General features: G+C 70.1%; 45 protein-coding genes. 15 read left to right on the top strand and 30 right to left on the bottom strand.

Annotated elements, in window-relative coordinates; genetic code table 11:
• Positions 1-833: 833 nt before the first annotated feature.
• From ACZ60J_RS38705 to ACZ60J_RS38695, 3 genes are all read right to left on the bottom strand, one after another.
• On the bottom strand, positions 834-1838 hold the full coding sequence (locus ACZ60J_RS38705) for a DUF932 domain-containing protein (RefSeq protein WP_469688867.1): 1005 nt from the start codon (positions 1836-1838) through the stop codon (positions 834-836).
• 365 nt (positions 1839-2203) lie between these two features.
• Positions 2204-2584 (bottom strand): hypothetical protein, encoded by a 381-nt coding sequence (locus ACZ60J_RS38700; protein ID WP_469688866.1) that lies wholly within the window; start codon positions 2582-2584, stop codon positions 2204-2206.
• Between the two features lie 502 nt (positions 2585-3086).
• Complete coding sequence (locus ACZ60J_RS38695) at positions 3087-3782, bottom strand: hypothetical protein (protein WP_469688865.1); 696 nt, start codon at positions 3780-3782, stop codon at positions 3087-3089.
• A gap of 720 nt (positions 3783-4502) precedes the next feature.
• On the opposite strand from ACZ60J_RS38695, the gene ACZ60J_RS38690 reads away from it, so the two are divergent.
• Both ACZ60J_RS38690 and ACZ60J_RS38685 read left to right on the top strand, forming a co-directional pair.
• Entirely contained in the window at positions 4503-4955 is a 453-nt protein-coding gene (locus ACZ60J_RS38690) for a hypothetical protein (protein WP_469688864.1), read from the top strand.
• The gene (locus ACZ60J_RS38685; RefSeq protein WP_469688863.1) at positions 4955-5416 is read left to right on the top strand and encodes a hypothetical protein; all 462 of its coding nucleotides are present in this window, start codon (positions 4955-4957) and stop codon (positions 5414-5416) included. The genes ACZ60J_RS38690 and ACZ60J_RS38685 overlap by 1 nt, the downstream gene beginning before the upstream one ends.
• 48 nt (positions 5417-5464) lie before the next feature.
• Here the strand turns inward: ACZ60J_RS38685 and ACZ60J_RS38680 are convergent, their stop codons facing one another.
• The 3 genes from ACZ60J_RS38680 to ACZ60J_RS38670 form a co-directional block, all read right to left on the bottom strand.
• Positions 5465-6763 (bottom strand): hypothetical protein, encoded by a 1299-nt coding sequence (locus ACZ60J_RS38680; protein WP_469688862.1) that lies wholly within the window; start codon positions 6761-6763, stop codon positions 5465-5467.
• Between the two features lie 574 nt (positions 6764-7337).
• On the bottom strand, positions 7338-8780 hold the full coding sequence (locus ACZ60J_RS38675) for a hypothetical protein (RefSeq protein ID WP_469688861.1): 1443 nt from the start codon (positions 8778-8780) through the stop codon (positions 7338-7340).
• Between the two features lie 116 nt (positions 8781-8896).
• On the bottom strand, positions 8897-10156 hold the full coding sequence (locus ACZ60J_RS38670) for an outer membrane protein assembly factor BamB family protein (RefSeq protein WP_469688860.1): 1260 nt from the start codon (positions 10154-10156) through the stop codon (positions 8897-8899).
• Between the two features lie 812 nt (positions 10157-10968).
• Here ACZ60J_RS38670 and ACZ60J_RS38665 point away from each other — a divergent pair.
• The 12 genes from ACZ60J_RS38665 (at position 10969) to ACZ60J_RS38610 (ending at position 22365) form a co-directional block, all read left to right on the top strand.
• Positions 10969-11391: a hypothetical protein gene (locus ACZ60J_RS38665; RefSeq protein WP_469688859.1), complete on the top strand. Its 423-nt coding sequence runs from the start codon at positions 10969-10971 to the stop codon at positions 11389-11391.
• A gap of 293 nt (positions 11392-11684) precedes the next feature.
• On the top strand, positions 11685-12257 hold the full coding sequence (locus ACZ60J_RS38660; RefSeq protein ID WP_469688858.1) for an ATP/GTP-binding protein: 573 nt from the start codon (positions 11685-11687) through the stop codon (positions 12255-12257).
• A 35-nt stretch (positions 12258-12292) separates the two neighbouring features.
• Entirely contained in the window at positions 12293-12982 is a 690-nt protein-coding gene (locus tag ACZ60J_RS38655; protein WP_469688857.1) for an SAF domain-containing protein, read from the top strand.
• Entirely contained in the window at positions 12979-13848 is an 870-nt protein-coding gene (locus ACZ60J_RS38650) for a MinD/ParA family ATP-binding protein (RefSeq protein ID WP_469688856.1), read from the top strand. The genes ACZ60J_RS38655 and ACZ60J_RS38650 overlap by 4 nt, the downstream gene beginning before the upstream one ends.
• Before the next feature lie 148 nt (positions 13849-13996).
• Entirely contained in the window at positions 13997-15406 is a 1410-nt protein-coding gene (locus tag ACZ60J_RS38645; RefSeq protein ID WP_469688855.1) for a CpaF family protein, read from the top strand.
• Between the two features lie 22 nt (positions 15407-15428).
• Positions 15429-16346 (top strand): type II secretion system F family protein, encoded by a 918-nt coding sequence (locus ACZ60J_RS38640; protein WP_469688854.1) that lies wholly within the window; start codon positions 15429-15431, stop codon positions 16344-16346.
• Entirely contained in the window at positions 16343-17239 is an 897-nt protein-coding gene (locus ACZ60J_RS38635) for a type II secretion system F family protein (protein WP_469688853.1), read from the top strand. The genes ACZ60J_RS38640 and ACZ60J_RS38635 overlap by 4 nt, the downstream gene beginning before the upstream one ends.
• Positions 17240-17264: 25 nt before the next feature.
• Positions 17265-17456, top strand: coding sequence for a hypothetical protein (locus tag ACZ60J_RS38630; protein ID WP_469688852.1), 192 nt, complete (start codon positions 17265-17267; stop codon positions 17454-17456).
• Between the two features lie 37 nt (positions 17457-17493).
• The gene (locus ACZ60J_RS38625; RefSeq protein WP_469688851.1) at positions 17494-17910 is read left to right on the top strand and encodes a TadE family protein; all 417 of its coding nucleotides are present in this window, start codon (positions 17494-17496) and stop codon (positions 17908-17910) included.
• Positions 17907-18365 (top strand): TadE/TadG family type IV pilus assembly protein, encoded by a 459-nt coding sequence (locus ACZ60J_RS38620; protein ID WP_469688850.1) that lies wholly within the window; start codon positions 17907-17909, stop codon positions 18363-18365. Before ACZ60J_RS38625 ends, ACZ60J_RS38620 begins: the two co-directional genes overlap by 4 nt.
• Positions 18366-18436: 71 nt before the next feature.
• On the top strand, positions 18437-18823 hold the full coding sequence (locus ACZ60J_RS38615; RefSeq protein WP_469688849.1) for a pilus assembly protein TadG-related protein: 387 nt from the start codon (positions 18437-18439) through the stop codon (positions 18821-18823).
• Between the two features lie 8 nt (positions 18824-18831).
• Positions 18832-22365: a LysM peptidoglycan-binding domain-containing protein gene (locus tag ACZ60J_RS38610; RefSeq protein ID WP_469688848.1), complete on the top strand. Its 3534-nt coding sequence runs from the start codon at positions 18832-18834 to the stop codon at positions 22363-22365.
• A gap of 665 nt (positions 22366-23030) precedes the next feature.
• On the opposite strand, the gene ACZ60J_RS38605 is transcribed toward ACZ60J_RS38610, so the two are convergent.
• From ACZ60J_RS38605 to ACZ60J_RS38530, 16 genes are all read right to left on the bottom strand, one after another.
• A complete protein-coding gene (locus tag ACZ60J_RS38605) occupies positions 23031-23927 on the bottom strand; it encodes a ParA family protein (RefSeq protein WP_469688847.1) in 897 nt (298 codons plus the stop codon).
• Entirely contained in the window at positions 23924-25264 is a 1341-nt protein-coding gene (locus ACZ60J_RS38600) for a ParB/RepB/Spo0J family partition protein (protein ID WP_469688846.1), read from the bottom strand. The genes ACZ60J_RS38605 and ACZ60J_RS38600 overlap by 4 nt, the downstream gene beginning before the upstream one ends.
• A 642-nt stretch (positions 25265-25906) precedes the next feature.
• A complete protein-coding gene (locus tag ACZ60J_RS38595; RefSeq protein WP_469688845.1) occupies positions 25907-26329 on the bottom strand; it encodes an NUDIX domain-containing protein in 423 nt (140 codons plus the stop codon).
• A gap of 137 nt (positions 26330-26466) precedes the next feature.
• Positions 26467-26910: an ASCH domain-containing protein gene (locus ACZ60J_RS38590; RefSeq protein ID WP_469688869.1), complete on the bottom strand. Its 444-nt coding sequence runs from the start codon at positions 26908-26910 to the stop codon at positions 26467-26469.
• A gap of 301 nt (positions 26911-27211) precedes the next feature.
• Positions 27212-28057, bottom strand: coding sequence for a hypothetical protein (locus tag ACZ60J_RS38585; RefSeq protein ID WP_469688844.1), 846 nt, complete (start codon positions 28055-28057; stop codon positions 27212-27214).
• Positions 28058-28444: 387 nt separating this feature from the next.
• On the bottom strand, positions 28445-28831 hold the full coding sequence (locus tag ACZ60J_RS38580) for a hypothetical protein (RefSeq protein ID WP_469688843.1): 387 nt from the start codon (positions 28829-28831) through the stop codon (positions 28445-28447).
• Positions 28828-29799, bottom strand: coding sequence for an AAA family ATPase (locus tag ACZ60J_RS38575; RefSeq protein ID WP_469688842.1), 972 nt, complete (start codon positions 29797-29799; stop codon positions 28828-28830). The genes ACZ60J_RS38580 and ACZ60J_RS38575 overlap by 4 nt, the downstream gene beginning before the upstream one ends.
• Before the next feature lie 338 nt (positions 29800-30137).
• On the bottom strand, positions 30138-30755 hold the full coding sequence (locus ACZ60J_RS38570; RefSeq protein ID WP_469688841.1) for a hypothetical protein: 618 nt from the start codon (positions 30753-30755) through the stop codon (positions 30138-30140).
• 74 nt (positions 30756-30829) lie between these two features.
• The gene (locus tag ACZ60J_RS38565) at positions 30830-31261 is read right to left on the bottom strand and encodes a hypothetical protein (RefSeq protein ID WP_469688840.1); all 432 of its coding nucleotides are present in this window, start codon (positions 31259-31261) and stop codon (positions 30830-30832) included.
• Between the two features lie 70 nt (positions 31262-31331).
• On the bottom strand, positions 31332-31559 hold the full coding sequence (locus ACZ60J_RS38560) for a hypothetical protein (RefSeq protein ID WP_469688839.1): 228 nt from the start codon (positions 31557-31559) through the stop codon (positions 31332-31334).
• Between the two features lie 217 nt (positions 31560-31776).
• Positions 31777-32037: a hypothetical protein gene (locus tag ACZ60J_RS38555; RefSeq protein WP_469688838.1), complete on the bottom strand. Its 261-nt coding sequence runs from the start codon at positions 32035-32037 to the stop codon at positions 31777-31779.
• 25 nt (positions 32038-32062) lie between these two features.
• A complete protein-coding gene (locus tag ACZ60J_RS38550) occupies positions 32063-32311 on the bottom strand; it encodes a hypothetical protein (protein WP_469688837.1) in 249 nt (82 codons plus the stop codon).
• Positions 32312-32328: 17 nt separating this feature from the next.
• On the bottom strand, positions 32329-32796 hold the full coding sequence (locus ACZ60J_RS38545; protein WP_469688836.1) for an RRQRL motif-containing zinc-binding protein: 468 nt from the start codon (positions 32794-32796) through the stop codon (positions 32329-32331).
• Positions 32797-32941: 145 nt separating this feature from the next.
• Positions 32942-33502 carry a hypothetical protein gene (locus ACZ60J_RS38540; RefSeq protein ID WP_469688835.1) on the bottom strand — a complete coding sequence of 187 codons (561 nt, stop codon included), beginning with the start codon at positions 33500-33502 and terminating at the stop codon, positions 32942-32944.
• A gap of 162 nt (positions 33503-33664) precedes the next feature.
• A complete protein-coding gene (locus tag ACZ60J_RS38535) occupies positions 33665-33916 on the bottom strand; it encodes a hypothetical protein (RefSeq protein WP_469688834.1) in 252 nt (83 codons plus the stop codon).
• A 34-nt stretch (positions 33917-33950) separates the two neighbouring features.
• The gene (locus tag ACZ60J_RS38530; protein WP_469688833.1) at positions 33951-34766 is read right to left on the bottom strand and encodes a hypothetical protein; all 816 of its coding nucleotides are present in this window, start codon (positions 34764-34766) and stop codon (positions 33951-33953) included.
• Between the two features lie 113 nt (positions 34767-34879).
• Here ACZ60J_RS38530 and ACZ60J_RS38525 point away from each other — a divergent pair, with 113 nt between their 5' ends.
• Positions 34880-35074 (top strand): hypothetical protein, encoded by a 195-nt coding sequence (locus ACZ60J_RS38525; protein ID WP_469688832.1) that lies wholly within the window; start codon positions 34880-34882, stop codon positions 35072-35074.
• Between the two features lie 85 nt (positions 35075-35159).
• Here ACZ60J_RS38525 and ACZ60J_RS38520 read toward each other — a convergent pair whose 3' ends face one another.
• From ACZ60J_RS38520 to ACZ60J_RS38485, 8 genes are all read right to left on the bottom strand, one after another.
• Positions 35160-35666, bottom strand: coding sequence for a hypothetical protein (locus ACZ60J_RS38520; RefSeq protein ID WP_469688831.1), 507 nt, complete (start codon positions 35664-35666; stop codon positions 35160-35162).
• Positions 35667-35747: 81 nt separating this feature from the next.
• Positions 35748-35954, bottom strand: a complete 207-nt coding sequence (locus tag ACZ60J_RS38515) for a hypothetical protein (protein WP_469688830.1) — start codon at positions 35952-35954, stop codon at positions 35748-35750.
• 31 nt (positions 35955-35985) lie between these two features.
• Positions 35986-36177, bottom strand: coding sequence for a hypothetical protein (locus ACZ60J_RS38510; RefSeq protein WP_469688829.1), 192 nt, complete (start codon positions 36175-36177; stop codon positions 35986-35988).
• A gap of 71 nt (positions 36178-36248) precedes the next feature.
• On the bottom strand, positions 36249-37697 hold the full coding sequence (locus ACZ60J_RS38505; protein ID WP_469688828.1) for an ATP-binding protein: 1449 nt from the start codon (positions 37695-37697) through the stop codon (positions 36249-36251).
• On the bottom strand, positions 37694-38536 hold the full coding sequence (locus ACZ60J_RS38500) for a hypothetical protein (RefSeq protein ID WP_469688827.1): 843 nt from the start codon (positions 38534-38536) through the stop codon (positions 37694-37696). Before ACZ60J_RS38500 ends, ACZ60J_RS38505 begins: the two co-directional genes overlap by 4 nt.
• Positions 38537-38628: 92 nt before the next feature.
• Positions 38629-38829: a hypothetical protein gene (locus ACZ60J_RS38495; protein ID WP_469688826.1), complete on the bottom strand. Its 201-nt coding sequence runs from the start codon at positions 38827-38829 to the stop codon at positions 38629-38631.
• 26 nt (positions 38830-38855) lie between these two features.
• The gene (locus tag ACZ60J_RS38490; RefSeq protein WP_469688825.1) at positions 38856-39290 is read right to left on the bottom strand and encodes a hypothetical protein; all 435 of its coding nucleotides are present in this window, start codon (positions 39288-39290) and stop codon (positions 38856-38858) included.
• An 11-nt stretch (positions 39291-39301) separates the two neighbouring features.
• A partial coding sequence (locus tag ACZ60J_RS38485) for a hypothetical protein (RefSeq protein ID WP_469688824.1) occupies positions 39302-40695 on the bottom strand: 1394 nt, incomplete at its 5' end.

Here is a 40695-nt window from a genome sequence, read left to right as displayed (position 1 = left end):
GATCTCCCGCGGAGCGGGTACCCCAGCGCTGCGCGCTGGGGGCCGAACGCCCCCGCTGCGCGGGGGCGGGGCCCTTCGGGCCCGGCTCTCCGCTTCACTCCGAGCCCATGGCCGGCCCTTCGGGCCGGAGTCCTGCGCTTCGCTCCGGACTGCCTCCCGGTTCCGCTGCGCTCCACCGGGAGGGGCCCGCTACGCGGCCAGGGACTTCCCGTGCTCCGCACGGGAAGTGACCCCGTTTCACGGGGTCCGGGCCTGACGGCCCGTCGGGTGAGTCCGCTTCGCTCCCCCACCCTCGAAAGGGCCTTCCGGCTTCGCCTCTAGGCCCTGAACCCGCTACGCGGGTCCGCTGGCTACAAGAAGAGCGGGGCGGGGGTTGGCTCGGGTTTCAGTGTATGCCAGACAGGCAAGATGATGCAATGTAGCATTGGAAAAAATGAAAGATATCCGGAGAGAGTCCGGACGAATGGCTATGTGCACCGTGGCTGACTCCCCGTGTTGAGCGCCTGTTGTTCGGCCCTCCCTGGGACTGCTTCAACCACCTGCCAGACAGATGCCCCTGCGTTCTAAGAGGGAGATGACTGCATATCGCCTGGTCAGAAGGTTGCTGGGCTGGAGATGTGTCAGTGCAGGGCCGACACATCTCCACGCGGTGTGTCAGTAGTTGCCGACGCATCTTCGGCGTTTTGTTGCGCTACTGCAACTGAACGCCTCGTCAGATGCTTGCCGACCACCGGGGTTTGGTGGCAGTAGCGCAACAAAGTGAGCTGTCTTCGGCTCCGTTGGCTGCGTGCCGGGCCCCCGCTCTGGATTGCTGGGGCCCCGCCTTGGCTGTTTCAGACGCTGATGAGGCGGAAGGCTCGCTCCATCACGTCGTCGGCAGCCCCCGTGATGACACGCTCCGCCCGGGAGGCACTCTTTACCCCGAGGCTGGCGCCGCGCGCCGGAGCGAAGTGGTTGGCGTACTCGGTGATCGCGTTGTACCCGGCCCATGCTGTGCCCCGGATGTTTGCCTGGGTATCCGCTTGCTCAAACAGATTCCGGATCGCAGACCAGCGGCCGTCCCGGTTGTTCTTCTTCCGGTCGGTGTCGCTGTCGGGGACCGGCCACAGCTCCTCGACGACGGAGCGCAGCTGCGAGGTGCTCATCTCTGCTTCGATCATGCGCTGCGCAGTCTTCTCGAACTCGGTGGCGTACTGGAAGGTGAGCCCCAGTGCCTGACGGGCTTGGGCGATGCGGCCCCGGGCCCCGGATGTGTGGCGGACCGTGTAGCTGCTCTTCGCGTTGCGGAGTCCGGCGCGCAGGGTGTTCGCGCAGACCACCCTGACAGGCGTGACCACGATGCGAAATGCGCTGCTGCCGTCGTGCGAGTTGAACGCAGCGATGTACAGGTCGACGTTGTCGCTCTTGCCGATGGTCATGGTGTCGGGGAGCTTCATCGTCATGAAGACCTGGCGGCCGTTCCTGAGCGATCCGGCCGTCTCGAAGTGCGCGCCGGACTCGTCCACGAGGTGGTTCAGGAACTCGGCATGCTCCTCGTTCTGAACAGGGTGGTAATCCGTGCCGACCACTCCGAGGGTCTCGGCGTGTCCGGTCTTCGGGTGGGTTCGCACAGTGGCCCGGTGACTCGGTACCTCAAGCGAGGTCGCGCCGTCGGAGGTCAGCTCTGTTGCGGTCAGGCTGACGAGCCGCACGTTCCAGTTGCCGAGGGCGGCGAGGCGGATGGCGTCTTCGGCGGTGACGGCGTCGGTGGTGACGGTGCCGAGTGTGTGCCAGGCGCTCCTGCGGGCGCTCACGAACGCGGCCGTTCCGTCGCTGAACTGTTCGATCTCGTGTGCCACGGGATTCTCCTTCTGGATGTTCTTCGGACGCGCGGAAGGGGTGCCACTCCCCCGCCGCGCGGGTCGGGTGGTGTTCGTGGGTTGGGGGGGCCGGCTGCGGTGCAGACGGCCCCGCAGCCGCTGGCGCCATGTCAGGTGAGCGCTGGGGCGTCCAGGGGGGCCTGCGGGGCCGGGTGCCGCTTGCGGCCCCGCAGGCTGGGACTTGATCGTGGATGCCTTCCCCCGCCGCGCGGGCGAGGACGCGCAGGAGGGCTGCCGCGTACTTGGCGGAGATGAGCGGGTGTTCGAACGGCATGGGTAATCACGCTCCTTGCTCTTGCTGGTGCAGGGGGCGGCGCTTGGCCGCGCCCGGCGGACGGGAAAGATCAGGAGGTGGTCAGGATCTGGCGGTCGAGGCTCTCGGGTGCGGCGTGGGCCAGCAGTCGGTCCAGCAGCGTAAGGACCTGCTCGAAGATCAGTCCCTCGGTGCCGTCGGCCGTGGCCCGGCCCGTGAACAGGGCGCGGCCCTGCACGGTACGCGGGCTCCGGTAGAGCGCGAGGAGCTTCTCCACGGGCTCGTTGCGGGTGTGGCCGCACTGGGCGGCGTAGTCGTCCGTCCAGATGGACAGCGAGTCGGTCAGAGCGTGATGTGCGACGGAGTCCGCGCCGAGGGCCCGCTGTGCGGTCATCTCGGGGGTCCAGCCCAGGACGTGGAATCCGCCTGCGGGCGATACTTCCACGGCCAGGCGTGCCGGGCGTACAGGCATGCTTCTCCCTTGGGTTGAAGGGGGTTCTTCGGTCATTGGTGGGGCCTTGCCACGGGGCCCTCACCAACAAGAAAATTCTATCGCAATCTGTGTACTTAATGAAGGTGGAAGCAGCCTTTCCGGCCCCTCGAAGGAGTGATGTATCCGCAGGTCGCAGGCGGTTTCTGCCGGGTGGGGGCGGGCATTGCGGAGCCGGTGTCGTCCAGCACCCTCGCCGCGCAGCGGCGAGGGCAAGGGATACGGCAGCGCGAAGCGAGGCCGCTGTGGGAGCGAAGCGAGCGCAGTGGCCGCCTGCCGTATCCCGCAGCGCGTGAGAGCGCGCAGCGCTCGGTCCGGGCGCAGCGAAGCGGAGCCCGGCACGCGGGTTTGGGGTGGCGCAGCGCAGCGGAGCCACCCCAAACCTGGGCGGCACCGGCTCCGCAACGCCCGCCCCCACCCGGCAGAGAAAAGCCCTGAGGGGGCCTCAGCCGTCCGCTGAGGCCCCCTCAGGGCAAGTCCGATGTCAAGGGGTGTTCAGGAGCTCCTGCGCGGCTTTGAGGGCCGCCCGGCGTACTGCCGGCGGAAAGCCGAGCTGCTCCGCGGCCTGGTCTGTTTCGAGGTCCGGATTCGCGCGCGCCGCCGCAGCGATGCGCGCCGCGCGCGCCTGGATGAGGTGCTTCTGAGCGGTGGGCACGGACACGCCCAGGACGTCGACCACGTGAGCGGCCGTCACCGCGGGATCGGCGTCGAGGAGCTCGGCGATGCGGGCGGGGAGGAGGTCGCGGGGGACCATGTCGCCCGCGCCGCGGGGCCGGCCGCGAGGCGCCGTCACCGTTCCCCGCTGCGCCGCGTACGCGCGCAGGGCGGCGCGGGGCCAGTGCTCGACTCCGCCCACCGTGATGGTGTGGCTGGCGAGGGGCTCCTCGTGCTTGTAGCTGTCGACGCTGCGCGGCTTCACGCCGAGCACGGCCGCGGCCTCCCGCCGGTCCAGGAGGTCGGCGTCGTTCTCGGCCTCCGGGAGGGCGGGCAGCGCTTCTCCGCGGTGATGGGCTTCGACCTGCTCTTGGTCCCACAGCAGGACCAGTGCCCCGTCGGAGGAGACGGGCGGGGGGAATCCCTCGGCGTTGTACGGCTTGCCCTTGTTGAAGGTCGACCAGCGCATGCCGAGGACCTCGGCAACTTCCTTGCGGCCAAGGGCAGTGCGCCCTGCGCGGATCACGGAAAATGCCTCCCAACGGTCACCAGTGCCCCGCGGTGGCCGCCATCGCTGTCGGCCGGCCTCGCGGCTGAAAAAATGTATCGCACTCATAGCGAAGTCCTGAGCTCTCCGAGTGCCAGGAGCTATGCTCGGGCTGACGACGCGCCCCAGGGTTCCCTGCGGAGTGTTCTTCGGTCGGCCGGCGCCCTTGCCACCCGCTTACGCGGAAGTGGGCGCCGGCCACATTCATTTCACGGTGCGGGCCCTCGTCCTGGGACGCGTGTCCGGCTCACCGCCGCTCGGCGGGGGTTGGTGGGTGAGCGGTGAGTGTGGTCGCGCCCGTTCCGTGACGCCGTCCGGATTACCGCGGTGAGGTATCCGATGAGGTCCCGGCGGAAGAGTGAGGCAAGCGAGAACGTCGGCCCTGTGCCGACGTTCTTCGAAGTTCGGTTGCTGTATCGGCACGGCGATCGTGGCACTACTGCAACAGTGCACTAGCCTGCTCACGCGTACACAGGACAACGAGGGGCCCACCGACCGATGAGTGCAGCCAACGAGCCCGCAGTTCCCATCCCGCCTCCGCGGCCCACGAAGCGCCGCAGGCCCCTGCCCCCAGCGCCGCCCACGACCCCCTCGAGATCACGGCCGGACCGGGGCCAGGCCCTCGACCTCCCGGCCGGATACGGCGCGCACCTCTATCCGCTCGCGACGTCCAACGCGTTCCTCGGCGGCTCCTACAGCATGGACTCCCTGCAGTTCCTGCTGTGGGCTGTGCGCCGATACGGAGATGCCGAGGACCGCTTCGTTCTGGCCGTCCTCGTCGCGATGATCGGGCTGCAGGAGATTGGCGGGCACATCGAGCAGACCCAAGAGCACATCGGCCAGTCGATCGGCAGCGGCTACAGCCGCTCCCACGTCGCTTGGGCGCTGGGTGTGCTCGTCGAAGACGGCGTCTTGCGCCGTGTCCGCCGCGGCGTCTACCAGATCGTCCCCTCCGCGGTGCTGCGCGGGGGCGTACGCCCGCCGGCCGCGGGGAAGCGTAAAGTCCCAGGAGGCGCACCGGAACGGGTTCAGCAGCTGGACCTCCTCAAGGAGATCCTGGACGACCCTTCCGCTCCAGAAGCGTTCAAGGCGATGGCGCAGGTGGACGCCAAGCTGCCGGAAGGACCCCGGCAGACGAGGAAGGGGAAGTGATGAGCATCGCTTCGGCGGCACGGTGGCCCATGCCGCAGGACGACCCATACGCGGGGTTCGGGTACGTGCCCAGCCTGCCGCCCACCGGCTACAAGGTGCTCCTCTACATGCTCACGCAGCAGCAGGACGGCGGGCTCGTCCGTGCCACACATGAGGAACTCGCCGCCGGCCTTGCCATCGACCGCGGAGTGCTCAGCCGGGCGATGCCCTACCTCGTGGCAGCACGGCTCGTGTACGTCATCGGCCGCGGGAAGTTGCAGATCCACCCCATGCTTGCCCGCTACTCGAACGCTCAGGACCGCCACGCGGCCCTTGCCGCGCTCGCCCCAGAGGACCGGCTCGACGTCGGGCACTTCGAAGAGGAGTACGAGCGGCGCCTCGCCCTGCACCAGGAAGAGAAGGCCCGCAAGAAGGCGAACAAGCCCTCCACGGCCCGCGGGCACCTGCGCAGCGTCCACTGACCTGATGTTAGACGTGCAGGTGGCAGGGCGAGAACGCTGCGCTTGCGCTCAGCACCCATGCTCGTCGAGTACCGTCCGGGTCGCCTGGTCCAGCGGTCGGAGCGGGTGCGTCCCACCGTCCTCGGCCGGGCCCAGGCGCAGCGTCGGGCCGCCGTTGGTGGGGGTGATGACGAGGACACCGCCGGCTACGGCGGTCTGGACTGCGTTGTGTCGGTAGGGGGTGACTGCGAGGCATCCGTCCGCGTACTGCCTCTCGTACCGGTCGTGCGGGCCGGCGAAGAAGTGTTTGGCGAGCGGCCCCTGGCCCTGCCAGACCACAAGTGCAAGGAGGGCTGCGGCAATCCCGGGTACCGCAGCCCGAAGCCCGGGGCCCTGGATCAGCTTCGGTACGTACCGAAGGATGATCCCGAGGCCGGTGGACGCGATGAGGGCTGCTGCCGTGAACAGCCAGGCGTAGTGGGGCAGGAGATCAGCGTGCTGCCCGAAGGTCAGAGGAAGACCAGTGCATGCCAGCACCAGTCCTGCGGTTCCGGCGAGGGTCGCGATCTGGAAGCCGGTGGGCTTGGCGGGCCACGTCGGCCGGTGTGCGACGAGTGCTTCTTCGCGGGCAATCCAGCGCCCGGCGCCGCGTAGGCGTCCTGCCTGTGGTGTGACGCCGTTCAGACGGAGTTCGACGAGGAGGACCAGGACCGCGTCGCCGAAGGCGACGGCCCGCTGGTGCGCCGCACTTTCGTCGTCCCACAGCCGGTCGAACTCGTCGAGCCGGCCCGGCTGGATACGAATCCCACTGCCTTGCGGGAACGCGCGGTTCAGCGGGTGGGCGGGGTCGGGGAACCCGGGCAGCGTGGGGGCCGACCGTCCGTTCCCGCCCAGGAGGTCGCCCCCAAGGCTGCCAGCGGGGTCGGGGATGTAGGACTCGTACAAGCTGTCCCGCTGACGGTGACCACGGAGGCTAGCCTGCAGAGCCTCAGCCTGTTCGATCACCACCTCCAGCAGTGGGCCGGGCAGGGCGCTGCGCATCTGGGCCAAGGCGGCCTTGTCCGGGACAGCCCGCCACAGCCCTCCCCTCCTGTGCAGGGTCCGGTCCCTCCATATGTCCCGCAAGCCCGGCCAGATCCGGGCGGCGGGCAGCCTTCGGGGCGGGCGCCGGTCTGCGAGGTGAGCGCGCAGCAGGGCCTGGGCGGAGCGCAGGTAGTCGGCCTCGACGGCGTAGAGGACCGCGACGGCGGTGTGGCGGACCTCGCGGCTGCCGTCAGCGCCGAGCGCGCCCACGCGTTCACGGCCGGCCCGGGCGGCGTCGCCCTGGGCACGCAGCTCGGAGATCGCCTGCTGCCAGCCGCTGCTCATATCCCCGCCACCCTCTATGTACGCCCTCGTGTGCTGCCGCCCTGCACTTCTGGTGATGGTCCTCATCGTGGCAGAGCGAGACAACCCGTTGCAGCTCCTCTGGGATCATGCTGCTCATGGAGCCGCCACCGATTCCCTGCCCGGCCAGGCTGATTCCTGATGCCACGGGCACCGCTGCCTTCTCTGCGGCCTACCGGGCCGCCAAGAGCGCGGGGGTCACCTATGTGGGTATCGAGCGGCGCGGCCGGCACTGGACAGTGAAGAGCGTGCGTCACCCGTCCCATGCCGTGAGCCCGTCCGCAGCGGCTGCCGTACGAGAGGCCGTAGCACTCCTGGGCTCTCGGGGCGAGGCCCGGGGGCACACAGCGGCCGGCCCGGACTACGTGCTGCTGAATGGTGTCGTGAGCGCAGAGCGGGCGCGGGAGCTCGCCGCGGCAGTGCACGCCGCGCTATACGGCGACCTCGGACCGTTGGCCCGCGCCGTACCGGATGTCGACTGAACCTGTCCCCGTGCGGCAGCGATCTGTGTCGTACGGGTCCTGCCGGCGCGGCGGCCGCCCCTGTAGGGCCGCCGTCATCGCCGCCACAGCCAGTCACGCCAGCGGCGCTTCGTCTCTTCCGGACTGACACGGGGCACGGACGGGGGATAGGGCGGCAGCGGCGGGACCACGACAGCGGGAGGCAAGGGCTCCTCGACGTCCGGCTGTTCGACAGTGCCGCGCTCCACACGGGACGCCTGCTCCGGCCGGTCATGACTGCGCGGTTCCTCCGGCGGATGAAGACGGTCGCGGGCGTCGGTTGCCTCGGACGGAGCGCGGTCGTGTCCGTCGGCCACGGGCGAAGGTTCGGTTGCCTGCTGTCCGTCCTGCTCGTCGTCTCGGCCTTCCTGGACAGGCTGGTCCCTGGCTGCCAGAGGCTGAACCCGAGCGATCCCTGGCGGTGGGCCGGCAGATGGGCTCGCAGCGGATGCTGCTTGCTCCCCGGCGGGCCGGCGTGGAGGTTTCCCCGGAATGGCCCGAACGGTGGTGCCGTGCGTGGGCGGCGCCGGCGGGCGCGGCCGGGGTGGTGTGCTCCTGGAAGGCGCGGTTGCGTCCGGTGAGACACCCCAGCGTTCTACCTGCCAGGGCTCACGGATCCACAGCTGCAGCTCGACCCACCCCCAGGTCGCGGCCTTGGCGATGTCGGGGAACAGCTCCCAGTAGCCGTAGCCGAGGAACTCGCCCGTAGCGGTGTGGGCTGCGATCCATTCCGGGTTGTCGCAGCGGATCGCGACGCGGAGTTTCAGCTGTTTCCCGTCCACGAGCACCGGGTTTCGGGCAACGTACATCGCGACGTGGGTGGTGCCCTTCTTGGCCACGCCCGCGGTGTGCGCGGGTCCCCAGACGGCGTTCGGAATGCTGCGGGCTGTTCCGTCGATGAGGGCCTGGGCCAGCCGGTCGGCGTCCTGGGGGCCGAAGCAGAACTCGTCCCAGGCGATATGGCTGTGCCCGTCGGGAGCGATGGCGGCGAACTCGGCGACAGCCTCGGTGTCCGAGCGGAAGTTCTTGAGGAGCCTGACGATACGCCGGGCGGAGGCGATCGCCGGGCCCTGCTGCTTACTCGTCGGCCGCGGTCCACTCGAACCACCGCGGGGCGGCCGGTCCGCAGGCCGTGTCACGCCCGAAGTGCCGCCCGGTCCTCCGGCACGTGAGACGGGCGGACACTTCAGGCGCCACTGGCCGTCCTTGCGGACCACGGTGCCTTGGGACGCGGTGAGGAGTTCCTTGCCCCGCAGGGGCAGATCAAAGTTGCACCACAGTGCGTGTTCCCGGCCATGCGGTTTGAAGAAGTGCGACATCCGGGAGCCCGGGTCCTCGGCGTTGCCGGTCCTGACTGACACTTCCACGCCGCAGCCACCGCAGTACAGCGGTACCAGATAGGGGGGCACGGGCTTGGTATCGATGGCTGATCGGTCGTAGTCATCCCCCCGGGAGTCCTTCACCCACGGAATACGCACGCCTCGCATCTTCTCTGCCACTGCGCTGCTCCCCTCTGCAACTACCGGCTTTGAGACCTCCCGTGCCGGCATCGCCGACCTGCGTGGATCCGTGTGGCAGGGCCATCGCCCGTCGCGCCTGCCGCATGTCCCCGTGCTCAGCCTGTCGCGCTGTTGATCGTCACTGCTCCGTTGGACATAGAGAGGCCCGAGTATTGGTCCACTTCGAAGGGGGCGTTCCCATCGGGATCCGCAGCACGGTCCTGCCCGGTTTGGCCGTCGAGGACTACGGACCCGTTCGAGGTTCTGCCGTACGCGGCGCCGTGCCAGAAGGCCGTCACGCGGGGGATCAGCCGTCCGGAGCCGTCGGGCAACTGCCACACCTTCTGCGTGCTCGAGGCGTTGAACACGACGATGCTGCTGGTGCCCCCGCCCCCCGTCTCGAGCGCGCACAGCACGAGGGACTGCTCGTCGTATCGGCAGATCCAAGACCCGCCAAGCTTCACGGAGCTGTCGGCCGTAGCCCGAACGGCACCGGTGACCGCGTCGAAGATCGTGAGCTTCGAGTCGCGGCTCGTGGCCAGCATCCCGGGACCCGCGGCGGACACAGGCAGGGGGCCTTTGCCCTTCAGCGCCGTCCAGCGCGGCTGCCCGCTCTCCACCGCGAAGCCAGAGATCTGGCCTTGCATCACGTCGGTGGACTGGGAGCCCGCGACCACGCCGTCCGCAAGGACGGCGGCCCGGAGGCCGGGCTGCTTCCAGCGCACGCTGCTGTCCTGCCGGCTCAGAACGTACGTCGCGTTCGAGGCCACCACCACGACGTTGTCCTTGTCCACGGCGACGACCTGCGAAGCCCGGACTTCGCTGAGACTGACCGGCCCTCCCGACACCGGCTGGAACTCGGCCGTCCAGATGGATCTGCCCGTGGCGGCGTCCACGGAGAGCACCTCGATGACGTCGCGGGAGGGCGTTGTCCCCTGCGCCTTGACCGTCCGGTCGAACGCCGCGAGTACCGTCGTGACTCCCTCAAAAGCTTTCACCAGGGGAGCAGTTCGTTCGTGACCGAAGCCGCCCAGCTCAGGAGGGTTCTTCGTGTCTGCCTCCCACCTCACTTCGCCGGTCCCGGTGTCCACCGCCTTCAGACCGCTCTCCGCGGTGACGTAGGCGGTTCCGTCGGTCAGCGTCACGGCAGGCCAGCTCGCATCGCCGCTGCTGGTGCTCGGCTGACGCGCGTCCGACAGGTCCACCTGGTTCGTCCCAGATCCGTCGAACTTCAGGGGCGGGTCGAAGGCGCTGCGAGCCGGCTTGGTTGGCGATGGTGAGTGGACCTGCGGGCTCGCGTACTTTCCGGGCTGCTTGAGGTCCTCGCCCCCGCAGCCCGCGAGCGCTGAGCCGGCCACGACGACGCCCAGCGTCAAGCCGACGAACCTTCTCGAACCCCATTGAGACCGCATTTCTCCCCGATCGCGTGTCTGCCCATCTGGATCGACCAACCATATTCGTCGGGATGATCACGATGCTCGGCTTTCGCGCAAAGCGGGGCGGCCCAACGCTGGGACTAGACGAGGTTGAGGTGCAGAAACGTGCCGGTGCGGATGCAGAAGAGGCTGTCAGCCGGCTGCCTTGGTTCAGCAGTCGCCAGGAACCCGATATCGGCTGCCTCGTGCGACGGAATCAGCTCAGATGGTTGCGCAGGTTTCCAGCCTTTCAGGTTCCACATTCAGCCAACCCGCAGGCGGGGTCCCGGCCTGCGCGTGAATGGAGGAGGCTCCTCGCCCAGAGGTCGCTCCCTAGACATTCCAGCTGCCGATGTCCGACCTTTCGGACTTAATTCCGAGGGGGTGCAGTCCGCGTGCGAAAAAGTGCCGGTTTGTTCCCATCCCACGTCCGTGAACTGCACTAACCGCTTTCGATGTTGCCCAAACTCTGCGTAACGTATGGGAACGTCCGGCTGGATGTGGCGGTTGGGGTTTAAGCACCACCGGCACGCGACTGCCTACGCCGGTAGATTCTGGCTCGGTACTACGGGGAGGTAGCGGTACCCATGGCACTTGTTGAACTACACCGTCGAACCGGAAAGAATCGGAGCCGGTCCTTCCCCCTATTCCTCGCCGCCTGCGCAGTCCTCACTTCAGCCTGCACCTCGTCCAAGGAACCCGACAGCAAGTCGAGTGAACCCGTCAGCCCGCCCGTATCCAATGCTCCCGCCAGCAAGGCACCAGCCGATCCGGTGGAGACCGCGAAGACGGATGCGCTCACCGCCTATAAGGCGTACTGGACCGAAGTACCCAGGGCCTTTGCGATTCCGGCGATCGAGGGGACGGACCTGAAGCGATATGCCGTTGCCGATGCGCTGAACAATGCCATGGAGACAGTCGCCAACCTGAAGACCAACGGCCGGGTCATGACAGGCGAGCCGGTGGTCTCCAGCGCCACCGTGACTGGGGCGGAGCTAGAGAAGAAGACCCCCAATGTCGCCATCTCGGCGTGCCTGGATGTCTCCAAGTGGAAGATCACCGACAAGAAGTCCGGGCGGCCGGCCCCCGTAGACTCCAGCACTGTCAGCAGGTACGTCATCACCAGCGTCATGGAGCGCTGGGACGGCTCGTGGAAGGTCCTCAAGGACGACCTGCACGCGGACCAGCCGTGCTAGCGCGCAGATACGCGGTCCTCGCCCTTCCCCTTGCTGTATCACTCGCTCTCCCTGCTACGGCTGAAGCAGCAAAGAAGCCGCGGTGCGAGAACAAATACGTCTGCCCGATCGTCGTGGTCCCTGGAGACCCCGGCGCAACGCACCCGCCCGGCGATGACGGCGGCAGCAGCGGTGGTGGCGGCGACACCGGGGGAGGGAAAGGCCGTTACACCTGCACCTACACCCTGGCCGACCCGCAGCCCTCGGACAACAGCGGGTTGTGGGGGCCCGGTGGCCGACAGCCCGGTGTCTCCATGTACATCGAGGACTGCCTCGACAACGAGACCGGCATGCACGAGATCAAGAACATCTTCACCACGGCCCCGCCCGGTGGTGGCGGTCCGGTGATCGATCCCGCGGTCGTTGCACAGCAGGCTGTGGACAAGATGCTGCTACGTCCGCCGGCGATCGGGATCACGCCCAAGCCTGGCGGGAAGGGCGTGGTCGGCATGCCGGTCTACATGTGGACCGAGACGGGCCCTGAAACGTACGGCCCGAACGTCGCGTCCGCCTCAATCGGCCCGGTCAGCGTCACGGCCACCGCCAGGGTCAGCAAGATCGTCTGGACCATGGGAGACGGGCACACCGTCACCTGCACCACAGCCGGGACCCCCTACAAGGCGGAGTACGGCAAGACGCCCTCACCGGACTGCGGGCACCGCTACACGGCACCGTCGTCCACCGCCGGCGGGAAGTACCACGTCACCGCGACCTCGACTTGGTCGATCGACTGGCAGGTCACCGGCGGCGCCCAGGCCGGCCAGCTCACCGAGGTCCGCACCAGCGCCGTGGACATCAACGTCGTCGAGGTCCAGGTCCTCAACTAGCACGTCGCACCTGCTCTTCCCCGAGAGGCACCCGTATGGAATCCCCCGTCGCCCCGCCGGTGCCGCGCCCCGCCGGCCCGCGTACCGACCTGCCCATCACCACCGCGGTCCCAGCCAAGCGGCAGCGCCGCTACGGCGTCGCCGCACTGTGCACCGTGCTCGCCATCGCGGGCGCACTCGGCGCCGCCGCCGCGGTCACCTCGGTAGGAGAGCGCACCAAGGTCCTCGCGATCGCGCAGGACGTACCGGCCGGGCAGCCGCTGACCGCCGCCGACATCGTGATCGCCGAGGTGTCCGCCGACGGCGCGCTCACACCGATGCCCGCCGCCGACCGCGCCTCGGTGGTCGGGAAGCGGCCCGCCGTGGACCTGCGCAAGGGCGGGCTGCTCCTCGCCTCACAGCTGAACCCTGGCACGGGGCTTGGCGACGACAAAGCCCAGGTCGGTGTGCAGGTCAAGCGGGGCCAGGCTCCTGCCGGTGCTCTGGTGCCGGGCGACAAGGTCCTCGCGGTGACCGTGCCTGCGCAGGGCGAACAGGTCAGCGGAAAGGAAGCAGAGGCCCCTCCGGTATCGGTGAAGGCCGTCGTCGTCTCCGTCAGTCGGCCGGACGCCTCCGGCGCCATCGTCATCAACTTGGCCGTCGCCGCTTCAGACGGCCCTCTCCTGGCAACGCGTGCCTCCGCGGGCCGGGTCGCTCTTGTACGCGAAGCCCGGAGCACCTCGTGACCGTGACCGCGCTCGTCTCCGCAAAATCCTCCGGTGTCACCACCAGCGCACTGGCCCTTGCTCTCGCCTCCTCGCGACCTTCACTGCTGGCCGAGTGTGATCCGGCCGGAGGGACCATCCGCGCTGGGCTCCTGCAGGGCCGGGTCGACGCCTCCTACGGCCTCTACCACCTGGCTGCGGCCGAACGCGCGGGTGATGACGCGCTCGCGCACACCTTCGCCAGCCACCTGGTCCCCCTGGACGGAGCCGGCAACCGCCGGGTTCTGCCCGGTCTGACTGACCCTGCGCAGGCCGCGGCGCTGGGCCGGACCTGGCCGGCACTCGCGCAGGTGATGCGGGTGCTCTCGGATGAGGGCGGATACGACGTGACCGTCGACGCCGGCCGGATTGCCCTGGAGTCAGGTGCCCTGCACCCGGTCCTGACCCCGGCTCCCCTGCTCCATGGCGCGGACCTGGTCCTCATCGTCGTACGCGGCACCAGCCAGTCGTTGTCCCTGGCCCGCCACGTCGTCGAACCGCTGAAAGCGGAGCTCGACGAGCGGGGCACCGGCGCGGACGCACTCGGCCTGCTCCTCATCGAAGAGGGCCCTGCCCGAGCCCACGAGATCGCCGAGACCCTGCGCCTGCCCGTCCTGGCGACGCTGCCCTTCGACCCGGAAACCGCCGGCTACCTCACCTACGGCGGGCAGCCACCGCGCAACACCAAACGCAACCCGCTGCTCCCCCGCGCGCGCACCGCTGCTGACCACTTCCGGGCCGCCGCATCGCGCCGGCGTCTGCAACGCCAGTACCCGGCCGCCGCTGCGAATCCGCAGCTGTCCGGCGTGCTGCAGCGACTCAGCCGGGAGGTGGCGCCCCGTGGCTGACACTCACCAGCGCCCCGGCCCTGCTGCGGGGCCTGCCGACATCACGAGTCTGCTCGCCGGAAGGATCGGCCACGGGCAGCAATCCCGGCCACGCGCCGCCGTACCGGCTGTCCGGCCTCCCCTGCCCGCGGCCCGCGCGGCTCTCCCCGTGCCCCCTGCCGGTCCGGCATCGGTGCCCTGGCTCGCCGGGCTGCCCGGTGAACTGCCGGTCACATGGGATGTGATCGAGTCCCTGCAGGCGGACGTCTCCCAGAAACTGACCGCGGAGGACCCCAACCGGCTTCTGGACGGAGATGATCGCCGTGCGCGAGCCCGTTCCCTGGTCAATGCGGCGGTCGCGCAGTGGGTGATCCTTTACGCGCAGGGCAACACCCCGCTCAGCGCCGACCAGGAACGCGCGATAAGCGATGCCGTCTTCGACTCCATGTTCCGTGGCGGGCGCCTGCAGTCCCTGCTGGACCAGGACGGCGTCGAGGACATCATGGTCGACGGCCTGAAAGCCCACATTGAGTACTTCGACCGGCCCCGCCAGACCATCGACAAGGTCGCCGACTCCCACGACGAGCTCATCGCCTGGGTCAACAGAATGGCGAGCTTGTCCGGGCACGGCGAGAGGTCGCTGTCCCAGTCCACGCCCTCGATCGGGTTCCGGATGCCGGACGGCTCCCGTGTCACCTCGAGCCTGCTCACGACCCGGCCTTCGGTGGCGATCCGCAAGCACCGCATCCGTGACCACGGCCTGGACGAGCTCCTGGAGATGGGCTCCATCAACCCGATTCTGCGCGCCTTCCTGGTCGCCTGTGTCCAGGCTGAGATGAACATTCTGGTCGTGGGCAGCATGGGAGCCGGCAAGACGAGCCTTCTGCGGGCCCTGGGACGGGAGATCCCGGAGGAGGAGCGGCTGGTCACCCTTGAGTCGGACCGCGAGCTCTATTTGGATGAGCCCGGTCCGGCCCACAAGCCCGGCCCTTTGACCTTCGCCTTCGAAGCCCGCCAGTCCAACGGTGAGATGCGCGGCGGCGAGAAGGCCGGCGAGATCACCATCGCCGACATGTTCGACACCGCGCTGCGCTACAACGCGACCCGGGTGATGGTCGGTGAGGTCCGCTCGAAGGAAATCCTCTCCATGCTCGACACCATGTCCGCGGGCGGCAAAAGCTCGATGTGTACCCTGCACGTGCGCAGGCCGCACGGCATCATCAGCCGCCTGGTCCAGCTGTGCACCAAGGCTGGCATGCAGACGGATGCGGCCCATCACCTCATCGCTTCCTCCGTCGACATCGTCGTGTACATCACCTACCTGGACGAGACCGCGCTCGGTGGCCGCAAGCACCGTTTCGTCTCCCACGTCGTGGAGATCCACGACGTCGTCGGTGAAGGCGGCCGCCCCACCATCACCGAGATTTTCGCGCCGCAGGGCACCGAGCGGCGGGCCGTCTACCGCAACATGCCCTCCTTCGTCGACGAGCTGGAACTCACCGGGAACTTCTACCGCCACTGGCTCACCCACGAGCACGAGAACGCCTGGGGCGCCCCCTTGGAGCTGGTACGCCGATGAAGACACCCCTCCGGGAGATCCGGTGAACTCCAACCAGCTCGCCCTCGTCGCAGCCTGCTGCGCCGCCGTCATGGTCCTCGCGCTCCTCGCAGCCGTCCGTGAACTGCGCGGCCGCACGGTGGACCCGGGCAAACCAGCGAGCCGTACGGCCGGGCGGATCCAGCGGGCCAAAGCCGAACTGCCGCAGTCCTGGCAGAACCGCTGGCGCCACCTGTGCACGGTGGCCGCCGCAGTGACGCTGGCCGTGTGGGCGTGGACGGGCTGGCCCGTCCACGGCCTCCTCGCCGGCGCCGCTGTCCTGGGCCTGCCCTACGTCCTGAACCCCGGTACAGCCGCCGTCCAGCGCATCGAACGCCTCGAAGCACTCGGCCAGTGGCTCAACCACCTAGCCGGAGTCCACCAGGCCGGCATCTCCCTGACCCAGACCATCCGGTCCTCCGCCAAGGCGGCCCCCACCCCGATCGCACCGAGCGTGCGGGCACTGGCGGAACGCCTTCGCTCCGGGCTGGACCCAGAGAGGGCCTTCGCCCTGCTCGCCGACGAACTTGCCGACGGCGTCAGCGACCACGTGGTGCTGCTGTTCCAGTCCCACGCCGTCTACAAGGGCCGCGGCCTGTCAGCGGCGCTGGAGTCCATGGCGGTCACCATCCACCAGCAGGCCGCGGACGCACGCGACATTGAGGCCGACCGTGCGAAGGTCCGCAAAAGCTCCCGCATGGTCTCCGTGGTCATCAGCGTGGTCGTCGTCGGCTGCATGCTCAACGACGCCTGGTCGGGCTGGTACCAGAGCCCGCTCGGGCAGATCATCCTCGCCGGCCTCGGCGGTCTGTTCGCCTACACGCTCCGCTGGCTGCGGAAGATCGCGCGGACCCAGCCCGATCCCCGCCTCATCGACCCGCTGCCCGCCGCCGCGCTCCCCCTGACCGGAGGCACCCGATGATCCCGCTGACCGCAGTTCTTCCCGCGGCCGCCTCCGGTCTGCTGATCGGCCTGGCCGTCCGCGCGCTCCTGCCGGCCCGCCAGAGTCTGGCCTCCACGCTCGACCGCCTGGACGTTGCCAAGACCGGTGCGCCGCGCATGGCGCCTACCACAACTCACGGCCCCGGGACGCTGCCAGAACGGGTCGGGGCCAAGCTCCTGGGCGAGTTCGGCGGGCGCCTCACACTGCCCGTCCGGGACCTGGCCCTGCTGAGCATCAGCCCGGCCGAGCACCTCGGCAAGCGTGCTCTGTTCGCGCTATACGGGCTGGTGGCGCCACAACTGCTGCAGGCTCTGCTCGCCCTTGCCGGCACCCCGCTGCCGTTCGCGCTGCCCGCGCTCGTCTCCCTGGCCTTCGCCGGTCTCTTCTGGATCTGGCCCGGCAGGGAAGTCGCCCGCGACGCCGCCGCCGCCCGTCTGGTCGTACGGTCCGCGGTCGCCTCCTACCTGGAACGCGTCGCGCTCGCCCGCATCGCCAACTCCGGCGCCGCTCAGGCCCTGACCCGAACCGCCGAGGTCGGCGACGGATTCATCTTCGTCCGCATGCGCCAGGTCTTCCACCAAGCCGACCTCGCCGGCGTCACCGTGTGGGATGCCCTCAAGCAGCTCGGCGACGAACTGGACATCCCTGAACTGACCCGCCCCGCCGACACCCTCGCCCTCGCTGGCGACGGCGCGGCCGTCTACACCACACTCCAGGCCCAGGCCCGCCAGCTGCGCATCGCGATGCTGTCGGACGCCAAGGCCCAGGCCAACGCGGCGAGCGCAGCGATGATCCTGCCGGTCACCTTCGGCGTCATCTTGATGCTCACCTTCGTGATGATCCCCATCACGATCACCATTCTCGGAAGCTGAACCAACCAGAGGGGGAACCCCACCCATGGACATCCAGAGCCTGACCGTATGGATCCGCAGCCACTACACGGCACTCCGCGCGGGCAGGGGTGACGCCGGCCAGACATCCACCGAGATGGCCTTGATTGCCGGAGCGCTGCTGGTCGGCGCCGGCCTGCTGGTGGTGGCCATCCGCACCAAGCTCCTGGAGAAGATCGGCGTCATCAGCGGCGGCTGACCAGCACTGACATCAAAGAGACGAGGGGAGGGCACGGATGAAAGGCCCCAGCGTGAAGCGTGGGTACGGGTGGCGCCGGCTTCGGGGCGACGGCGGCTTCGCCAGCGTCGAGTTCGCGGTCCTGGCCGTCGTCGTGCTCATGCTCATTTTCACCATCATCCAGGTCGGCCTGTACTTCCACGCCCGGAAAGTCGCGCAGTCCGCCGCCCGCCAGGGCGTCGAGGCAGGGCGGCAGTTCGGCGCCGGTCCGGGTGCGGGCGTCACCCAGGCGCAGACGTTCCTGGGCCGCTTCGGCGGCAGCGTCCAAGGTGCGAGCGTCTCCTCCGAGGGGAGTTCCACGGAGGAGGTCCGCATCACCGTGCGCGGCCGCGTCGCCACCCTGGTCCCCGGATTCACCCTGGATGTCGTCCAGTTTGCCGATGCCCCCATAGAACGCTGGACGGTGGCGCCATGAAGGTCCTGAGCTGGGTGCGGCTCCGCAGGGGGGAGGTGGGCGGCGACCGGGGCTCCTACGCCGTGGAAACGGCGGTGCTTGCACCGGTGATGATCTCCCTGCTCCTGCTGATGGTCGCCTTCGGCCGGGTGACGGATGCCGAGGGTGCCGTGGACGCGGCTGCGCGGGCCGCTGCCCGCGCAGCGTCGCTCGAACGGGACGCGGGTGAAGCACAGAGCCAGGGCCGGGCCGCGGCCGGCCGGAGTCTTGAGGGTGAGGGCATCACCTGTCAGGCGTCCAGCGTGAGCGTCGACACCTCGGGCTACGCGCTGGACGCTGGCGTCGCCGCGAACGTGACCGCGACGATCGCCTGTACAGCGAACCTGTCCGACATCGGACTTCCCGGCCTGCCCGGCTCCAAGACGCTCACCGCATCGTGGACCAGCCCCATTGACACGCACCGGGGGCGCCAATGATCCCGCTGGTTCACGGGCTGCGGAGCCGGATCGCGGCAGTCCTTGGTGCGCCTGACCGCGACCGCGGGTCGATGTCCGCGTTCTTCGCCGTGACCACGCTCGCGATCCTGATCGTTCTCGGTCTGCTCGTGGATGGCGGAGGCGCACTGAACGCTGCCAACCGTGCGACCTCCCTCGCGCAGGAAGCAGCCCGTACCGCAGGCCAGCAAATCGACCCTGCCCAGGCCATTGAGGGCACCGCAATCACCATCGATCCCGACGCCGCCGTCGGCGCTGCCCAGGACTACCTCGCCGCCGCCGGCGTCCAGGGCAGCGCCGAGATCACCGACGGCGGCCAGAGCCTCACCGTCACCGTCAACGCCTCGTACGCCACGCTCTTCGCTCAGCTTGTCGGACAGAGCTCTATCAGCGTCACCGGCACCGCGAAGGCACACCTGCAGACCCAACCTGGAGGCTGAGCCGCACCATGGCCCACCGCACCCCCGCTCCACTGCGCGTCCTCGGCCGCCTCCTCAAGGCCGTCCTGGGTCTCGTGGTCCTGGCTGCGCTCGTCGCCGGTATCCCGCTGCTCCTGCTGAACGTCGGCTACCAGCCGACCGAGCTGTCCGGCGGCTGGGACCTGCTGACCCGCCCAGACGACGGCACCCTGTTCCTCACTGCGCTGACCTGCATCGGCTGGGCGGCCTGGGCCTCGTTCGCTCTCTCCACCGCCGTCGAGCTCCTCGCCGTCCTGCGCCTCCAGAAGGCACCGAGGATCCGCGGGCTGGGCGGACTGCAGTCCCTGGCCGGGTTCCTGATCGGCTCGATCGTCCTGATCGGTCCAGCGGCCGCGGCCAGCGTCGCAGCCCCTGCGGCCGTCGCTGCGGCGAGCACCCTCCAGGTGAACGCCTCGAGCGGAGCGAGCACAGCCCCGACACCAGCGACCTCCGACAGCACCGCAGCGCCCGCGCCGACGCACACCGTGTCCTCTGCGACGGAGCTTCCGTGGGACCTGGCCGAGCAGTATCTCGGCGACGGAAAGCGCTGGAAGGACATCGCAGCCCTCAACCCGACGGTTCCCGAACTCGTCGCTGGCGACCAGTACCTCCCCCAAGGCGTGGTCCTCACCCTCCCCGCCGACGCCCACCCCACTGCGCCGACGGCCGACCACACTCCCCCGGCGCCCGGGGAGCAGGCGGCGTCCACTGTTGCCGATCCCGGCGCAGCCGCGCCGACCGGACCCACTACCGAGACGGTGCAGCCGGCTGACACCCTCTCGGACATCGCCGACCGCCACGGTGACGCGGACGACTGGCCCGCCCTCTTTGAAGCCAACCGAGGCAAGCCCCAGCCGGGCGGTGGCACCTTCACCAACCCCGACCTGATCTACCCCGGTCAGGTACTGGACCTTCCCCAGTCCTGGACCGCCACCCCGCCGCCCACCACGGCCGAAGTCCCCGCGGAGCCACCCGCAGCGGACAACGGCACGCACACCCCGAGTCCCGGTAGCGACGTGCCCGCGGACCAGGCGCAGCAGCCGGTACCGCCCTCGGCAACCCCTAGTCCCCCGCCGAGCAGCGCCGCGCCCAGCACACCGGCACCGGCCGCATCGACGACACCTACTGCTCCGCACCGTGAAACCTGGGAGGCAGCCGTGGCTGAGCATGAGGACTCGGACACCGCCCTGCCGGCCGCCGTGTTCATGGGGGCAGGGGCCCTGGCCGCGGCTCTGGTCGGGACCCTCACGGTCCGCCGGATCCTCCAGCAGCGCCGACGGCGACCAGGCCGACGCATCGCCATGCCCACGGGCCGCGCCGCCGAGACCGAGCAGCAGCTGCGCGCCGCGCAGCACCCCACCGGGTTCGCGCTCCTGGACCGGGCCCTGCGCAGCCTCGCCCTCAACCTCGCCGGAACCGGCCGCGACCTACCCGCGATCGAAGCGGTCGTGGTCCACGACACGAAGATCGAACTCCACCTCGGCCACGACAGCGCGCCGATGAAGCCCTTCACCGCAGCTGTCGCCCGCCAGAACCTGTGGACGTGCTCCGCGAGCAGCCCCCACCTGGCCGACGATGACGCGCTGAAGACTGCGGAGGTCCCTTACCCTGCGCTGGTCTCTCTGGGCTGGGACACTGCGGGTCACCTGGTCATGGTCGACCTCGAGCACATTGGCATCCTGCACCTCGGCGGGGACGCCGACTTCGCCCAGCACGTCCTGCAGGCCATCGCCGTCGAGCTGGCCAGCACTCCCCTGCCCGGACACCTGGAAGTCACCACGTACGCCGACACTGCGGCCGGCCTGGAGGCCGCTGTCCCTGAACGAGTCGTCCGAGCCAGCTCACTCAGCGAGGCTGCCGACGAGCTCGTCGACCACACGGCCGACCAGCGCCGTACCCTGGCCGCGCTCGGCGCGACCAGCCTGAGGGCGGCTCGCCTCCTGAACGACGGGGGCGACTCGTGGACCCCGCACATTCTCCTCGCCGAAGACCTGCCCCACGAGGATGTCCCCACCTTCCTGCTGGACGCTCTCACATCGACGCCGCGCGCTGCTGGCGCCTTCGTCTTCTCCGGCACCGGCGAGAGCGCCAGCGCCGGCTGGAGCCTGGACTGCCAGGGGCCCGACGGCATCGTCATGCTGCCGGGCTCCAACCTGCCAATCCGTCTGCAGGGACTGAACGCCGAGACCTTCGCCGACGCCATCGAACTACTCACCATCGCGGATACCGACACCGATGTTCCGGCCCCTGAGGGGACCAGGAGCGACGACGATGAGGACGATCTCGCCGGGATCGATATCGACGTCGCCCAGGGGCAGCCGGTTGGGCCCGAGCAGCCGAGTGAGGACGTTCACCTCGGTGCGGACCGCGACGGACTCCCCGACGAGTACGACGAGCCCATGCCTGACGACGCGATCAGCGCCAACGTGACGGAGGCCTCGGAGGACCAGCACGACTCCGACTCCACCGCTCCCGCGGCCAGCACTCCGCTCACACCCACCACCGGCGAGGCCGCCGGCAGTGGGGGACTGACTCTCGCCGACGTTCTCGCCGAGGACGACGCGCCCCCAACGAAGACCTTTGCCAGCACAACACCCGCCTGCTCCGCAGCCGGGCCGGCTGTCCACGTGACCATCCCGGAACCGGCACCACTGCCCCCGGAATCCTCGGACGCCCAAAGTGAAACCGGGGACGAGCCTGCGGAAACCGAGCCGGCTGGACCGGCAGCGCCTTCAGTGCTGCTCCTCGGGCCCGTCCTCATCGAAGGCGCGACGGGCCGGATCGACTCCAGCCGCCGCACCGTCAGCACCGAACTCATCGCCTACCTCGCCCTGAACACCGGTGTCGACCACCACGCCATCGACAACGCCCTGTGGCCCGGGCACCTCAGCAACCCGAGCATGCGCAGCGGCGCCGTCTCCCGCACCCGCTCCTGGCTCGGCAAAGACGCGGAAGGCAAACCCCACTTCCCCCTCGTCCAGGACACCGGCGACAGCCGATACCGCCTCGGACCCGCAGTCACCTGCGACTGGACCCGCTTCCAACGCCTTGCACACACCGGGCTGGCCCACCACGACGAAGACGGCGACCTCGCTCTGCGCCGCGCGCTCGCCCTCGTCCGCGGACGCCCCTTCGAAGGCACCAACCCCCGCCGCTACGCCTGGGCCGAGCCGGCGATCCAGGAGATGATCTCCACCATCACGGACGTCGCCTACGAGCTGTCCACCCGGCGCCGCGAAGTCGGCGACACGACAACCGCCCTTTGGGCCGCACGGCAAGGTCTCCTCGCCTGCGAGGAGAACGAGGTACTGCACCGCTGCCTCTTCCTCGCACACCACACCGCCGGTGACCTCACCGCGCTCCGCGACGCCGCCTCTCGCCTCGCGCACATCAACGAACAGCTCGGCGGAGACGGAGGCGTCGACATGGAGGCCGAGACCAGCCAGCTCCTCCAAGACCTTCTTCCCCGCCCCAACCCTGCTCGTCCGCGTTCGCGTCAGTCAGCGGCATCCGGCTCGGCATAGGACCCGCGACGGACGGTCCGCAACTCGCCCACCCGGTCCTCTCCAGTGAAGGCCGCGTGGCCGCCACGGCGAGGAGCAACGCGTCGTCGGACAATGCCCCGGCTTTAGGGGAAGGGCTCGACCATCCGGGAGGGGAGGCCGGGCCGTTGCCGTTTCCATTGGAAACGGCAGTCGGGTCAGTAGGGGACCCCGATGTGCGTGACCAGCCTTCTTCGGTGGCCGAATCGGTCATGACCAGTTGACCGACGAGGCGCAGATCGGTCACCGGTCACAGATCCGTGGTCGGCCCCTCCTGGCCGGGTATCGGTCACGGCATCGGTCAGCGGGTTACCGGTCACGGCATCGGTCAGCGGACCATCGGTCACCGGTCACCGGTCACCGGTCACGGCATCGGTCACCGGGCCATCGGTCACCGGTCACCGGTCACGCCTCCTCGCGAACAAATGGTGGCCGATGACCGGTCCGGTCATCGGCCCCTCTCGAAGCACCGGTCGATGAGCCGCTGACCCATCGGAGGCGGCGCGGCCCAAGACGGCCACGGCGGCGGGGGATCTGGTTCAGATGGAAGGCCATCGACGCCGGACGCTGAGGTCACCGGATACCGGAGAGCCCGGCCACCTAAGAGGAGGTGGCCGGGCTCATGGCGTTTCCATTGGAAACGGTGGTCAGCTCAGATCAGGGAATCCGATGTGCGTCATCAGCTTGCGGTAGTCGACAGCCGGTACTGAGTTGGGCAGGAGGATGGGCAGGGGGCAGCAGTCGTCGTACAGCTTCTTCGCGTCGGCGGAGTATCGGATGTACGGCGTGAGGATGTCGCCGTACAGCGATTCGGCGAGGGCCGTCGCCTTCCTGGCCGAGGCCTCGGTGTAGCTGGCGGTCGGGGTACCGGTGAGGATCAGGTGGGTGACCGTCGGGCGGCCGGGCACGGAGCGCCGGAGGCGGTTCTTCTCCCGGACGCGTTCCAGTTCCTCGAACAGCGGAACCAGGAGCTTGACGTCCTTCGGATCGGCGCGGACCGACGGGATGACCGAGTCGTCCTCGTCGAGCATGCGGATCACGGAGTAGACCATCTTGCCGTAGCTGGCAGGGAAGTCGAGCCAGAGGACGTCGTCCTCGTCGCCCTCGTAGCCGAGGAGGATCTCGGCGAACCAGTCCTGCCGGTCCGCGTCCTCGGCGATGGCGGTGTCCGCGGTGGACATTTCCTTGCAGCTGGGCACGATGCGCAGACCGGGGATGTAGGCGAAGGCGTCATCGTCGTATCCGTCGCCGATGCGGTAGCGGGCTGGCAGCGCCACCTCGTCCAGGGTCGCGGTTCCGTGGATGAGGTCGAGGACGGTCTTCCGTCCCTTCATGGCCTCTTCGTCGTAGCCGAGGATTGTGGTCGTGGACCGGTTGGCGTCGAAGTCGAAGATCGTGCCCTTGTACCCCCGAAGTGCCGCTTCGGTGGCCATCGATGTCGCACTGGTGGTCTTGGTGGAACCTCCGCACTCGAGGATGAATGCGTAGATCTTGGGATGGCGCCGCCCGCGGGGGCGGAAACGGGGCTCTACGATGCGCGTCACGCGGTCTCTCCTGTGGTGTCCAAGCCCAGTTCCTTCTTCTCCCACCCGGTGTCCGGGACGTACTGAGCGTGGTCCTGGAGGAGGCGGAGGTAGCCGACTTCGCGGCTGCCCCACGAGTGCCGGCGGGCGGCGGTGCGAAGCTCAGCGGCGGCAAGGGCGCTCGCGAAGGCGGCGAGCTTCTGCAGTTCGCCGTCGCCAGACTCCTGCACGGCGTTGAAGTAGGCGCCGGCGTTCTGGTCGTCGATGACGTGGCGCTCTGCCCGTCGAAGCCAGACCAGGGCCCGCTGCTGCGCAGCGGACTGCTGCTGCGGTGCCAGCAGGGCGCCCGTCATGGCCGCGAGGAGGAGCTTGGCGTCGCCGGCTTCGCCGGTGTCGACGGTCTCGATGAGGAGCTGACAGGCGGCATCCCGAGCTGCGGCCGCCGTACTGCGGTCTTGCTCGTACTGGTCAGCCGACGGCTTGGGCTCTTCCTTCTTCGGCGCCCGGGACTTGGCGGCACCGTTTCCATTGGAAACGGCCGTGGGCTCCGGTGCCGGACCGTTTCCAATGGAAACGACGTCATCGACAGCGGTCTCGTTTGCGGTGGGCACGTCCTGGGCCTGCCGCTGCCGCGCAAGGATCTGCGTCTGCGCCTCCAGCGGTCGCATGCCGCTTTGGACCAGGGTCACTGCCTCCCGCTGGTCCTCGGCGCTCATCTTCTGGAACTTCTCCGCAGAGCTGACGGCCAGGGTGCCGTCTCGCACCGCCCCCTGGACCTTCGGGTCCAGGGCGAGCAGCTGCACGCGCTTCCAGACAGTGCCCTTGGAGATGGCTCCCTTGGCGGTCTCCCCGACCTTCTGCGCGATCTGTTCGTACGACAGCCCACTGCTCCGTAGGGCCTCGTAGTGCTCAGCCTCTTCCAGAGGACTCAGCTGGGCGCGGCGGAGGTTCTCGATAAGGGTGATGAGCCGGGCATCCGTGACCCTGTCGTCCATCAGGACACTGGGAATCTTCTCCCAGCCCAGGGATCGGACCGCGCGCCACCGGTGCTCGCCGAAGAGGATGACGTGCGCGGCGGTGATCTTCTCTGCGGTCTCTGGGTAGTGCGTCAGCCAGACATCGGCGGGGATGTGCGCGATGTTCTGGAGGAGGCCGACTTCCTCGATCGTGGCCGCGAGCTCCTCGACACCTGACATGGCTCGCCGGTTGAAAGGGTTGGGGCAGAGGTCATCGGGGTGGAGCTCAACGGTGTCACCGCTGCGGTCCCTGCCGCCCCGATAGAACGTTTCCGCCTTAGGGGGCGTCGCGGGGGCGGGGTTGGTGCTCGTGCGCTTGGGCCTCGGGAGGGCGGCAGCCATAGATTCTCCAGGACGACATGCATGAAAGTACGGCCCGAGAGTAGCCGTTTCCACTGGAAACGCTTAGCCCCTCGCGCGTACCCGAGTATGGGCAGCCAAGGCGCTACTGCGCGCGGCGGTGGCGTTTCCAATGGAAACGACGGTCCCCCACCGGGATCTGACGGAGGGCCACGTTCGCTGCGGTTGCCTTGGTCTGGTTGCCGTTTCCATTGGAAACGGCAACGGACAGAATCTCAGAAATCTCACAAAACAGAAAAAGCCCTGCCTCCGGCTCGCGCCGGAGGCAGGGCTTGGGTGGTCGGGGCCAGCGTCAGGACTGCCACGCAACCGTGGCTCCAGACGTCGGTCATGTACTTGCGCCGGCAACAGCACTTGTCCGGAGTTCACCGGCGTCGCTCACGTACGGGGCGCTGTAGTTCTCGCGGTCGCCGAAGTCGAACTGTGCGCTCATCGCGATGACCGCGGCCCCGGGAATCACGGTGGCAGCCCGACCCTCCATCGTCGGACTCGAAGCAGTTCGGCTCGGATGGGGCTGGTGTCGTGTCGGGCCAGAGGTGGGGAGCAGGGTGAGGAGCGAGCAGGAATGACGAAGCGTCGCGAGCGTCCTGGGAAGGTCGTGCGCGGCGTTCCGTGTGTGCTGTGTCAGGGGGTAGGGATCACGGCCGCGTTGATGATGTCGGCGTGGTCGAACGCCAACTCCGGCAGGGCGGTCAGCGGCCACCAGCGCGCGTCGTGGGCGTCGTCTCCGGCATGGATCGGGGTGTCGTCGGGGACGACGACGGCGTAGGCGACGGTGACGTAGCGGCCACGGGGGTCACGGTCGGGCTGGTCGAAGGTGCCGATCTGGCGCAGGTCGCCAGCAGCTGCGTGGACACCGCACTCTTCTGCGAGTTCGCGAACGGCTGCGGCGCGGCTCGTTTCGAGGGTGTCGACATGGCCCCCCGGCAAGGCCCAAGATCCCTTGTGGGGCTCCCAGCCCCGTTCGATGAGCAGGACCGTGCCGTTCGGCGCAAGAGCGACGACGTCGGCGGTGTAGCGGATGCTCTCGGGCTCGGTCTCGGTCATGTTCGCCTCTCGGTTGGATGGGCTCTCGGGTGGTGGTGGTGGTGCTGGTGACCACGAGGAACTGATCGTGGTCAGGTCCCAGGTCCATCACGACGTGTGCATCGTGACCCTGGGCGCGCTGGGCGGCGGCGTACTGGTCACGGCCGCAGGTGAGGCAGCTGCTGGAGGACCTGGTCCACAAGGTCGCGGGTCGGCTTCCAGGCCGGGAGCGCCCCGCGGGCGGGCACGGGCAGCTGCAGGGGTTGGACGTCGGTGAGGACCAGGTGGTGGGCCTCGCGCTGCGCCCACGGACTGGTGCAGCGCTCGGGGCCGAGGTCCAGGTGGCAGTTGGTGAGCCTGGCGACGCCGATGACCGTACCGAGGTGGAGCGCGCGGCCGCGGATGGCACTGGTCACCAGCGGGTCGCGCAGCACGGAGGGTTCCGGCCGCGCCTTCCCGGCGTGGAGGAGGACCCAGCCCCTCCAGCTCCAGGGCTTGGGCCGGTTCTCCGTGCGCTTCCCGGCGAGGATGCAGGTCGCCCAGGGCTGGCGGATGGTCATGCCGCGGATCCAGTCGCCGCCCTCGAGGTCGGCGGCGTTCATGCGGCAGTCGTCGAGGGCCGGGCCGCCAGCGGATACCTCCTGCACGGCCAGGTCGTAGGCGTGGTGCGCGGCGGCCAGATCCTCGCCCGGTCCGGCGGCGTGGCCGGTGAGGACGTGCAGTCCTCGCCGGTCCTGGTCGGTTGTGTGGCGTATTGGGACGTCGATCTCATATCGGCGCAATGTCCACTCCTCTCTGTGTTGAGGGACCACCGCGACCGCCCCGGCCACCCACCGAATCGGGGAGGCCGGGGCGGCACGGAGCGTCCGTCAGGCAGCAGCCGGGGCCGGAGGGCGGGACGGGTCAGGCGCGATAGACGGACGGGCGGACTCCGGCACGCAGCTCGCGGATGAGCGAGCAGGGGCCCTTGGTGGCGCAGTACGCGCCGTCGGTGTCCGGCAGGGCGTTGCCCGTGGTGCCCCACATGTCGCGGGCGGCCGCGTTCACGGCTCGCAGCATGACGCCATTGTTGGGGCGGCAGGCGCTGCTCTTGTCGCCGACGCCGTGCCGGTGGGCGCTGATGATGTGCTGGCGGGCCTGGCGGGCGGCCCAGCGGCGGCTGTCGGGGCCGGTGTTCTCGTGCACGTGCCCGCTGTCGTGGAAGGTGTCCAGGTGGCAGGCGGTGCAGTGGTAGGTGACCAGCTGCTGCGCGGTACCGCCACGGCTCCAGGTGCCCTCGAACTCGAAGACGACGACCTCGGCGCCCGGGGCCTCGGTGTGCGCGAAGGCGGTGACCAGGCCGACGCCGTCCGCGATGCCGCCACGGGCCTGCACGTTCCAGAAGGTGCGGGGGAGGAAGGTGTCCCAGCCCTTGCCGTGGGGCCACTGGGCGTACATGACGCCCTGCGAGGCGTCGAAGGTCGCCGTGCCGTCGGCGGTGTCGCGCTGGTACTGCTCGATCTGGGCGATCGACCCGAAGTACGTGGCGGAGAACTCCTCGGACTCCAGGAAGACCAGCCCGTACCCCTCGGGGCGGGTGTCGTGGCCGCCTTCCGTCAGCATCTCCACCATGTCCTCGTAGCCGGGGTTTCCGGGGACGATGGTGGCGACCAGCGGCAGCCGGTACCGGTCGCAGCTGGTGACGTGGGACGGGTTGGTGGCGCTGACGTGGTGCGCGGTGCCGTATGTGTTCGTGATCGTGATGCTCATGGATGGGTGTCCTTCCCGGGGTAACAGCGGGGTGCCTGGCTTGGCCGGGCCGTGGCCGGTTGGGGTGTCCGGCGAAGCGCCGGCGGTGCGGCTGACGCGCGGACCGCGTCCGTGTACGGCGCTTTCAGGTCTTTGCGGACCGCGTAGTTGTCGCCTGGAGGGCGTAATCGTCGGCCTCCAAGTCAGTAGTCGAGCCGGATGGTGATGGGGATGCGGCGGTCGCCGTAGTCACGGCGGGGGTCGTGGACGGTGAGACGGTGCGCAGCGAGGCCGGCGGCCCCGCCCTGTACTGGCGTGGTGCACTCCCCGCACCGCCACCACCATTCGTCCCCGGCGGGAAGTTCGGCGGGGGTGAGGGGTGAGGGTGCGGGCCGTCGGCGGCACGGGTCACGGCCGGGACCCGCGGATGTAGTCGATGGCGGAGGCGACGTGGGTGTTGGCCATGAGGCTGCCGCCGGTGTCGATCCGGTCCCGCAGCTCGTCGAGCCGCGCCCACGACACCGTGAGCTGCTGCGCGAGCCACGCCTCGTCGCTGGTGGCGTCTTCGCTGAGGCGGGCTTCGATCGCGGCGAGGCGTTCGGTGTCCTGGCGGCCCGCGTCCAGGAAGGTGTCGGCCCGGCTGAGCTCGTCGGCCGTGAACGCCTCCCTCAGGCGCCGGGCTTCGTCGGTCGGCGGGTCGTCGTCGTAGGCGGCGAGACCGCGCAGGTGGACCGCGAGGCGGGCCAGTTCCCAGTCGCTCCGGCCCGGCGCGCGGCTTTCCGCGAGGAAGGTCATCGAGCGCTCCCTGCGGTCTCGTGGAACGCGGCGGCGTGGTCGTCGGGCTCCTGGTCGACATCCACGGAGCCGCCGTGGACGGTGCAGAAGGTTTCCGGAATCAGTCCGGTGATGCTGGTGTGCGCGGTCAGGAGATCGGTCACGTTGTGGACGGCCTGCCACGCAGGAGCGCTGCAGTCCTCCTCGTACGGGCAGCCGACCAGGAGGTCGAAGCCGAGGTCGCCTTCGCCGTCGACGTCGGTGCGCAGGGCGAGGACGAGGCGGTCGGGGCCGAGGCGGATCTCGCCGACGCGGTCGCCGCCGGCGAGCTGGGAGCCCTCTCGCCACTGCCACAGGGGGAGCACCTCCGTGCCGAAGAAGCGGCGTACGAGGAGCAGGTCGCCCAGGCCGGTGTGGCCGTCCCAGCCGAGGTCTGCGCGGCGGGTGTCGCTGGCGTGCTTCAGGAGCGGGGCCAGGCGGTGGATGTTGTCGGCGAAGACGACGTGGTCGAAGCCCTCGGCGAGCAGGCCGGGGAAGGCGGCGACGGCTTCGGCGTGCTGGCGTCGTACGACTTCATCGGGCACGGCGCGGGCCGGGTCGCGGTCGGCCTGGCGCTCCACACACACGGAGACCGGGGTGGAGACCAGGAGGGCGACGGTGGGCACGCCGTAGGAACGCGCGACTTCGAGAAGGCCGGCCCGCACGTGCTCCTCGGTGTTGGTGGCGTCGATGACCGTGGTGCGCTTGCGGACGAGACGAGCCTCGAGCACGGCGTGCAGGATGTTCGCCGCGGACAGGGTGGCCGACTGGTCACCGGCGCAGTCCGCCACCATGGCCCTGAACTGGTCGAGCTCCAGGACCTGCGTGGACGGCCAGGTGCTCGCCAGAACCGACTTGCCGGCGCCCGCGGCCCCGATCAAGAGGATCAGTGCCGGTTCGGGGATGGTCGTGTCGAGCGGCTGCATGGTGCCCTCGAGCGTGGTCTTCACGAGCGTTCTCCTTGCGGGTAGAGGGTCCGGGCGGCCCAGAACAGGCGCGCACCGGCGTCCTGGGTGATCACGGCAAGCGGAGTGGTGCAGGTAGTGGGAGCCGTCACCACCGCAGTCGGGCTGGACCTGCTCGGCGCGGCGCGCGGCGACGGTGACCGGCTGCGCGAGGGCCTGGCTGAGGCGCGGGCGGGTCGGAGTCGTCCTCGATGAGCTCGTGCAGGATCACGGCGAGCTCCGCTTGGTCGACGTCGCGTCGGCGACGTCGAGCAGGTTCGGCTGGAGAGCCAGGCAGGCGATTCCCGAGGCATGGACCCGGCCCAGCCGGCGGTCGGCACGAGTCACCGGTGGCCGCTGTTGCGCAGGGTGATGAAGGTGGTGACCAGGGCGGCGGCCACGCCGATTGCGCGGTGGGCCGCCTCGTCGAGCTCCATCAGGGCTGTGCCCGGACCGGACACGTCCTGCACCGGCGCGGGGTAGGCGGTGCCTTCGCCGCCGGCCTTGCGGACGACGGTGGCGTGCTGGACGTACCCGGTCTTGCCGGTCCACTTGGCGAGCCAGAGGAGAGGTTCGCGCCTGTCCAGAACGGCATGGGTGATCGCGTTGATGGCGGCGCCGGTCAGGAGCGCGGCCGCGGGGATCCGGTAGCCCAGGGTGCGGGTGACGGCGAGGGTGGAGGCGAGCTGTACGGCGGAGTAGCTGGCGACGTGCCGGCTCACCGAGCGCCTGCCGTACGCGCTGGCGGTGCAGGTGCGGCCCTCGGCCCCGTGCCGCCATGGGTCCTCGGTGACCAGGGAGCCGTCGCTCTTGTAGACCAGGTGGGAGCCGTGCATGCCCTTGGTCGAAGCATCGTGCGAAATTTGCACCCAGTGGTCCCCCAGCCCGTGGACTCCGTCGAAGACGGCGGTCAGGGCGGCGACCAGGGCGATGCCCTCGATGGCGTGTAAGCGGTCGGTCATGCTGGCGGTACTCCTCATCTCGTAGGCGGTTGCTCTGGGGCGGCCAGGTTCGATGCCTGCGGCCGCCCGGACGTTCAGCGGTCGGCCGCGTGGACGGTGGTGGCGCGGACGGTGTCTGCGAGGATCACGGTCAGCTCGTGGCCGTGATCGACGGCGTCCTCCAGGCGCTCGATGAGTTCCATGGGTAGACCTTGGTCGCGGGCTCCGGCCAGGACGCCTTCGAGGTAGAGGACGTCGGCGAGGATCCGGCCGCGGACGTCCAGGACGCCGGGCTGTACGTGCAGGGCGTCGGTGTTCTTCTCGGTGGCCTGGGCCGCGTGGTCGGTGGCTTCGGCGTACGCGGTCTCGGTCTGCTCGGTCAGCAGCGCGTCGATGTGGGTGGTGTCGTCGTAGGCGCGGCGCCATCCGAAGCGGGTGGCGGCGGCTTCCATGAGTGATCGGCGGGCGAGGGGCACGGTGGCCTCCAGGAGGGCCGGGCGCCCGGTCTCGGTTGACCGGACGGACACCGCACGGTCCCGGCCGCTGCGTGCGGCGGGCGGGAGCGTACGGAGTCCGAGCGCTCAGTTCGGGCAGGGATCAGCCGGTCGTCTCGATGAGGGTGTGCGGGTCGGTGCGGTGGGGGCAGTGCTCCCAGGGCACGATCTCGCCGATGGAGCCGATGGAGTGGAGGCAGCCGAAGCACTGGTCGCCGATCGGGGCGTCGAAGCAGATCAGCAGGTCGATGTCGGCGGCTCCGTCGTGCCGTTCGTGTAGACCATCGCCGTGGGGGCAGTCGCCGGTTCCGGCCTCCGAGAAGAAGGGCACCGGCCGGTGCTCGGCCTCGGTAGGGCCACGGCTCGGTCCGGGTCTTGAGGGCAGGTCTGGGCTCGGGGTGGTGGGCTGGTGATCGGGCATGCTGGAGGTGCTCCTCATCTCGAGGCCTGGGGTGTGGAGTGCATGGGGTGGCCGACCATTTAGCCGATGCTGCGGCCGTCCCGTGAGTTCCACTGCCCCGGCCTGGTTCCGGCCGGGGCAGTGGTGTCTAGAAGGGCGGCTCGTCCCAGGCCGGGATGGGCAGGAGCCGGATGCGGAGCTCGCGGCGGGCCGACCAGCAGCCGCATGCCTCCATTTCGGGGAAGGCGCCACCGGTCCACCAGCCGCCCTCGCCGTGGCAGTGCGGGCAGTTCGGCCGGGGCTGGGCGGTGACCTTGATGAGGTGCCGGTCGGCGTGGAGCTTGAGGTGGCCGGCCCTGAGTGTGGCGGCGGCCGTCGCCGCGGTGAGCGGTACGGCGGCGGCGAGCACCAGGGCGGTGCGCAGTGGCGGGCGGTCACCTCAGGGGGATGGCGCGGCAGGCGGTGGCGTGGCTGTTGGCCTCCGGCCGGATGCGGAACAGGTAGCCCTCTTCCTCGCGGGCGGAGGTGTCGCCGCAGCCGAGGCAGTTCCAGCGGATGTTCTCGGCGTGCTGGCCGTGGCCGGTGACGTCGACGTAGCTGCCGCCAGTCGTGACGAAGCGGATCAGCAGGTTCTTGGGTCGGTCGGGTTCGGTGAAGGCGGAGGCGCGGACGGCGGTGTTCATGGGCAGGTCCTCTCGGGTCAGGCGGCCAGCAGGTGCTTGGCCGGGCCAGCAAAGTAGGAGCTGGGGTCGGCCGGTGTACCGTCGTGGCACTCCAAGCACGAGCCGATGGTCTTTAGCGGTAGGCAGAACACGTACCGTCGGCCACAGGCGGGCATGGGACACGTTTGCCGAGCGGCCATCGCACGGTCCAGCGCCCACTCCTGGGAGAGCGACGGGATGCGCTTGGGCACTGCCAGGTCGACGCGGAGCAGGAAGCCGCGGTTGGGGTGACGGCAGGACCACTGGGGGCGGGTCGCGCACAGCCTGCAGCGCAGGATCGCGACCGGGCCCTCGTTGCTGCCGGGGCTCAGTTGCATCTCCCGTAACTGCCTTCGGGTCACGAGCCCTTCGGGCACCGTGCCGCGATCGAACTCCGGCAGCGCCGCGTCACTGCGCAGCACCCGGGTCACCTCGCGGCGGCGACGCCTCTTTCGACGGCGCGGCATCACCGGCGCCAGGTGCCGGGCAGCCGGGCGGGGCGATACGGGTAGAGGGGGCCGGGGCGCTGGGGGCGGGGCCGGCCGATCCGGCGGCGCGGGCGGGGAATGAGCACGAGCGGTTCCTCCAGTCGTCGGTGGGGCGGTACTCGGATCAGGTGGTGATGCGGGCGATCTGCGCGGCCTGGGCACCGGTGAGGGTGAAATCGGGGGCGGCGAGGAGCGCTTCTGCGACGGCGGTGATGCGGTCCCACTCGCCGTCGACACGGTGCTGGGCTGTGGCCATGACGTGGTCCCAGGCCAGCCCGCCGCCGGGGGCCGGGCCGGTCTCGCTGACCCGGACGCCTGCGGCGGCGAGGACGCTGAGCGCCATCTCCTTGTCGTGGACGCCCACGGTGAGGCGGGCCGTCTCCGGGGTGAGGCGGCCGGACTCGGCGAGCTGGTGGAGGTCGGCGGCCTCACCGGCGGCTCCGCACACCACCGCGACGTCCAGGTAGCTGCCGAACGACCGGGCCCAGGTGGTGGCGCCGGTCCAGCCGGTGACGCCGTCGCGGGTGATGGGGTGGACCCGGACGCGCTCGCACGTGAAGCCGACCAGCTGGCTGAGCACGACGTGGCCTACCTCGTGGAAGGCGAGCTCCCGCTGGATCAGCGGGAGCGGGGTGAACTGGTAGCTCGCGTGCCGGTAGGGCGTGTGCTGGTCGAGCTCGTACATCGCGTCCTTCTCCAGATCCGGTCGACGGTCAGCGCTGCGCCCCGGCGACGTCGTGCTGGTGTCGGCGGGGCGCAGCAGGCGGGGTGGTGCGTGCGGCCGGGCGGCCTGTCCAGTCCTCGCCGCCCGCGGGGCGGGTGGGCGAGGGCCAGGCAGGGCGTCGGGTCAGCGGGCGGCGCGGGTGCGGAGCAGGCGGGCGGCCCAGGCCCTCAGCCGGTCGAGGCGGGTGGGGTGGGTGTGCCGCCGGGCGGTGTCGAACAAGCCGTCGTTGGTCGGGAAGGACCGGCGCTCGCCGCAGGTGCAGGTCCAGGCGTACGGCACGGGGCGGGTGTCGTCGAGGGTGGCGGTGACCTTGGCCGGGGCGCCGTCGTGGCGTCCGTGGAAGGTGCCAGCCCAGAGTTCGTTCTTCAGCTTCATCGGGGTGCCTCTCGGGTTCGGTGGCGGGCTGTGGTCAGCGCTTCTGGAGGGGGTGCACGTTGTCGGGGGCGTCGTCTTCGTCGTCCGGCGCGGCCGCGGCGGCCGGGGCCGGGAGGTGGATGTGCGGCTCGATCTGGTGTCCCGCGTTGTGGATGTGGGTGAAGAACGCCGGGCGCAGGGTCAGGCCGCGCAGCGCGAATGCGGAGGCGGTGGTCCAGGCGAGGACGGCGAGCCCGGTGGCGATGGTGCGGCCTTCGTCGGGAGCGGCGTCCCAGACCATGGCGATGCTGGCCGCGCCCCACGCGGTCCAGGTGAGGCGGGCGCCGCTGCTGCGGGCGAACCCGCCGATCAGGCCGAAGAGTCCGACGAGCTGCCAGACGGTGTAGACGGTGGAGGCGCTGATCGTCAGCGCGGGGGAGTGCGCGGCGATGTACGTGCGGATCGGCTGGTCGATCACGGCGAAGACGCCGGTGGAGGTGTCGGTGCCGACCTGGACGCGGGGCGCGGCCGTCAGCAGGGTGTGCAGCATGGTGGCCAGGGCGTCGGTCGCGCCGTTCAGCAGCAGGATGACGAAGGAGATCCCGGCGAGTCCGAGGAGCGCCTTGAGCCAGTTGGCCATGCCGTGCCAGCCGAGGGCCGGGGCCTGGCGCAGGTCCTCCCAGCGGTCGTGCAGGACGCCGCCGTCGTCCCAGGCGTCGGCCCACCAGATGCGCAGGGCGTGCGTGCGCTTCGGCTTGTCCTCGAGTTCTTCGAGCAGCAGGGGCGCGGCCGCGGGCAGACCGTGGCCGGCGGCCGGGGACTGCTGACGCGGGCCGGGGATGTTCGGGGTGCGGTCGTTGTGGTCGGCCATGATCGGCTTCTCCTTCAAGAGCGGTGACGGCGAGTACGGATGGGCATGGCTCTGTTGCCGGGCCCGGTGGTGGGCCAGGCTGGGCGCAGGCCAGGGAGCAGCGAGGGGGCGCGATGGCAGTCGAGTTCGATTCGGTGATCGCCGACGGGGTGATCTATCCGGCGTTCACGGACGACGACGGTGTGCTGTGGATCGACGACGAGGACGACTACGAGGTCGTCGTCGACCACGCGGTCGTCGACGGGGTGATCTATCCGGCGGAGGTCGATGAGTACGGCCGCCTGCTGATCTACCTGGACGACGACTGAGCGCGCGGGCTGCTCCGGCGGCCTGCCCCGTACTCGATCCCGGCCCGGACGTGGGTGGGGTTCGAGTACGACGCAGGGTGCCGGGTCAGTGGTGGATGTCGTTGCGGGTGCGGGCGAAGAACATGCCGCGCGTGGTGCTGTTGCTGGTGATGTCGGTCCGCATGGTGACCGGGCCCTCGTAGACGTTGACGGTCTTGGTGACGGCGGAGCGGGCGCGGTTGATCGCGCCGCCGATCGCGGTGGCGGCCATGGCCAGGCCCGCGAACGGCAGGGTGACCATCAGGACCCCGGCGAGGCTGACGGAGGCCAGGCCCTGCAGGACAAGCCAGGCGCCGCAGCCGATGCCGGTGATGCCAGCGCCGACGCCGATGCTCGCGACCGCGATCCCGGCCGCCCAGGCCGGGACGATCCGCTCGTCGGGCTGCGGCACCGGCGGGGTGTCGCCGTAGGCGGGCACGGGGGAGTGGTCGCGGTACGACGTCGGGAAGTGGCCGGGCTGCTCGGTGCGGAAGCTCGCGTCCATGATCCGCTTGGCTTCGGCGGCGGCCTCGGCGTCAGACATCTGGCGGCCGGCGGTGGGGTGGAAGTCCATCGTGCTTCTCCGTTCGGGTACGGCCGCGCCCTCCCGGCCGGGGCGGCGGGGAGGGTGCGAGGGGTGGGGGAGCGGGGCGGGCTACTGCCGGTGGGCGGCGGCCTCGAACGCGGCGAGCGTCGGGTACTGCAGCCGCAGGGTGGCCCGCGGTCCGGTCTTCGGCTCGGGCTGCTCCTGGACGCCGTTCTTGCGTCCGGCGAGCAGCAGCTGGTTCAGCAGGCGGCGGGCCTCGGGGTCGTTGGCGAGGAGGGTGTCGGCTTCGTCGACGACGAACAGGGGGCGGTTCATGGCGGGGCTCCGATCGGTTCGTTGGGCGGGGTTATCCGAGGGTGCCGAGCCATCCGGCGATGCCGCTGATCGTGCTGTTGATGGCGGGCGCAATGCCGGTGGAGGCGAGGGAGAAGCCGAACAGGGCGGCGGCGAGCGCGGGCCACAGCCGCAGGTAGCCGGTGCGGACCAGGACCACGACGAGGATTCCGGCGAAGACGACCAGGGAGACGGTCAGCGCCACAGCGGGCGGGGAGGCCGGCGGCCGGGCGCGGGCGTAGTGCCCGGCCCGGCCGGGCGGTGGGAGTGAGGGGGTCAGCTCCTGATCGCGGTCAGGGTGTTGCGGACGCTGCCGAGCTTGACCTCGCGGCCGCCGTCGGCGTTGACGAGCTCCAGGATCTGGAGGGCGTCCAGCGGGTCGTCGTGCGCGTCCAGGACGGACTGGATGCGGTCGCGCAGCGTGCGGGCCTTCGGCTTGGCCGCGGCGGCCGGGACCGGCGAGGGGGCCGCCTTGGCCCCTCCGCCGCTCTTCTTCTTGCCGCCCCCGCCGCCGCCTTCGCCGTCCTCGTCTTCCTCGGGCTCGGGGAAGACGGCCCGGTACGCCTCCATGCCGTCCAGGCGCTGGCAGTAGGCGTCCCCGATCAGGGCCCAGGCGTCTTCCTCGATCTCGGGCGGGGCGCCGGGGCCGTAGAGTTCGAGGACCTCCGGGTCCAGGCCCTCGGTGGGTGTGGCCGAGCCGATGTTCCAGAACCGCATCTTGGACGTCGGGTAGCGGCCGTTGACGTTGTAGGCGGTGCCCTGGGTGCCGGGCAGGTCGCTGTCGTCGTGCTCCTCGTCGAACTGCGACACGAGGTCGACCTCGCCCGCGTACTTCGGGATCGGCGCAAGGACCTGCCCGGCGGGCAGCAGTCCGTCGGTCACCAGCTGCTTCATCATCGAGGAGGTCCAGCGGAGCAGGACCACCTCGCCCTCCTTCAACATCGCTCGGAGGGTGTCGCTGCCGCCCATCTCCTCGAGGTGGCCGGCCTGCGCGAACAGGCCGATGCCGACGCCGAGGGAGCGGCCGGTGCGGCCGATGTCCTTGATGTAGAAGGTGGCCTCGTCCCGGTAGGGCGCGCCCTTCTCCAGGAGGCGGTTGGCCTCGTCGATGATCTGGTAGATCAGCGGGTCGGGCCGGTCGCGCAGGAACTTGGAGCGGCCCAGGCGGGCGTAGCGCTCCTGGCGGTCCATCATGGTCAGCCACGTCGTGCGCAGCTGCGCCATCGTGCCTTCCTGCGTGGTGACCCGCCAGGCCACGTTGCCGTCCAGGCCGGGCCCGGCCTGCCCGAAGGCTTCCGGTGCGGACTGGCCGCCTTTGAGGTCGGCGTACAGGACAGCGATCCCGGAGCGCTTCATCGCGGCGAGGATGATCTGCCCGGCGGTGGACTTGCCCGCGCCGGTGGTGCCGAACAGCAGCAGGCGCTGCGCGGAGCCGGACGCCGGGTCGTACAGGCGCAGCAGGGAGGGCCGGCCGTTGTGGTAGCGACCGATCCAGATGCGGCCGCGGGCGTCCATGACCAGCATCTCGGGGTCCGCGAGGATGACGCGGGCCAGCGGGTCGTGCGGGTAGATGGTGACCAGGGCCTTGGTGCCCATGACGCTGGTCTCCACCGCGAGCCGGTTGACGTCCGAGATGTTCAGCGCCGCGGCGAGGCGCTGCGGGTGGTAGGTGATGATGTCGCCGGGCTCGGCCGCTTCCACGGTGAGCTCGTAGATCCTGCTCATGCTCCGAGCTCCTTGGTCTCCTCGTCGGGGATGTCGACGGTGCGGATCGCGGTGATGACGGTGGAGGGCATGCCCTTGGGGGCGATGAGCTTCTCCCAGGCGGTGTAGAGGTCCATGGCCTCCTCGGGGGCCTGGCCGACGGTGAGGCGCCGCACCCCTGCGCCCTGGCGGGGCACGGGGGTGATGGCGATCTCGTCCTCGGGCCAGTTGATGGCCGCGGACAGCTCCAGCAGGTCGATCTTCGGGACCGGCTTGCCGGGCAGGGTGGAGCGGATGACGGCGGTCATCGACTGCTCTCCGGTGCGTTCGATCTGCTCCAGCACCGTGTTCGGGGCGGCGCCGCCCTCGATGGCGACATGCTGCGCCCAGAACACGGCCTGCGGGTGCTGGGGGCCGGCGGGGGCGTCGTCCTGGACCAGGCGCTCGCGGGTCTGCTCGATCGCCTCGGGGGTGAGGGACTTCTCGCGGCCGACCAGGATGCGGGCCACGCGGGCCGGGCGTACGTACAGGACGGCGGCGGTCCATCCGGCGTCGGCGAGGAGCTCCCAGTACCAGTCGATGCCGGGGATGATCCGCTGCGCGGTGAGCAGGACGGCCATGGAGACGGAGGGGGCCATGTAGAGGCCCATGGCGGTGTTGCCCGCGGTGTCCCGTCGGAGGGTGAGGGACCAGGCGGCGCCCCAGCCGGCGCAGCCGAGGGCGGCCAGGACGGAGGGGGCGTAGAGGTCGTGGGTGAAGGCGCCGGTGACGAGCGCGCCGGTGCCGGCCACGGTGGCGACGCGGCCGACGGCGTTGCGGGCCAGGGCGAAGCGGCTGCGCAGGGGTCCGAGGCGGATCATCGGTGAGCTCTCCTTGTCAGGGCATAGGGAAGGGCGGCGAACCCGTCGTGGGGTTCGCCGCCCCTCGTGCTGGTGCGGAGCGGGGGGGTCGGTCAGGTGCGGTTGCCGCGGAGGTAGTCGAGGTCGACGCGCTCGTCGATGCCGCGGCCGGTGCCGGAGGTGTGCTGGTCGGCGCAGTCCCCGGACCAGGTCTGGTGCGGGTAGCAGGTGGTGCGGTCGGTGGCGGTCAGGCCGCCGCCGGCCTCCGCCTGGTCCTCGCGGCTGAGGGCGTTGGTCAGCTTCCGGTTGCTCATCGGGTTCTCCTCTTCGGCTGGGCGGGTCAGCGGTTGCTGTAGAAGGTGCGGTCGGCCATCTCGATGCCGTCGGGCATGTTGTTGGCGGCGTCCGCGACGGAGCCGTAGTCGGCGATGTGCCCGTCGGCGGTCTCGTGGAAAAGCGTGCTCATCTCCTCGCACTCCACCGCCATGGCCTCCGCCTCATCGCGGCAGGAGCGCATCACGGTCGCCGCTTCGCGGTGCTCGTTGACGGTGGACTGGTCGACGCTGAGGGCGGCGGCCTGGTCGGCGAGCCGGTCGACCGACTTCGCGCAGTCCTCCACGTACTTGAACGTGGAGCGGACCTGGTGGGACAGGCCCGCCATGGTGGCGCTGGCGGCGGTGAGCTGCGCGACGACGATGCCGAAGCGGACGGCGCCGACGATGGCGGAGCCGGTCGCGCGGAGGACTCCGCCGACGACCGGGACGAGATCGGACATGGTCGGTTCTCCTATTCGACGTGGTAGTCGCGCTCGGCGGGGGCGGCGTGTCCGGCGTCGCGGACGGCGTCGGCGAGCGGCTTGTGGCGGCGCTCGGCGTTCTCGCCGGCGCTCGCGATGGCCTCGGAGGCGGCGGGCAGCTTCGCGGCCAGGGCCTCGGCCTTCGCCTTCACGCTGACGGCCTTCTCGGCGAGGATCAGGACCCAGCCCTCCAGGACGCCGGGCACCTTGAGGTCCACGATCTTCGCGTGCAGGGCCTCCAGCCGCGTCATCATCTTCTCGCAGCCGTCGGCGGCGGCGATGGCCTCGTCGACGCCCGCCATGATCTCCTCGGCCATGTCGGCGTCGGATTCGATGACGTCGTAGATCGTCAGGTCGCTGTCCGCGTACTGGGTGTTCGGTGCCTTCATCGGGACGGGCACGGTCACTACGGTTCCTCCCTTTCTTGCTGCGGGAATCGCTCCGGCGGGGGTCCCGGCGCGGCGTCGGGCCTCGCGCTGGCGTGCCTCCCAGACCTGGCCGCCGGCCTGTTCGACGGTGATGGTCGTGCCCTCGGCGTAGCCCCAGCCCGGGGGCGGCCCGAACCCTCCGGCCGGTGCCGATGCCGGGTCCGGGCCGGCCGTCGTCGCCGAGCTGGTGGAGCTGGACGGGTCCGGGTTCCCGGAGCGGCGCGCTCCCGCCCGCTCCCACCAGCCGCGCACCGAACGGCGCCGGTCGCCCTTCTTCTTGGCGGCCGGGCCTGTCGGCTTCGGCCTGGTCGTACCCGTGCTGCCGGTGGGACCGGCGGCCGGGCCCGGTCCGGGCTTCCGGGGCTTCTTGGTGAGCCGGACCTTCTTGCGGAGGTTCACCTTCGGGCCCTTGCCGGCCGCCGTGGTGGGGGCGGGCTTGGGCTTCTTCGTCAGGTCAACCTTGGGCGTCGCCGTGGCGCCCGCTGTGGTCGTGCTGGGCTTGGGCTTCTTGGTCAGGTCGACCTTCGGAGCGGCCGTCGGGGTGGCGGGGGTCGCCTTGGGCTTCTTGCCGTTGAGGATGCGGCCGACCGCCCGGTGCCGCAGTGCACCGCGGATCGTTGTCGGTGTCGCCGCCGCTGCCGTGCCGGTGGTTCCCTTGGGCTTCTTGGTCAGGTCGACCTTCGGCGCTGCCGGATCGGGCTTGGGCTTCTTGCCGTTGAGAATCCGACCGACCGTGCGGTGGCGCAGCGCGCCCCGGATCGTCGCCGGTGTCGCTGACGATCCCGCGCCCTTGAGGTCGACCGGCTTGCGGCCGGTCGGTGTCCAGGAGCCGGTGGTGATCCGGTCGGCGACCCGGGCCCGCGCGGCGTCCCGGACCTTGGGGCCGCTGTCCGTCTTGGTCGTGCCCGTCGTCCCCTTGCTGTCCTTGCCCTTGCCGTCCGTGGGGGTCGGGGTCT

The sequence above is a fragment of the Streptomyces sp. NPDC104226 genome, from assembly GCF_055584085.1.
This window is presented reverse-complemented; position numbering and strand designations above follow the sequence as displayed.

Bases quoted from the DNA above. Each gene is read 5' to 3' on its own strand.
- ACZ60J_RS38700 (WP_469688866.1), bottom strand. From the start codon at position 2,584: ATGCCTGTACGCCCGGCACGCCTGGCCGTGGAAGTATCGCCCGCAGGC.
- ACZ60J_RS38690 (WP_469688864.1), top strand. From the start codon at position 4,503: ATGGACTCCCTGCAGTTCCTGCTGTGGGCTGTGCGCCGATACGGAGAT.
- ACZ60J_RS38685 (WP_469688863.1), top strand. From the start codon at position 4,955: ATGAGCATCGCTTCGGCGGCACGGTGGCCCATGCCGCAGGACGACCCA.
- ACZ60J_RS38680 (WP_469688862.1), bottom strand. From the start codon at position 6,763: ATGAGCAGCGGCTGGCAGCAGGCGATCTCCGAGCTGCGTGCCCAGGGC.
- ACZ60J_RS38660 (WP_469688858.1), top strand. From the start codon at position 11,685: ATGTACATCGAGGACTGCCTCGACAACGAGACCGGCATGCACGAGATC.
- ACZ60J_RS38655 (WP_469688857.1), top strand. From the start codon at position 12,293: ATGGAATCCCCCGTCGCCCCGCCGGTGCCGCGCCCCGCCGGCCCGCGT.
- ACZ60J_RS38635 (WP_469688853.1), top strand. From the start codon at position 16,343: ATGATCCCGCTGACCGCAGTTCTTCCCGCGGCCGCCTCCGGTCTGCTG.
- ACZ60J_RS38630 (WP_469688852.1), top strand. From the start codon at position 17,265: ATGGACATCCAGAGCCTGACCGTATGGATCCGCAGCCACTACACGGCA.
- ACZ60J_RS38625 (WP_469688851.1), top strand. From the start codon at position 17,494: ATGAAAGGCCCCAGCGTGAAGCGTGGGTACGGGTGGCGCCGGCTTCGG.
- ACZ60J_RS38620 (WP_469688850.1), top strand. From the start codon at position 17,907: ATGAAGGTCCTGAGCTGGGTGCGGCTCCGCAGGGGGGAGGTGGGCGGC.
- ACZ60J_RS38615 (WP_469688849.1), top strand. From the start codon at position 18,437: ATGTCCGCGTTCTTCGCCGTGACCACGCTCGCGATCCTGATCGTTCTC.
- ACZ60J_RS38610 (WP_469688848.1), top strand. From the start codon at position 18,832: ATGGCCCACCGCACCCCCGCTCCACTGCGCGTCCTCGGCCGCCTCCTC.
- ACZ60J_RS38600 (WP_469688846.1), bottom strand. From the start codon at position 25,264: ATGGCTGCCGCCCTCCCGAGGCCCAAGCGCACGAGCACCAACCCCGCC.
- ACZ60J_RS38595 (WP_469688845.1), bottom strand. From the start codon at position 26,329: ATGACCGAGACCGAGCCCGAGAGCATCCGCTACACCGCCGACGTCGTC.
- ACZ60J_RS38590 (WP_469688869.1), bottom strand. From the start codon at position 26,910: ATGAACGCCGCCGACCTCGAGGGCGGCGACTGGATCCGCGGCATGACC.
- ACZ60J_RS38585 (WP_469688844.1), bottom strand. From the start codon at position 28,057: ATGAGCATCACGATCACGAACACATACGGCACCGCGCACCACGTCAGC.
- ACZ60J_RS38580 (WP_469688843.1), bottom strand. From the start codon at position 28,831: ATGACCTTCCTCGCGGAAAGCCGCGCGCCGGGCCGGAGCGACTGGGAA.
- ACZ60J_RS38570 (WP_469688841.1), bottom strand. From the start codon at position 30,755: ATGACCGACCGCTTACACGCCATCGAGGGCATCGCCCTGGTCGCCGCC.
- ACZ60J_RS38550 (WP_469688837.1), bottom strand. From the start codon at position 32,311: ATGAACACCGCCGTCCGCGCCTCCGCCTTCACCGAACCCGACCGACCC.
- ACZ60J_RS38545 (WP_469688836.1), bottom strand. From the start codon at position 32,796: ATGCCGCGCCGTCGAAAGAGGCGTCGCCGCCGCGAGGTGACCCGGGTG.
- ACZ60J_RS38540 (WP_469688835.1), bottom strand. From the start codon at position 33,502: ATGTACGAGCTCGACCAGCACACGCCCTACCGGCACGCGAGCTACCAG.
- ACZ60J_RS38535 (WP_469688834.1), bottom strand. From the start codon at position 33,916: ATGAAGCTGAAGAACGAACTCTGGGCTGGCACCTTCCACGGACGCCAC.
- ACZ60J_RS38530 (WP_469688833.1), bottom strand. From the start codon at position 34,766: ATGGCCGACCACAACGACCGCACCCCGAACATCCCCGGCCCGCGTCAG.
- ACZ60J_RS38525 (WP_469688832.1), top strand. From the start codon at position 34,880: ATGGCAGTCGAGTTCGATTCGGTGATCGCCGACGGGGTGATCTATCCG.
- ACZ60J_RS38520 (WP_469688831.1), bottom strand. From the start codon at position 35,666: ATGGACTTCCACCCCACCGCCGGCCGCCAGATGTCTGACGCCGAGGCC.
- ACZ60J_RS38515 (WP_469688830.1), bottom strand. From the start codon at position 35,954: ATGAACCGCCCCCTGTTCGTCGTCGACGAAGCCGACACCCTCCTCGCC.
- ACZ60J_RS38505 (WP_469688828.1), bottom strand. From the start codon at position 37,697: ATGAGCAGGATCTACGAGCTCACCGTGGAAGCGGCCGAGCCCGGCGAC.
- ACZ60J_RS38500 (WP_469688827.1), bottom strand. From the start codon at position 38,536: ATGATCCGCCTCGGACCCCTGCGCAGCCGCTTCGCCCTGGCCCGCAAC.
- ACZ60J_RS38495 (WP_469688826.1), bottom strand. From the start codon at position 38,829: ATGAGCAACCGGAAGCTGACCAACGCCCTCAGCCGCGAGGACCAGGCG.
- ACZ60J_RS38490 (WP_469688825.1), bottom strand. From the start codon at position 39,290: ATGTCCGATCTCGTCCCGGTCGTCGGCGGAGTCCTCCGCGCGACCGGC.